General features: G+C 69.1%; 49 protein-coding genes and 6 pseudogenes. 25 read left to right on the forward strand and 30 right to left on the reverse strand.

Features of this window, described 5'->3' with window-relative positions; all coding sequences use genetic code 11:
• Nucleotides 1-338: 338 nt before the first annotated feature.
• A pseudogene (locus OG933_RS04865) lies at nucleotides 339-991 on the reverse strand (transposase family protein).
• A 168-nt stretch (nucleotides 992-1159) separates the two neighbouring features.
• On the opposite strand from OG933_RS04865, the gene OG933_RS04870 reads away from it, so the two are divergent.
• The 3 genes and pseudogenes from OG933_RS04870 to OG933_RS04880 all read left to right on the forward strand — a co-directional run bounded on the left by OG933_RS04870 (nucleotide 1160) and on the right by OG933_RS04880 (nucleotide 2623).
• The gene (locus OG933_RS04870; RefSeq protein ID WP_405625562.1) at nucleotides 1160-1690 is read left to right on the forward strand and encodes a DUF6584 family protein; all 531 of its coding nucleotides are present in this window, start codon (nucleotides 1160-1162) and stop codon (nucleotides 1688-1690) included.
• Nucleotides 1691-1755: 65 nt separating this feature from the next.
• Nucleotides 1756-2055, forward strand: a pseudogene (locus tag OG933_RS04875) (IS5/IS1182 family transposase); the annotation flags it as partial.
• A 148-nt stretch (nucleotides 2056-2203) separates the two neighbouring features.
• Nucleotides 2204-2623, forward strand: coding sequence for a hypothetical protein (locus tag OG933_RS04880; RefSeq protein ID WP_405625564.1), 420 nt, complete (start codon nucleotides 2204-2206; stop codon nucleotides 2621-2623).
• Between the two features lie 639 nt (nucleotides 2624-3262).
• On the opposite strand, the gene OG933_RS04885 is transcribed toward OG933_RS04880, so the two are convergent.
• From OG933_RS04885 to OG933_RS04905, 5 genes are all read right to left on the reverse strand, one after another.
• Complete coding sequence (locus OG933_RS04885) at nucleotides 3263-3934, reverse strand: enoyl-CoA hydratase-related protein (RefSeq protein WP_405625565.1); 672 nt, start codon at nucleotides 3932-3934, stop codon at nucleotides 3263-3265.
• Nucleotides 3935-3978: 44 nt separating this feature from the next.
• Nucleotides 3979-4593, reverse strand: a complete 615-nt coding sequence (locus OG933_RS04890) for a TetR/AcrR family transcriptional regulator (RefSeq protein WP_362522132.1) — start codon at nucleotides 4591-4593, stop codon at nucleotides 3979-3981.
• Nucleotides 4594-4722: 129 nt separating this feature from the next.
• On the reverse strand, nucleotides 4723-5781 hold the full coding sequence (locus tag OG933_RS04895) for an LLM class flavin-dependent oxidoreductase (protein WP_405625567.1): 1059 nt from the start codon (nucleotides 5779-5781) through the stop codon (nucleotides 4723-4725).
• The gene (locus OG933_RS04900) at nucleotides 5781-6314 is read right to left on the reverse strand and encodes an SRPBCC family protein (RefSeq protein WP_362522136.1); all 534 of its coding nucleotides are present in this window, start codon (nucleotides 6312-6314) and stop codon (nucleotides 5781-5783) included. The genes OG933_RS04895 and OG933_RS04900 overlap by 1 nt, the downstream gene beginning before the upstream one ends.
• Before the next feature lie 111 nt (nucleotides 6315-6425).
• Nucleotides 6426-6923, reverse strand: a complete 498-nt coding sequence (locus OG933_RS04905; protein ID WP_362522138.1) for a helix-turn-helix domain-containing protein — start codon at nucleotides 6921-6923, stop codon at nucleotides 6426-6428.
• A 152-nt stretch (nucleotides 6924-7075) separates the two neighbouring features.
• On the opposite strand from OG933_RS04905, the gene OG933_RS04910 reads away from it, so the two are divergent.
• Entirely contained in the window at nucleotides 7076-8161 is a 1086-nt protein-coding gene (locus OG933_RS04910; protein WP_405625568.1) for a LacI family DNA-binding transcriptional regulator, read from the forward strand.
• A 64-nt stretch (nucleotides 8162-8225) separates the two neighbouring features.
• Here OG933_RS04910 and araB read toward each other — a convergent pair whose 3' ends face one another.
• The 7 genes from araB to OG933_RS04945 form a co-directional block, all read right to left on the reverse strand.
• On the reverse strand, nucleotides 8226-9947 hold the full coding sequence (araB, locus tag OG933_RS04915; RefSeq protein WP_405625570.1) for a ribulokinase: 1722 nt from the start codon (nucleotides 9945-9947) through the stop codon (nucleotides 8226-8228).
• A gap of 234 nt (nucleotides 9948-10181) precedes the next feature.
• Nucleotides 10182-11987, reverse strand: coding sequence for an RICIN domain-containing protein (locus OG933_RS04920; protein WP_405625571.1), 1806 nt, complete (start codon nucleotides 11985-11987; stop codon nucleotides 10182-10184).
• Between the two features lie 21 nt (nucleotides 11988-12008).
• Nucleotides 12009-14192 carry a beta-galactosidase gene (locus tag OG933_RS04925; RefSeq protein ID WP_405625573.1) on the reverse strand — a complete coding sequence of 728 codons (2184 nt, stop codon included), beginning with the start codon at nucleotides 14190-14192 and terminating at the stop codon, nucleotides 12009-12011.
• Nucleotides 14193-14241: 49 nt separating this feature from the next.
• A complete protein-coding gene (locus OG933_RS04930) occupies nucleotides 14242-15177 on the reverse strand; it encodes a carbohydrate ABC transporter permease (RefSeq protein WP_405625574.1) in 936 nt (311 codons plus the stop codon).
• Nucleotides 15174-16115, reverse strand: a complete 942-nt coding sequence (locus OG933_RS04935) for a carbohydrate ABC transporter permease (protein WP_405625575.1) — start codon at nucleotides 16113-16115, stop codon at nucleotides 15174-15176. The genes OG933_RS04930 and OG933_RS04935 overlap by 4 nt, the downstream gene beginning before the upstream one ends.
• 73 nt (nucleotides 16116-16188) lie before the next feature.
• Nucleotides 16189-17580, reverse strand: coding sequence for an extracellular solute-binding protein (locus tag OG933_RS04940; protein WP_362522150.1), 1392 nt, complete (start codon nucleotides 17578-17580; stop codon nucleotides 16189-16191).
• 488 nt (nucleotides 17581-18068) lie between these two features.
• Complete coding sequence (locus OG933_RS04945; protein ID WP_405625577.1) at nucleotides 18069-19142, reverse strand: LacI family DNA-binding transcriptional regulator; 1074 nt, start codon at nucleotides 19140-19142, stop codon at nucleotides 18069-18071.
• 377 nt (nucleotides 19143-19519) lie between these two features.
• Here OG933_RS04945 and OG933_RS04950 point away from each other — a divergent pair, with 377 nt between their 5' ends.
• From OG933_RS04950 to OG933_RS04965, 4 genes are all read left to right on the forward strand, one after another.
• Complete coding sequence (locus OG933_RS04950) at nucleotides 19520-19894, forward strand: signal peptidase I (RefSeq protein ID WP_362522154.1); 375 nt, start codon at nucleotides 19520-19522, stop codon at nucleotides 19892-19894.
• 271 nt (nucleotides 19895-20165) lie between these two features.
• Entirely contained in the window at nucleotides 20166-22055 is a 1890-nt protein-coding gene (locus OG933_RS04955; RefSeq protein ID WP_405625579.1) for a propionyl-CoA synthetase, read from the forward strand.
• 417 nt (nucleotides 22056-22472) lie between these two features.
• A complete protein-coding gene (locus OG933_RS04960; protein ID WP_405625581.1) occupies nucleotides 22473-23540 on the forward strand; it encodes an alkene reductase in 1068 nt (355 codons plus the stop codon).
• Between the two features lie 148 nt (nucleotides 23541-23688).
• Nucleotides 23689-24261, forward strand: coding sequence for a TetR/AcrR family transcriptional regulator (locus OG933_RS04965; RefSeq protein ID WP_405625583.1), 573 nt, complete (start codon nucleotides 23689-23691; stop codon nucleotides 24259-24261).
• 484 nt (nucleotides 24262-24745) lie between these two features.
• Here the strand turns inward: OG933_RS04965 and OG933_RS04970 are convergent, their stop codons facing one another.
• From OG933_RS04970 to OG933_RS04990, 5 genes are all read right to left on the reverse strand, one after another.
• Complete coding sequence (locus OG933_RS04970; protein ID WP_405625584.1) at nucleotides 24746-25363, reverse strand: restriction endonuclease; 618 nt, start codon at nucleotides 25361-25363, stop codon at nucleotides 24746-24748.
• An 80-nt stretch (nucleotides 25364-25443) separates the two neighbouring features.
• Nucleotides 25444-25791 (reverse strand): hypothetical protein, encoded by a 348-nt coding sequence (locus tag OG933_RS04975; RefSeq protein ID WP_405625586.1) that lies wholly within the window; start codon nucleotides 25789-25791, stop codon nucleotides 25444-25446.
• A gap of 844 nt (nucleotides 25792-26635) precedes the next feature.
• Nucleotides 26636-28735, reverse strand: coding sequence for a HEAT repeat domain-containing protein (locus OG933_RS04980; protein ID WP_405625587.1), 2100 nt, complete (start codon nucleotides 28733-28735; stop codon nucleotides 26636-26638).
• Nucleotides 28736-29261: 526 nt separating this feature from the next.
• Nucleotides 29262-29732: a hypothetical protein gene (locus tag OG933_RS04985; protein ID WP_405625588.1), complete on the reverse strand. Its 471-nt coding sequence runs from the start codon at nucleotides 29730-29732 to the stop codon at nucleotides 29262-29264.
• Nucleotides 29733-30569: 837 nt separating this feature from the next.
• Nucleotides 30570-31631, reverse strand: coding sequence for a PQQ-binding-like beta-propeller repeat protein (locus OG933_RS04990; RefSeq protein WP_405625589.1), 1062 nt, complete (start codon nucleotides 31629-31631; stop codon nucleotides 30570-30572).
• A gap of 99 nt (nucleotides 31632-31730) precedes the next feature.
• On the opposite strand from OG933_RS04990, the gene OG933_RS04995 reads away from it, so the two are divergent.
• Complete coding sequence (locus OG933_RS04995; protein ID WP_405625591.1) at nucleotides 31731-32120, forward strand: hypothetical protein; 390 nt, start codon at nucleotides 31731-31733, stop codon at nucleotides 32118-32120.
• A gap of 10 nt (nucleotides 32121-32130) precedes the next feature.
• Complete coding sequence (locus OG933_RS05000) at nucleotides 32131-33144, forward strand: NAD(P)H-dependent glycerol-3-phosphate dehydrogenase (protein WP_405625593.1); 1014 nt, start codon at nucleotides 32131-32133, stop codon at nucleotides 33142-33144.
• 598 nt (nucleotides 33145-33742) lie between these two features.
• Here OG933_RS05000 and OG933_RS05005 read toward each other — a convergent pair.
• Both OG933_RS05005 and OG933_RS05010 read right to left on the reverse strand, forming a co-directional pair.
• The gene (locus OG933_RS05005) at nucleotides 33743-34183 is read right to left on the reverse strand and encodes a DUF6228 family protein (RefSeq protein ID WP_405625595.1); all 441 of its coding nucleotides are present in this window, start codon (nucleotides 34181-34183) and stop codon (nucleotides 33743-33745) included.
• A 1441-nt stretch (nucleotides 34184-35624) separates the two neighbouring features.
• Nucleotides 35625-36338 carry a type III effector protein gene (locus tag OG933_RS05010; RefSeq protein WP_405625597.1) on the reverse strand — a complete coding sequence of 238 codons (714 nt, stop codon included), beginning with the start codon at nucleotides 36336-36338 and terminating at the stop codon, nucleotides 35625-35627.
• Nucleotides 36339-36446: 108 nt separating this feature from the next.
• Between OG933_RS05010 and OG933_RS05015 the strand changes: the two genes are divergently transcribed.
• The 11 genes and pseudogenes from OG933_RS05015 (at nucleotide 36447) to OG933_RS05065 (ending at nucleotide 46563) form a co-directional block, all read left to right on the forward strand.
• On the forward strand, nucleotides 36447-36881 hold the full coding sequence (locus tag OG933_RS05015; protein WP_362536315.1) for an Hsp20/alpha crystallin family protein: 435 nt from the start codon (nucleotides 36447-36449) through the stop codon (nucleotides 36879-36881).
• A 100-nt stretch (nucleotides 36882-36981) separates the two neighbouring features.
• Complete coding sequence (locus OG933_RS05020; RefSeq protein WP_405625599.1) at nucleotides 36982-37377, forward strand: DUF2267 domain-containing protein; 396 nt, start codon at nucleotides 36982-36984, stop codon at nucleotides 37375-37377.
• 112 nt (nucleotides 37378-37489) lie between these two features.
• A complete protein-coding gene (locus tag OG933_RS05025; protein ID WP_362536311.1) occupies nucleotides 37490-37924 on the forward strand; it encodes a DUF2267 domain-containing protein in 435 nt (144 codons plus the stop codon).
• Between the two features lie 209 nt (nucleotides 37925-38133).
• The gene (locus tag OG933_RS05030) at nucleotides 38134-38967 is read left to right on the forward strand and encodes an SDR family NAD(P)-dependent oxidoreductase (RefSeq protein WP_405625601.1); all 834 of its coding nucleotides are present in this window, start codon (nucleotides 38134-38136) and stop codon (nucleotides 38965-38967) included.
• Nucleotides 38968-39658: 691 nt separating this feature from the next.
• Nucleotides 39659-41599, forward strand: a complete 1941-nt coding sequence (locus OG933_RS05035) for an ATP-binding cassette domain-containing protein (RefSeq protein WP_405625603.1) — start codon at nucleotides 39659-39661, stop codon at nucleotides 41597-41599.
• Nucleotides 41600-41660: 61 nt separating this feature from the next.
• Nucleotides 41661-41831: pseudogene (locus OG933_RS05040) on the forward strand (NUDIX hydrolase); the annotation flags it as partial.
• A gap of 166 nt (nucleotides 41832-41997) precedes the next feature.
• The gene (locus OG933_RS05045) at nucleotides 41998-42303 is read left to right on the forward strand and encodes a hypothetical protein (RefSeq protein WP_405633715.1); all 306 of its coding nucleotides are present in this window, start codon (nucleotides 41998-42000) and stop codon (nucleotides 42301-42303) included.
• Between the two features lie 53 nt (nucleotides 42304-42356).
• Nucleotides 42357-43847 carry an NUDIX domain-containing protein gene (locus tag OG933_RS05050; protein WP_405625605.1) on the forward strand — a complete coding sequence of 497 codons (1491 nt, stop codon included), beginning with the start codon at nucleotides 42357-42359 and terminating at the stop codon, nucleotides 43845-43847.
• Complete coding sequence (locus OG933_RS05055) at nucleotides 43844-44755, forward strand: phosphotransferase enzyme family protein (protein ID WP_405625607.1); 912 nt, start codon at nucleotides 43844-43846, stop codon at nucleotides 44753-44755. The genes OG933_RS05050 and OG933_RS05055 overlap by 4 nt, the downstream gene beginning before the upstream one ends.
• Entirely contained in the window at nucleotides 44748-45650 is a 903-nt protein-coding gene (locus OG933_RS05060; RefSeq protein ID WP_405625609.1) for an NUDIX domain-containing protein, read from the forward strand. The genes OG933_RS05055 and OG933_RS05060 overlap by 8 nt, the downstream gene beginning before the upstream one ends.
• A gap of 307 nt (nucleotides 45651-45957) precedes the next feature.
• Nucleotides 45958-46563, forward strand: a complete 606-nt coding sequence (locus OG933_RS05065; protein WP_362520020.1) for a snapalysin family zinc-dependent metalloprotease — start codon at nucleotides 45958-45960, stop codon at nucleotides 46561-46563.
• Nucleotides 46564-46963: 400 nt separating this feature from the next.
• On the opposite strand, the gene OG933_RS05070 is transcribed toward OG933_RS05065, so the two are convergent.
• The 4 genes and pseudogenes from OG933_RS05070 to OG933_RS05085 all read right to left on the reverse strand — a co-directional run bounded on the left by OG933_RS05070 (nucleotide 46964) and on the right by OG933_RS05085 (nucleotide 49198).
• Complete coding sequence (locus OG933_RS05070) at nucleotides 46964-47407, reverse strand: hypothetical protein (RefSeq protein WP_405625611.1); 444 nt, start codon at nucleotides 47405-47407, stop codon at nucleotides 46964-46966.
• Between the two features lie 10 nt (nucleotides 47408-47417).
• A complete protein-coding gene (locus OG933_RS05075) occupies nucleotides 47418-47831 on the reverse strand; it encodes a DUF4279 domain-containing protein (protein ID WP_405625612.1) in 414 nt (137 codons plus the stop codon).
• Between the two features lie 27 nt (nucleotides 47832-47858).
• A pseudogene (locus OG933_RS05080) lies at nucleotides 47859-49025 on the reverse strand (putative T7SS-secreted protein).
• Nucleotides 49022-49198 carry a putative T7SS-secreted protein gene (locus OG933_RS05085; RefSeq protein ID WP_405625613.1) on the reverse strand — a complete coding sequence of 59 codons (177 nt, stop codon included), beginning with the start codon at nucleotides 49196-49198 and terminating at the stop codon, nucleotides 49022-49024. Before OG933_RS05085 ends, OG933_RS05080 begins: the two are co-directional and overlap by 4 nt.
• 38 nt (nucleotides 49199-49236) lie before the next feature.
• Here OG933_RS05085 and OG933_RS05090 point away from each other — a divergent pair.
• Nucleotides 49237-49722: pseudogene (locus OG933_RS05090) on the forward strand (replication-relaxation family protein); the annotation flags it as partial.
• 277 nt (nucleotides 49723-49999) lie between these two features.
• On the opposite strand, the gene OG933_RS05095 reads toward OG933_RS05090, so the two are convergent.
• Nucleotides 50000-50965 carry a hypothetical protein gene (locus OG933_RS05095; protein ID WP_405625615.1) on the reverse strand — a complete coding sequence of 322 codons (966 nt, stop codon included), beginning with the start codon at nucleotides 50963-50965 and terminating at the stop codon, nucleotides 50000-50002.
• 476 nt (nucleotides 50966-51441) lie between these two features.
• On the opposite strand from OG933_RS05095, the gene OG933_RS05100 reads away from it, so the two are divergent.
• Nucleotides 51442-51828 (forward strand): hypothetical protein, encoded by a 387-nt coding sequence (locus OG933_RS05100; RefSeq protein WP_405625617.1) that lies wholly within the window; start codon nucleotides 51442-51444, stop codon nucleotides 51826-51828.
• Nucleotides 51829-52035: 207 nt separating this feature from the next.
• On the opposite strand, the gene OG933_RS05105 is transcribed toward OG933_RS05100, so the two are convergent.
• Nucleotides 52036-52440: a type II toxin-antitoxin system PemK/MazF family toxin gene (locus OG933_RS05105; RefSeq protein WP_405625618.1), complete on the reverse strand. Its 405-nt coding sequence runs from the start codon at nucleotides 52438-52440 to the stop codon at nucleotides 52036-52038.
• Between the two features lie 166 nt (nucleotides 52441-52606).
• Here OG933_RS05105 and OG933_RS05110 point away from each other — a divergent pair.
• Nucleotides 52607-53518 (forward strand): annotated as a pseudogene (locus tag OG933_RS05110) (IS701 family transposase); the annotation flags it as partial.
• Nucleotides 53519-53765: 247 nt separating this feature from the next.
• On the opposite strand, the gene OG933_RS05115 reads toward OG933_RS05110, so the two are convergent.
• Together OG933_RS05115 and ribB are read right to left on the reverse strand one after the other, a co-directional pair.
• Nucleotides 53766-54467, reverse strand: a complete 702-nt coding sequence (locus tag OG933_RS05115; RefSeq protein WP_405625620.1) for an HAD family hydrolase — start codon at nucleotides 54465-54467, stop codon at nucleotides 53766-53768.
• Complete coding sequence (ribB, locus tag OG933_RS05120) at nucleotides 54464-55102, reverse strand: 3,4-dihydroxy-2-butanone-4-phosphate synthase (protein WP_405625622.1); 639 nt, start codon at nucleotides 55100-55102, stop codon at nucleotides 54464-54466. Before ribB ends, OG933_RS05115 begins: the two co-directional genes overlap by 4 nt.
• Before the next feature lie 54 nt (nucleotides 55103-55156).
• Between ribB and OG933_RS05125 the strand changes: the two genes are divergently transcribed.
• Complete coding sequence (locus tag OG933_RS05125) at nucleotides 55157-55393, forward strand: hypothetical protein (protein WP_405633238.1); 237 nt, start codon at nucleotides 55157-55159, stop codon at nucleotides 55391-55393.
• Nucleotides 55394-55573: 180 nt separating this feature from the next.
• Here OG933_RS05125 and OG933_RS05130 read toward each other — a convergent pair whose 3' ends face one another.
• Together OG933_RS05130 and OG933_RS05135 are read right to left on the reverse strand one after the other, a co-directional pair.
• Nucleotides 55574-55996, reverse strand: coding sequence for a hypothetical protein (locus OG933_RS05130; protein WP_362519995.1), 423 nt, complete (start codon nucleotides 55994-55996; stop codon nucleotides 55574-55576).
• 400 nt (nucleotides 55997-56396) lie between these two features.
• Nucleotides 56397-57569 carry an epoxide hydrolase family protein gene (locus OG933_RS05135; RefSeq protein ID WP_405625624.1) on the reverse strand — a complete coding sequence of 391 codons (1173 nt, stop codon included), beginning with the start codon at nucleotides 57567-57569 and terminating at the stop codon, nucleotides 56397-56399.
• Between the last annotated feature and the right edge of the window lie 102 nt (nucleotides 57570-57671).

The following is a 57671-nucleotide window of genomic DNA, read 5'->3' on the forward strand; positions in this document are numbered from 1 at the left end:
AGGCCCTTGATGTTCGGGGCGCCCTTGCGGGAGACTTCCGCCGGTCGACGGGCGAAGGACCGGTCGCGTCTCCCCTTTTTTTGGCGCGGACGTGGGAGCCGTCCACGCACGCGCTGGTCCAGTCGAATTCGCCGGCCGCGTTCAGCTCGCGAGGAGGACGCGGTGCAACCTGTCGAAGACGCCTGCCTGCTGCCAGCGGTCCAGGCGCCGCCAGCAGGTCTGCCCGGCCGCCATCATGCGCCGACTGACCAGCCCGCCTTCCCCCGATACCCTCAGCCTAAAGTGTGTTGCAGAAGGCTGTGTTCGGGCAGGTCAGGCGCAGGTTTCCGCTGTTCTGATCACGCAGCCAGGGCGAGGTTGTGCACGTGGGCGACGGCCTGGACCGCATGGTGAAGGCCGTCGCCGCGCTGGCGGCAGTCACGCAGGATCTTGTAGTTCTTCATTCGGGCGAAGGCATGCCCGACTCGGGCGCGAACCCGACGATGCTCTGCGTTGTCTTCCTCCTCACCCGCGAGGAGTGGGCGACCGGGCCGTTTTCGGTGCGGGACGACGAGTCCGGTGTTGATGTAGGCGCCGTCGCCCAACACCGTGACGCCGTCGCAGCGCTGGGCGAGACCGGAGATCCGCCAGACCTGGGCGTCAGCTCGGCTGCCTGGGGCTGGCCGGGCGGTGGCCACGGCCAGCCGGGTGTCGGCATCGATGACGACCTGCACATGTGCCGAGAACCGGTAGTTGCGGCTCGAAGCACCGACCTGCCGGTCGCGGACCGGAATCAAGGTGCCGTCCACGATCCACAACCGGTCCGCGGTCTCGGCGGGCCGGGAAGCAGGTTGGAGGGCGAGGAGGTGACGCAGCCGCTGGATGACCCGGCACACCCAGGACCGTTGCCGCCCCGCTCCCGCACCACCCGCAACAAGCCTTCGAACTGCCGCATCCGCAGGCCAGTGAACGTCTCCACCCACAACGGCTCAGGCCTCAACACCCCTCGCATACAAGGGAAATGCCCTGATCATGGCCTTGTGCAACACGCTTTAAGAGGCGTCCCGCAACTGGCGGTGTCTCGTCTCAGTAAGGTTCAGCCGATGCCGTTAAGAGCGAGCGAGTACTGAGCGACGAAACCAGGTCGACGTAGGTGAGTGCGGTACCCGATCATGCGTTCATGCCCCTGAGAGAGACCCTTGCCCGAGTCGATGCAGACCTGGCCGCCGGCCGGGTTCCCGTCGCGCGCCAGCGCCTGCGCGGTCTCATCTCGTCCTTCCCGCACGATCTGACGCTCCGCCGTCGTCTGGCCGAGGTGTACCGGCTCTACGGCGACGCAGCGGAAGCCGGACGCTGGATGTACCTCGAAGAGGACAGGCACGCCGACGAGACCGCTGCCTTTGAGGCGCGGTATGGGTCTCCCGGGTGGCGGATGAAAGCGCTCGCCTGGCAGGGCGCCGAGGCGGAGGCCGCCACCGCTTTCGCAGAGGGGCAGCTGGTCGCGGTGCGGACCGCCTGCGCCGAGGAGTTGGGGCACCCCGTCGACTGGGACGACCTCGCCTCCTACCGGGACGACCTGCAAGGGCAGTATGAGGCGCCCTACATGCCGTGGACGGTCGGCGGTGTGCTGGCGGGCGTCGGCTGCCTGGTGGCGGCCCTTGTGTTCCTCGCGATCTGGGTGAATGGACTCGTTGCCCTCTTCGACGAGTGAAATGATCTCGCGATGTCTGGTGTGACCACGGCTTCGGAGCCGTCCTGGACAGCCCCGTTCACCGGGCTGAGCCCTCGCCGAACTACCGACACTCGACCAACAGCCAGGTCGTCATCGACGCCGACACCCGCCTGGTCGTCGTGGTCGGCCAGCCGCTGGCCGGCGACCTCAACGACTACAAGTCATGGGAGGAATCCGGCACCGAAGCAGCAGTCGGCAGCCACCCACGACCGCCGACAGCAGCTGTCCCAGCAACCCGGCTCGTCATGCCCCACCGCCGACGCAAGGGCGAAGGCCTTCCGGACTGGAAGAAAGCACACACCAAGTCCCACAAGCAGGTCCGCGCCCGCACCTCGGAACACCTGAGCTTCCCAAGCTCAGGGCCAATCAGTGCCATTGGCCTGGGCTGTGTCGATGGATCAAGAGTCAGCCGGTGCCCTTCAGCTGAAGTGGGAACTCGTAGGACATGGTTGGGCAAGATGCCACCTGTCCGATGACTCTCAGACGGCATCGGTGACCGCCAGCCACTGCACTGACGCGTTGGCGGAGCTTGTAGCGGGAGCTGGCGAGCTGTATGGGCGGCAGCGCTCAGCCCGGTTCTTCTTCGACAGCGAGCCGCAGGAGCTTCGCTGGGTGCTCCGCACAACGGATGACGTGGTCAACGTGACTATCTACAAGTTCCCCGACGTCGCCGTCAGCCCCGACCTTCCGGACTCCCACGGCACGATGATTTGGCAGGCGACCTATCCGCGTCCGGCATTCGCTCACGGTGTTCTTGAAGCGGCCCACACTGTGCTCACGGAGCATGGCGAGGCCGGCTATCTCGCCAAGTGGGCCATGCATCCCTACCCCGTCGCGCTGGTCCAGGACCTCCGCAGGCTGCACATGCGCGACGACGTCTGCGACCTGTCCCACGACCTGTCGCGCCCGTAGGCGGCCCGCGCCGCCGTCTCAGTTTCCTTCTCGTTCAGCCCCGTTCACGGCCGTTCTGTCAGAGGCTGGTGAGATCGTGCCCGCATGGACACGCTCTTCGATCTTCCCGAACTGGAGATACCAGAGGAAGCCGTCATTTCTCGCTACCGGCTGAGCGACGACCAGTGCGGCTCGCGTGCTGAGCGGGAGGCGATCTTCGACGCTGAGCGCACCATGACGGCCGCCGTCCAAGAGGCGGGCGTCGGCGTGGACGGGAACGAGTTCGGCGGAGGCGAAGCCGTGCTGTACGCCTACGGGGCGGATGCGGAGGCGCTCTTCAAGGTGATGGAGCCGACCCTTCACGGTCTGCCGTTCAGGCTGGCCCATGTCGTCCTGCGACAGGGCAGCCCGGAGACTGAGTCCCGAGTGGAAGAAGGCTTTCTGACATCCACGGCTGACATCGACAACGCCGGACGCGGGCGGGCGCCAGCGCCTCTGTCCGACCGTCGCACCGTCGCACCGTCGCCGACAGCCGCAGGAGCGGGATCGGGTGGGATGGGATCGAACTCCCCATGCGGTGGTCAGCCGGGGCAGCCCCCGCCCCGGGGGTCAGCCGGGGTGCGGGGTGACGAGCGGTGGGGTGCCCGGTGCGGGTGCTGGTCAGCCGAGCGGGTTGGTCGCGTCGCGCAGGGTGGCCAGGGCAGGGGCGTACATCCGGGTCTTGATGGTGCCGAGGGTGTCGCCGGCCTTGGTCACCTGCGCCTGGGCGATCTCGATGGCGGTGGAGCGCACGGCGTCCTCGGTGACCGCCCGGTCGACGATGCCGGCCGCTGCGGCATCGGCGCCGCCGTAGCGGCGGGCGGTGAGCATGGCCTCGTGCGCGGTCTGCGGCGCCAGCCGGGACTGGATCAGGGCGGCCATGCCCGGGGTGAAGGGGATGTTGATGTCCGCTTCGGGCAGGCACCAGTAACCGCGGTCGGCGCGCATCACACGGAAGTCGTGGGCGAGGGAGAACATCGCGCCGGCGGCGAAGGTGTGCCCCTCCAGCGCGGCCACCGTGACGACGGGCAGCGACAGCAGCCGCGCGAACAGCTCGTGGACGGAGACGACGTAGTCCTGGTGCTGGTCGGCGTGGGCGAACAGCCAGTCCAGGTCGAGCCCGTTGGAGTAGAACTTGCCGGTGGCGGCGGTGACCAGGGCCCGGGGGCCTTCCGCCTTCTCCACCTCGTCGAGCGCGGCGCCGACGGCGGTGAGCCAGTCGGGGTGGAAGCGGTTCTCCCCGTCTCCGAGGTCGAGGACGAAGACGTTGTCGTGACGGTCGAGCGAGGGCATGGCGACTCCTTCGAACTGAACTGACTGGAGCGAGTGGTTGCGGGCTACGGCCGGGGCTCCCCGGGTCCGGCGCCGGGGCGGTCGCGCAAGGTGTGGAGGAGCAGGTCGTGGATCTCGGCGGCGGCCGCCTCGATCGGGGCGGTGCTGCGCTCGGCCCGACACATGATCACCGCGCCTTCGACCGCGGCGATGACGAAGGAGCCCAGCCGACGGCTGCGTTCCTCGGTCAGGCCGTGCCGGACGAAGAGGGCCGCGAGAGCCTCCTGCCAGCGGGCGAAGACGGCGGCTGCCGAGACGACGAGCTGGGGTGCGTCGTCGTTGGTCTCGACGGCCACCGCCACGATCGGGCAGCCGGCCCGGAAGCCGCTCTCCACGAGCCGGTCGCGCCACAGTGCGAAGAACGCGTCGACGGCCTCCACCGGATCATCCGCCCGCATGGCGGCGTCGATCAGTCCCGCGATGAAGTCCCCCGCCAGTGCCACCGCCTCGTCGATGAGCTGAGTCCGCCCGCCGGGGAAGTGGTGGTACACCGAGCCCCGGGGAGCTCCGCTGTGGGCGAGCACACGGTCGATGCTGGTCGCGCTTGCCCCGTACTCACGCAGCAGCGCAGCAGCACTGAGGACCATCCGGTCACGGCTGTCGCTCTTGCGCGGACTCACTTGCCTCACCCCTCCCGACGACGAGATGGCCCGCCGGGCGGGCTACCTGTCGGTAACTTATGGGGTATGGCATAGAACATGCAAGGGGCACTCCCCTGGGCCGCCCTCCCTCGGCCGCCCAGGCCTCCGCTAGCCGGTCGCCTCGTCCTCGAGGTCGCGGACCAGCTCGACGGCCCGGCCCAGGGTGGCGAGTCGGGCGTCGAGGGTCTCGCCGGCCGGATAGAAGCGAACGGTGTCGACACCGGCGGCGCGCCAGACGCGCAGCCGCTCGCGCACCATGTCCTCGGTTCCGATCAGCGTGGTCGCCAGCACCATCTCGTCGGTGACCAGTCCGGCCGCGCCGTCGCGGTCCCCGGCCTGCCAGCGGGTCCGGACCTCGGCCGCCACCTCGGCCCATCCCTGGCGGCTGTAGGCGTTGTTGTAGAAGTTCGTGGTCGAGGAGCCCATGCCGCCGAGGCTGAAGGCCAGTTCCTTCTTGCGTCCGGACACCATCGCGCGCAACGCGTCCTCGTCGTCCGCGAAGGCGACCTCGGCGCCCTGGCAGATGTCGAGGTCGGAGCGGATGCGCCCGGCGGCGGCCAGACCCTGGTCCAGATGGTCGAAGTACGCCTCTTTGGCGCCCTCGGGCACGAAACTGGTGCCCAGCCAGCCGTCGGCGACCTCACCGGTCAGGTGCAGCATCTTCGGCGAGAGGGTCGCGAGGTAGACGGGGATGTCGTACTCGGCACGCATCGACAACCGCATGGGTTTCGTGTCGCCGGGCAGCGGGATCCGGAACTCCCGGCCGGAGTAGGAGACCTTCTCGCCCGCCACGGCCTGGCGCACGATCTCGACGGTCTCGCGCATCCGTGACAGCGGCCGGGCGAAGGGCACGCCGTGCAGCCCTTCGATCACCTGCGGTCCGGAGGGGCCCAGTCCGAGGAGAAAGCGCCCCTGGGAGATCTGCGACAGCGTGATCGCGGCGCGGGCGATGGCCATCGGCGTCCGGGTACCGAGCTGGATGATTCCCGATCCGAGCAGCATGCGCTCGGTCTTCGCGGCGAGGTAGCCCAACGGGGAGGGCGCCTCCGAGCCCCAGGCCTCCGCCACCCAACAGATGTCCAGACCGAGCTTCTCGGCCTCGGTGACGTAGTCGACGATCTCGCGCCAGTCGGCACCGGAGGCCTCGATCGTGGTGGAGGTGCGCATCACAGGCTCGCCTCGCCCGAGGTCCGGGCGCTCTCGGCCAGCTTCTTGATCTCTTCCAGGGTGACGGTCATGTTGGCCTCGAACTCCCGCATACGCACGAAGACGATCTTCTGCTCCTTCTCCGGCATGCGATCGATGGCCAAGGACAGGCCCGAGCGGCCCGGCCCCATCTGCATCCACTGCGTCAGCAGAGTGCCGCCGTCCTGCGGCTCCAGGGTGAACCGCCAGACGGCGGTGGGGTGTTGTGGATCCTCGACCGCCCAGGCGAGCACTCTCGACGGCTCGTACTCGACGATGTGGGAGGTGGTGGCCCACTCCCCCAGTGCCTCGTGCTTGCTCCGGCCGATGAAGCGGGCCCCCGGCGCGGGACCGCTCCGGCCGTCCAGCCATTCCACCGACCGCAGCTCCGCGCTGATACGCGGCATCAGCTCGATGTCGGACACCAGCGTCCATACCTGTGTCGGCGAAGCGGCGATCCAGGTGTGCACCTCGACCGTCGGCCTGTCCGCGTAGCGCGCGCCCGTCCACTCCATGATCCTGCGGCCTCCCTGCCCGTCCGAGAACCTCATACCAGGTTTGACCAGTAAAGTTGCGTAGATAGACTCACTTGTCAAGGGTGGACGCGGCCCACCCGGGCGGCTGGTTCAGTCCGCGAAACGCTCGCGCACATCCGGCCGCTCGGCCAGATGCGGTGGATAGCCGGGGCCCATCAGGGGGCGGGTGTTGTCCGCGGTCATCGGCTCGCCGCAGGCGGCACACACCACCTCGGCATGGGTCTCCTGCCCGCACACCTCGTGCCGCATGGCCACCGGCGGACCCGCTTCACCGGCCAGCCAGCGGTCTCCCCACCGGTTCATCACCAGCAGCACACCGTAGAAGTCGCGCCCCATCTCGGTCAGCACGTAGTCGTAGCGCACCGGCTCCGTCTGGTACGGCCGCTTCTCCAACAGCCCTTCCTCCACCAGTCGGCGGAGCCGGTCCGTCAGCGTGTTGCGGGCGATCCCCAGCGACTCCTGGAACGCGTCGAACCGCCGGATCCCGTAGAACGCCTCACGGAGCACCAACGGCGTCCACCAGTCCCCGAGCAGGTCCATGGTCCGCGCGATCGAGCAGGGCCACTGCGCAAAGGATGTCCGCCTCATGGCAGCCAGCATAGGTTCGTCCCGTCGTGAGACCCAGCAGGTACGGCGAACGACCGGTGCGGGGACGCGCTGACCGGGCAGGCGTGAGGACGCAGGTGGTCAGGGGGTCTCTGACATCATGGGGCCCGGATGCGTGACCACCGGGAGGCGCCATGGCGCGGGAATCAGGACGAGGCGGGACTTCCGCCGCGCCGCGCAGCGTGGACGTGGCCCGGCTGGCAGGCGTCTCGCAGAAGACGGTGTCCAGGGTCTTCAACAACGAGGCCTACGTCTCCGCGGAGGTGCGCGGACGCGTGCTCGCGGCCGCCGCGGAACTCGGCTACCGGCGCAACAACGCGGCTCGCGCCCTGGCCTCGGGCCGGACCCGTTCCATCGGCGTGGTGACGCTGGGTACCGCTCTGTACGGACCCGCGTCGTTGCTCATGGGCGTCGAGCGAGCCGTCCGGGACACGGGATACGCGCTCCGTGTGGTCAACACCGTGGAAGGCGACCCGACGGGCATCGCCGGAGCCGTGGACTCGCTCCTGGACCAGGGCGTGGACGGCATCGTCATCTCCGAGCCGATCGACGAGAGCGGGAACGGAGACGACGGGGAAGGGTCGGAGGTCTCCGTCCAGGTCGACGTGCCGGTCCTCGTCTGCGGCGCGCCACCGCCGTTCGCCGCGCCCAAGGTGCTGGCCGCCGGGGTCGGCGCCGACCAGTTGGCGCGCACGGTCACCGAGCACCTGCTCGGCCTGGGACATCCCACCGTCCATCATCTCGCCGGTCCACAGCGGTGGTACGCCGCCCGGGACCGGCTCGCCGGATGGCGGGCGGCGCTCGCGGCTCAGGACCGGCGCGAGCCGCCGCTGGTCGAGGGCGACTGGTCGGCCGCCTCCGGCTACGCCGCGGGCCGTGAACTGGCCTGCGACCCCGACGTGACGGCAGTCTTCGCGGCCAACGACGACATGGCCATCGGCCTGATCCGCGCGCTGACGGAGGCCGGCCGACGCGTTCCGGACGACGTGAGCGTCGTGGGTTTCGACGACATCCCGGTCGCCGCCTATGTCACCCCTCCCCTAACGACGGTGCGCCAGCCGTTCGACGCGGTGGCCCAGGACGGCATCAAACGTCTCGTGCACGCCATCGAGAACCCGCAAGCCGACCCCTTGACGGCGAGTGAACCACCGGTCGACCTCATCGTCCGCGCCTCGACCGCGCCTCCGCCGGCGGGCCGTGGCACTTCCGCCCACCACTAGGCGGCGTCGGCCGGCCCGGGTGCCAAGGGTCGAATCCGGCCCGCGCGGGTGGGGGCCGGTGTCGTCATGACGGGGTTCCTTTCGTGCTCGGCCGCGTGTGCGGCGCTCCGGCGGACGCTTCCGCGCGGATGCGGCGCAGGCGGTGCATGACCTCGTTGGTGCCCCGCCCGAAGTAGTCGTGCAGGAGCCGGTATTCGGCGTACAGGCGGTCGTAGGCCGCGGCGCGTTCGGGGTCCGGCAGGTAGGCCCCGCGACGGGCCTTGCCCATGGCGTGGGCCGCGGCCCGGATGTCGGGGTACGCTCCGGCGGCGACCGCGGCGTGCATCGCCGCGCCGAGTGCGGGGCCCTGGGCGGAGCCGATGACGCCGAGCGGGCGGCGGGTGACGTCGGCGTAGATCTGCATCAGCAGCGGGTTCTTGGTCAGGCCTCCGGCGATGACGAGTTCCGCCACCGGCACGTCGGATGCCTCGAAGGCGTCGATGATGGTGCGGGTGCCGAAGGCCGTGGCCTCCAGCAGCGCGCGGTAGATGTCTTCGGGCCGGGTGGAGAGGGTCAGTCCGACCAGCACGCCGCTGAGGTCGTGATCGACCAGGACGGAGCGGTTGCCGCTGTGCCAGTCCAGGGCGACGAGGCCGTGCTCGCCGACCTGCTGAACGGCCGCGAGGGCGGTGAGGTGTTCGTGCGGGTCGCGGCCCAGGGCTGCGGCCTCTTCGGCGTACGACGCGGGAAGGCCGCTCCGCACGAACCAGGCGAAGATGTCGCCGACGCCGCTCTGTCCGGCCTCGTATCCCCACAGGCCCGGCAGGATGCCGCCGTCCACGACCCCGCACATGCCGGGCACCGTGGCCTGCCGGTCGGAGCTCACCACATGGCAGGTCGAGGTGCCCATGATGACGACCATCTGTCCCGGATCCACGGCTCCCGCCGCGGGCGCCGTCACATGGGCGTCGACATGACCCACGCACACGGTGATGCCCTCGGGCAGCCCCGTCCAGGCCGCCGCCTCGGCCGTCAACGTCCCGGCCGGTGAGCCCAGTTCGCCGATCGGCTGGTCCAGCTTGTCGGTCACGAAGCCGGCGAAGTCCGGGTTGAGCGCCGCGAGGTAGTCGCGGGAAGGGTAGGCGCCGTCCTGGAACTGGCCCTTGTAGCCGGCGCTGCAGGCGTTGCGGACGTAGGTGCCGCACAGCCTCCAGACGATCCAGTCCGCGGCCTCCACCCACCGCTCGGTCCGGCGGTAGACCTCCGGATCCTCCTCCAGCACCTGGAGCGCCTTGGCGAACTCCCACTCCGAGGAGATCTTTCCGCCGTACCGGGCCGGCCACTTCTCCTTCCGCTCGGCGGCGAGCGCGTTGATGCGGTCGGCGTGGCTCTGTGCGGCGTGGTGGCGCCACAGCTTCGGGTAGGCGTGCGGACGGCCGACGAGGTCGGGGAGTTCGCACAGGGGTGTGGCGTCGGCGAGGACCGGCAGGAAGGTGCAGGCGGTGAAGTCCGTGCCGACACCGGTCACCTGCTCCGGCCGCACTCCGGCACGGGACAGCGCCTGCGGCACGGCGTGGCGCAGGACGTCGATGTAGTCCGACGGAACCTGCAGGGCCCAGTCGGGGGGAAGCGTCGTTCCGTCGGGGAGTTCCCGGTCCAGGACCGCGTGGGCGTAGGGATGCTCCGCGGTGCCCAGCTCCGCTCCGTCCCGGACGCGGACCACCACGGCCCGCCCGGACAACGTGCCGAAGTCGACTCCGACGACACAGGATTCGAGGTGTGCACGGTCATCGCGCTCGGTATTCACAACCAGCCATCCTGGTTGATGAGGAGATCGGGCGGGCGGACCGTCCGGACCTGGCGTTCGATGTGTCGGCCGATGTCTCGGCCGACGCCCGGTCGTGCGAAGGGCCCGGTCATGCCAAGGGCCCGGTCGTGCCAAGGGCCCGGTCATGCGAAGGCCCGGTCGTGCCAAGGGCCCGGTCGTGCGAAGGAAGGTGCGGGGTCTGGCGACGAGTGCCAGACCCCGGGTTCCAGGTGTCTACTGAACGAGTTCCCAGTCCTGTGAACCGTCCGTGAGCGCGGTCTGCAGGGTCAGCTGCGCCCCGGCGGTCGCACCGGTCAGATACAGGCCGGTGTTCTTGACGGACTGGAGCTTGTAGAACCCGTCGGCGGTCTTGACGAGGTTCCAGCTGCCGGTGTCGCTGTTGTCGACCCACTGGCCGATCTTCTGGCCGGCCGTGGCGTTGCCGGTCCAGATCGCCGCCGCGCGGCCGCCCGACTTGTTCAGCAGGCTCACACCGCCGTTCGGCTCGGTCGTCAGGTGCCAGTACTGGGTGTCCGCGTCGGCCGCCGAGCCCGGGGCCTCGAGCCGGACGTCGGGCACGTCCGCGTTGCCGATGTTCGCGTCGTTGGTCTTGTTCCCGGTGCCGATCACCTGATCGGTCCTGCGGTTCACCAGTTGGTGGTAGGCGCCGTCGGAGTGACCGAGGTCGACCTCGGCGTAGGCGATCGTGGAGGTGCCCTGGTTGTTGAGGACGGCGATGCGGCCGGTGCCGTCGACGTACTGGAGGTTGCGGCTGTAGCCGGCCGGTGAGGTCGTCTGGTACTCCTTCCACGTGCTGTCGCTGCGTCCGCTGTCGTTGACCCAGACGTTGCCGCTGCCGGCCGCGTTGTAGACCAGGCGCCCGCCGGGAAGCCGGATGAGGACCGGGCTGCCGCCGGCCGCCAGGGCGTGGGAGCCGGCGTCGAGCGGCAGGGCGTTGACGCCCGTGCCGGTGGCGGAGCCGGTGTAGAACTTCAGCGGGTCGTCGGCGAGCACGTACCTGGTGTTGGCTCCTCCGCCCCAGTACTCGAAGGTCAGCAGCCATTTGCCGTCGGTCGTGCGGACGACGTTCGCCATCCCCGGCCGCCCGCCGCCGATCTCCGTCTTGCCGCCGCCCATGTTCTGGGTCAGTCCCGCGACGTCGACCACGGGTGCGCTCCACGCCGCGCCGAGACCGTCCCAGGTCTTGTGCGCGAGGATCTGGCCCTGCGAGTCCGTGGCGGTGTCGTTGGCGGGGTCGAGGGTCGGGACACCGGTGGTCGCGTTGAAGCCGGTGTAGTCGTTCTCGTCGGAGTAGTAGCAGACGAGCCGGCCCTTGTGGACCATCAGGTACGGCTCCCAGACGGGGTCCACCTGGTGACGGGTGTTCGCGTCGGCGATGTTCTGGCCGACCGCGCCGGCGCTGCCGCCCTGCCAGCCGCCGGTCGCGACGACGTTCTCGACCTTCCACGTCGCACCTTCGTCGGTGCTGGAGTACAGGGCGATCGCCAGATCCTTGCGGTCGCCGTCGTTGGTCGGCGTCCAGTTCGGGTCGGCCGCCTTGTGCTCCTTGTAGTAGTGGTCGTCGCCCGAGACGACGCTCGCGAGCAGCAGCGTGCCCTGCTTCAGGTTCCCGACGTCCTGCGGAAGGACGTACAGGTAGGGGTTGGTCCAGTTGCTGGTGTACTTCGCGTACTGGGGGTCGCCGGAGAGATACGCAGGAGCTTTGACCTCCGACAGGGGCTGCCACGTCGTTCCGTGGTCGTCGCTCTTGTAGACCGGGAGGGTCTGCTTGTCGGCGCTCCCGGTCGCCGTCACGACCGTGGACTTCTCGAAGGACGCGAGAAGACGTCCGCTCGGCAGCTCGGCCGACTTCGGGTAGACCGCGCAGTTGCCCCGGCCCTTCAGACACGGCTCGCTGCCGAGCTGGTACATGATCCCGCCCGTCGGGTCGTACGCCTGCGCGTTGACCATGGGTATCGCGAGGATCGCGGATGTGGCGGTGAAGACACCGAAAGCTCGTCCAAGCCTTCTTCGTGGCATTGCCCCTCCTCAGGGAATGGATCAGGAACGGTGGGCTGCTTCAGGGGCCGGCGCGCCGGCGGCGTCGGTGGAGACGAGCACGCGTACGTCCCAGGGGCCGAGGTCCAGCGCCGAGCCCGAGAGGATCGAGGTGCCCGTCAGGGCGTCGGAGAGGTCCACCGGGGCGGGGACGCTCACGGGCTGCCAGCTCCAGTTGTGGACGAGGTGCACACGGCGCCCGTCGGTCGACGTACCCGTGGTCGCGGTGACGGAGGCGGGCAGGTCGCGCCACCCGCTGCCGGCGGCCGGGACCAGCCACTCGGCCAGCGTCCGGGCGAGGTCGCGGCCCGGCACCGTCCCGACGCAGGTGACACGGCCCTCGCCGTGGCGCCGTGTGGTGACGGCGGGCCAGCGGCCGTGGTGCGGATGCTCGTACTGGGCGAGGACGTCGGCGTCGACGACCGTGAGGCCCTCGATCCACCGTGTCGCCGTGGCGTTCTCGGGGACGTCCAGCGGCCCACCGGGCACGGCGCGGACCGGGATGTCGCGCGTGAGGTTGCTGAACTCGTCGTACCGGACGCCGGCGGCGGGGACGAGACGTCCGGGTGTCGGCTCGTGGCGGGCCCGGGCCTCGTGGTCGGCGTACGCGCTGCGCGGGCCGAGGACCAGGTGGCCGCCTGCCCGGGCGTAGGCCTCCAGCCAGTCGAGCGTGCCGTCGTCGACGACGTACAGGGCGGGGGCGACGAGGACGGGGTGGCGCTGTACCGCCTCCTCGGGCGTCATTCCCCTCTGCTCGCCGCGTGGGTCGTGCAGTTGGCGGGCGTGGACTATGCGCACCTGACGGCCGGCGTCGAACGCGCCGCGGTAGAAGGGGTCGAAGAACCGGTGGTAGGCGGTGGCGTCCGGTTCGCCGTCGGCGGTCGCGAGCGGCGGGTACTTCTGCATCAGCCACTTGCTCGGCATCGAGTAGACCATCGTGATGTCGGCGTCCGGCTCGAGGTCGGCGACGAGCGGGCCCGCCGTCTCGAACTCCGCGCCGAGACGGGCGATTTCGGCATACGTACGGCCGGGCTGCCCGCTGTGCGGGAGGACGCCGCCCCAGTAGGTCTCCGCGCCGAAGCGCAGGGTCTGCCACTGCCAGTACTCGATCATGCGGGCGCCGCGGCCGACGAGGGCCCAGGCGGCCTGGCGCCACTGGCCGTCGTAGCCGGGCCGGTTGTCCCACGGGAAACCTATGCTCTGGGCGTTGGTCTCGGTGACCAGGAACGGCTCCTGGCGGGAGGAGAACATCCAGTCGGCGCTCTGGTACATCGACCAGACGCCGGTGCTCTTCCACTTCTGCTCGTGGTCGTCGGGCGTGGGGTCGGGCAGGAGCAGGCCGTCCTGCATGTCGTAGTACGGGTTGCCGGAGGCGATGTCGAGGCGGTCCGTCATCTCGTCGTCCTCCACCCCTTGGCGGGTGTAGGAGATGCAGGTGGTGACGAAGTGCTCGGGGTGGGCGTACTCGCGGACGATGTCGGCCTGCCAACCGATGAACTCGGTGACCTGCCGGGCCTGGAACTCCCGCCAGGCGACGTCGTACTGGGGCTGTTCGTTGCCGTCCGGCGTCCACAGGTCGGCCCAGGTCGACAGCCGGTGCGACCAGTAGACCAGGCCCCATTCGCGGTTCAGGGTCTCGACGTCCCCGTACTTCTCCCGCAGGTGGTCCACGAAGCGCTGGAAGACACCGCGGTTGTGGAAGAGGTGCAGGCCCGGCTCGTTGTCCACCTGCCAGCCGATCACCGCAGGGTGGTCGGCGTACCGGGCCACCACCTTGCGGATCACCCGCTCGGCGTGGAACCGGAAGGCAGGGTGGGTGAAGTCGGCCTCCTGCCGGGCGCCCCAGCCGATGCGCTCACCGGTGCGCCGCTCGCCGGTGATCTCCGGGTACTGGCGGGCGAGCCACGGCGGTGCGGCGTACGTCGGGGTGCCGATGACGACGGAGATGCCCCGCTCGTGGGCGCCGTCGAGGACGGGCTGGAGCCAGTCGAGGTCGAACCGGCCGTTCTCCGGTTCCCAGGTCGACCAGACCGACTCGCCCACCCGGATCACGGTGAAGTGCGCCTCGGCCATCAGGTCCAGGTCGGTCTTGAGCCGTTCGTCGGGCTGCACATGGGGGTCGTAGGCGGGCGTGTACTCGTGGTAGTAAGCGGCGCCGAAGAGGACGCGGGCAGGCAGAGCCGCCATGAAGGGGAACCTCCGAGGAAACGGGAGTGGAACGGGGATGGGGTGGGCGCTACTGCTTGACGCCGCCGGCGGCCAGGCCGCTCTGCCAGTACCGCTGGAGCATCAGGAACGCCACGACGAGCGGGATGATCGAGATCAGGGAGCCGGTCACGACCAGCGCGAGCATGTCGCTGCTGGAGCCCGCTCCGCCGTTCTGCGCCTGCGCGGCCCAGGAGGAGAGCCCGACCGTGATCGGGTACAGGTCCGGGTCGTTGAGCATGATCAGCGGCAGGAAGTAGTTGTTCCAGGTCGCCACCAGCGTGAACAGCAGGACCGTCACCAGGCCCGGGCCGAGCAGCCGGAGGACGATCCGGAAGAAGATCCGCAGCTCGCCGGCCCCGTCGATGCGGGCGGCCTCCAGGATGCTGTCGGGCACGGCGTCCTCGGCGTAGACCCGCATCAGATAGAGACCGAACGGGTTGACGAGGGAGGGCAGGATGACCGCCCAGGGTGTGTTGACCAGGCCCGCCTTCGCGAAGAGCAGGTAGGTGGGGATCGCCAGCGCGGTGGCCGGGACCATGACGGCGCCCACGACGAGGTTGAAGGCTGCTCGGTCGCCGCGGAAGCGGAACTTGGCGAAGCCGTACCCGCCCGCCGCCGCGAGCAGGGCGGCTCCGAAGGCGCTGACACCCGCGTACACGGCTGTGTTGAGTAGCCAGCGCACGAAGACCCCGTTGTCCTGGGTGAAGGTCTCCCGCACGTTCGTCAGCAGCTGCGGGGCGTGCGAGAACCACAGGCCGAAGCTGTTGAACAGGTCCTGGGTGCTCTTGGTCGAGGCGATCAGCAGCCACAGCAGCGGCAGGAGGAAGTAGGCGAGGGCGGCGAGCATCGCGATGGTCAGCGGTGTGCTGCGGCGGGCCGACGGGGAGCGGCGCCGCTTCGCGGGTGTCGCGGCAGCCGGGTCCGCCGACGATGCGGCGGTCGCCGTCGGAGCGGTGGTCGTCACGAGGTCCTCCTGCGGTTCGCGGTGAGCAGGACGGCGTACGAGACGATCACGATGACGAGGCCGAGCAGGAAGGACACCGTGGCCGCGTAGTTGACCTGCTGGCCGGTGAAGGCGAGCGTGTAGGCGTAGAGGTTGGCGGTGTAGGAGCTGCTGATCACGTCCGGGGCGACCTTCATCAGCAGGTTCGGCTCGTTGAACAGCTGGAAGCTGCCGATCACCGAGAACAGCAGGGTGAGCATCAGCGCCGACCTGAGGGCGGGCAGTTTGATGGAGCGGGCGATCCGCCAGGCGCCGGCCCCGTCCACGGCCGCCGCCTCGTACAGCTCGGTGGGAATGGTGCGCAGGGCGGCGTACAGGATGATCATGTTGTAGCCGACGAACTCCCAGGTCACGATGTTCGCCAGGCTGCCGAGCATCCAGCCGTCGCTGAGGAAGTCCGGTGCGGGCAGGCCGAGTTCGCGGCTGAGCTGGGCGAAGGGACCGAAGTCCGGCCCGTAGAGATAGCCCCACATGAGGGCCGCGACCACGCTCGGGACGGCGTACGGGACGAAGATGCCCAGCCGGATCACCCGGGACAGCCGCAGCAGACCGCTGTCGAGGGCCAGCGCGAACGCCAGCGCCAGCAGCAGCATCACGGGGACCTGGATCACGAAGAACAACGCGACGCGCCCGACGCCGTGGATGAGCTGGGGGTCCTCCAGGGCCCGGACGTAGTTGTCGAGTCCGACGAACGCCGTTCCGCCGACCAGGCGTTCCTGGAAGAGGCTCAGGTAGGCGGCGTAGCCGAGCGGCGCGACGAAGAGCAGGAGGAACAGCGCCATGAAGGGAGCGACGAACAGAGGCCCTGCCGACCGGCGGCGGCGCACGCCGCCGCGCCGGGGGCGGGTGGGCCCGTCTCGGCGCCGACCCTTGGGGGAGGCCGCGGGCGTGGCAGTCATCATCGAACCTTTCCGAGGGAGGGGACGGTGCGTACGGGTGGCCCCGCGCCGCTGCGCGGGGCCCGACGGGCCGTCAGGACGTGTGGACCGTGAAGCCCTGGGTCTTGGCGTACGTGGTGAGCCGCGACTGCCAGGTACCGAGCGCGCGCACGGTGTCGGTCTTGTCGGCGAGGGACTTGCCGACGGTCTCCGTCCAGTCCGTCGCCGCCTGGTCGAGGAACGGCGGCCACTGGAACGTCGTGTTGACCGTGGTGCCGATGTCGGCGAAGACCTGGTTGACCTTCTGACCGCCGTAGAACGGGGACTCCTGGCCGACGAAGGCCTCGTCCGCGAGCAGCGCCTTGGTCGCGGGGAAGAAGAACTGCTCGGTGGCGAACATCTTCGCGCTGGCCGGGTCGGTGTTGAGGAACTGCGCGAACACCGCCGCCGCGATCGGGTTCTTGGTCGCCCGGATGACCGCGGTCGTCGAACCGCCCCAGTTGCCCGAGCTGGGCTTGGCGGCGTCCCACTGCGGCAGCGGGGCCGCCCGCCACTTGCCGGCGGTGGACTTGGCCGACCCGGAGAGGAAGACCGGCCCCCAGGCGGCGGTGAGCCAGGTGGCGTACTTGCCCTTGTTGAGCCCGGCGTACCAGGAGTCGGTGAAGTCCGGCTCGACCCCGATGACGCCCTCCTTCGCGAGGGTCCCCCAGTACTCGCCGAGCATCTTGGAGACGTCGTCGTCGACGCTGACGGTGATGTCGCTCCCGCCCGACATCACGTACGGCTTCGCGTCCGCCTGCCAGAGCAGTCCGTGCCAGGCCGCGGCCTGGTTCGCGGCGAGGTTGGTCAGGTAGACGTCCGGGTCGGCCTTGTGCAGCTTGCGGGCCGCCGCGGCGAACTCGTCCCAGGTACCCGGCACTTCGATGCCGTGCCGGTCGAAGATGTCCTGCCGGTACAGCATGCCCATCGGGCCGGTGTCCTGGGGGATCGCCCAGACCTCGCCCTTGCTGCCGCTGACCTGGCTCCAGGTCCAGTCGACGAACCGGTCCTTCAGCGCGGACGCCCCGTACGGCCGCAGGTCCAGCAGGCTGTTGGTGATCGTGAAGGTGGGGATGGCCTGATACTCGATCTGCACCATGTCCGGTGCGCCGCTGCCTGCCTTCAGAGCCGTACGGAGCTTCGTGTACTGGGGGGTTCCCTGGCCGGCGTTGACCACCTTGATCTTGACGGCCGGGTACTTCGCCTCGAAGAGCGCGACCTCCTTGTCGATGTTCGGGACCCAGGTCCAGAACGTCAGCTCGGTCGGCGTCTTCATCGCCTTGTCGATGTCGGCCTGGCCGACCGGCTCGGCGGAGGTGCCGCCGCTCGTGTCGTCTCCGCCGCCGCAGGCGGACAGCGCGGTCGCCAGCGTCAGGGCCCCGGTCGCGGCGAGGAAGCCACGACGGTTCAGGTGGGCCGAGGAGGGGGCTGTGAAGAATCTGGACATGGTGGACTCCGCAGGGGTGCCTAGGGGATCCGCGCGCTGGGCGGCGGCGTGCTGAAGGGATGCCATGAGATGGGATCGGGCGTGAGGGGCGGGGCGCCGGCGGGGCGAGTGCCTTGCTCGCGGAACCGGGGCCGAGCACGTCACGCTCGTCGACCGAAGGGGGCCGGTGCCGGTGCCGGTGCCGGTCAGGGTCTGAGACGGGGGCGGGGGCCTGGGCGGTGATCGGCTCATGGGGGGGGGCGCCCGGGCCGCGGCGCTGGGGAGGGAGTGGTGGTGCGACGACCAGGTACAGAGAGTCGGCTCGCGCACTCACAGGCGGGTGTCGAAGCAGGTGGCGTGATGGACCGGGTACGGGTGGACGGACTGCTGGTGGACGAGGTACGGGTGGACGGGCTGCTGGTGGGCGGGCTGCTGGTGGGCGGACTAAGGCCGGACGGACTACGGGGGACGGAACTCCCCTCGTGTCAGGTGACGGGGTTGACGGGGACTCAGGCCGTGGTGCGCCGGGATTCCGGGGTCGTCCGGTACGGCGGGGGTGCGGTCGACGCCCGGACGACGAGGTCGACCGGCGGGTCCTGCTCCGGGATGGGGTCCGCGTCCGGATTCTCGATGGCGTGCACCAGCCGCTTGAGGCCGTCCTGTGCCGTTGCCTCGAACGGCTGTCGCACCGTCGTCAGAGGAGGAGACACGTAGGCGGCGACCGGAACATCGTCGAGGCCGACGACACTGATGTCCTCCGGTACACGTCGGCCGGCTTCGAGCAGCGCGCGGATCAGACCGATGGCCATGTCGTCGTTGGCGGCGAAGACGGCCGTCACGCTGTCGTCGGCGGCCAGCCGGCGACCGGCCGCGTATCCGGAGGCGGCCGACCAGTCGCCCGTGATGACAGGCGGTTCGCGTCTGCCGTGTGCGGCCAGCGTCGCTCGCCATCCTTCGAGGCGGTCCCTGGCGGCGAACCAGCGTCGGGGACCGGCGAGGTGGTGGACGGTCGGGTGCCCCAGTTCGAGCAGGTGCTCCGTGACGGCCCGCGCCTGCTGGTGGGAGACGAGGCCCGCGGTCACCACCCGGGAGGCGGCGAACGGCGGCGGTGCGCCGAGGACCAGGACCGGCACGTCGACGCGGACGGAGAGGTCCGCACCGTCGTCCTCGTCGATCGGCTCGGAGATGACGATGCCGTCCACGCCCTGATCGAGGAGCGAGTCGACGGCACCGGCGACACCCGAGGCATCGCCCTCCATCGTGTTGACCACGCGGAGCGCGTAACCGGTGTCCCGGACGGCGCGCTCGACGCCCATGAGCAGTGACGCGGGACCGTACAGCGCCGTTCCGAGCGTCACCACCCCGATGGACCGGGTCCGCCCGGAGGCCAGCGCACGGGCGGCGTGATTCAGCCGGTATCCGAGTTCTTCGGCGGCTTCCAGGACGCGTCGGCGCACGCCGTCGGAGACGTACTGCTCACCGTTCATGACCCGGGACACCGTCTTCTGCGAGACGCCCGCCAACTGCGCCACGTCAAGGCTGCGTGGCGCGGTGCCGGTGCTGCGGCTTGTCAGTCGTGCCATGGGTGTCTCCCGGTCTCGGGCAGCCGGCGGCTTGGCCTGTTCTCGTCTGACTGCGCTGCCATGACTGCGCAGACATATCTACGCACTGGGGCGAGACACGTCAAGAGTTCGCGCAGGATCTCCGTCATCGAGGCGCGCTGTCGGAGCGGAGCCCGGCCGACGCGGCCCCCGGCCGCCTCTCTGCCCGAACCACCGCTGCCGCGTCACTGCCGTCGAGCCACCGCCGCGGAGTCACCGCCGTCGAGCCACCGCCGCGGAGTCACCGCCGTCGAGCCACCGCCGTCGAGTCACCGCCGTCGAGTCACCGCCGCGGAGGCCAGGGCGTGTGGCGAACGTGCCGACAGTGCCGGCGAGACCAGTTGCTAGCATCCGGCAGCGTGAACGAGAGCGTGTATGTGGGCAACGCAGGCAAGGATGCGCCACTGGACAAGGGGTGGCTTCTCGGCCATTTCAAGGACGTCGGCGATCCGCGTCACAGCGACACCGTGGAGATCAAATGGGGCGTCCACCCTCGCGGTGACGAGCGATCGGAGTGGGTGCGGGGCGAGGAACGCACAGCGCTCCTGGTCCTTGTCAGCGGCCGCTTCCGCGTCGAACTGCCCGGTCGCAGCGTACTTCTGCAGGAGCAGGGTGATTACGTCGTGTGGGGACGCGGAGTCGACCACTCGTGGTTCGCCGAGGAGGAGTCGGTGGTACTGACGGTCCGGTGGCCGTCCGTGGCCGGCTACGCGGTGGCCGACGCTCACGCCTAGGGGCGGTCCGGCCGGTCTCGGCCGGACCGCCCCTCGGTCTGCCGGGCTCGCCGCCATGCGGTGGGTCCCGCACACCCTGGTCGAGGCCCTCGGACGGCTCGTCCGGCCGGTCGGTGCTCGACACGTGGACCCGGCCTCGGGCATCGGGGATCCGGCATCCCGCACTCGGCATCCGGCTCGACCGTGCCGGCTGGCATACGGTACTTGTGTCCGACAGGGTTCCGCACGCCGCAACACCCCCCCGCCCCTCGATGCCACGAAGGAGTGCGCGATGGGAACGTACGAGGACGTCTTCCGTTCCAGTACCGAAGATCCGGAGAGGTTCTGGCTGAAGGCGGCGGAGGCCATCGACTGGGATGTCTCCCCGCATCGTGCCCTGGACTCCTCGGGCGCACCCTTCTACCGCTGGTTTCCCGACGGGCGACTCAACGTCTGTTTCAACGCGCTCGACCGGCACGTCGAAGCCGGCCGCGGCGAGCAGGCCGCGCTCATCTACGACTCGCCCGTGACCGACACCCGGCGCACCTACACCTACACGCAGCTGAGGGACGAGGTGGCGGCCTTCGCGGGAGCGCTCGCGCAGCTCGGCGTGGGGCACGGCGACCGTGTCGTCATCTACATGCCGATGGTCCCCGAGGCCGCGATCGCGATGCTGGCCTGCGCACGCATCGGCGCGGTCCACTCGGTCGTCTTCGGCGGCTTCGCCGCCCGCGAACTCGCCCTCCGTATCGATGACGCGGCCCCCAAGGTGGTCGTCTCCGCGTCCTGCGGCATCGAGGGCAAGCGCGTCATCGCGTACAAGCCCCTGCTCGACCGGGCGATCGAACTCGCCGCCCACAGGCCGGAGAAGAGGGTGATCCTGCAACGCCCCGAGGAGCCGGCCGAGTTGGGGCCCGACGATCTCGACTGGGCCGACCTGGTGGCCGCCGCGCCGCCGGCCGACTGCATTCCCGTCCCCGCAACCGACCCCCTCTACATCCTCTACACCTCCGGAACCACCGGAAAGCCCAAGGGAGTCGTGCGTGACTGCGGCGGCTATGCGGTCGCCCTCCACTGGTCGATGGGGGCCGTCTACGACGTGGGCCCGGGCGAGACGATGTTCACCGGCTCCGACGTCGGCTGGGTCGTCGGGCACTCGTACATCGTCTACGCGCCATTGCTGGTCGGCGCGACGACGGTGCTGTACGAGGGCAAGCCGGTCGGCACCCCGGACGCGGGCCAGTTCTGGCGCGTTGCCGCCGAGTACGGGGTCAGGACCATGTTCACGGCACCCACCGCGTTCCGGGCCATCCGCAAGCAGGACCCGAAGGGAACGCTCACCGCGGGCTACGACCTGACCGGCCTGCGCCACCTCTTCCTCGCCGGCGAGCGCCTCGATCCCGAGACCTACCACTGGGCGAGCGATCTGCTGGGCATCCCGGTGATCGACCACTGGTGGCAGACCGAGACCGGCTGGCCCATCGTCGCCAACCCGGTGGGCATCGAGGCGGCTCCCCTCAAGCCCGGGTCTCCCACCCGCCCGCTGCCGGGATGGGACGTCCGGGTCCTCGACGCTTCGGGGGAGCCGGTGCCCGCAGGCGTCGACGGCGCGATCGTCGTGCGGCTCCCGCTGCCGCCCGGCGCACTGCCCACGCTCTGGCAGGACGACGACCGGTACGTCGCCTCCTACCTCTCCGCCTACACCGGCTACTACCTGACCGGCGACAGCGGTCACATCGACGAAGACGGCTACGTCTTCGTCATGGGCCGCACCGACGACGTCATCAACGTCGCCGGACACCGCCTGTCCACCGGCAGCATGGAAGAGGCCCTGGCCTCCCACCCCGACGTCGCCGAATGCGCCGTCATCGGCGTCGCCGACGCCCTGAAGGGACAGGTGCCGCGCGGCCTCGTCGTCCTGAAAGCCGGCACCGACCGCGAACCGGGCGAGGTCGAGGCCGAACTCGTCCAGCTCGTACGCGACCGCATCGGCGCCGTCGCCTCCCTCAAGGACGTCGCGGTCGTCGCCGCCCTGCCCAAGACCCGCTCCGGAAAGATCCTGCGCAAGACGATGCGCGGCATCGCGGACGGCCGGGACGAACCCATCCCCTCCACGGTGGACGACGCCGGCGTCATCGAGGCCCTGCGCCCTGTCCTCCGCCGCACCGGTCACACTCCGTGAACGGTTGCCCGGCGTAGCCTGAGCCACCGGGTGGGCCGTGGCCCCTGCACGGGGGCACGGCCCACCCACCGATGCCCTGCGTCTGCCCGGTGGCAGTTACCGGCGCCCCTCTGCGCCTTCTTGCTTTCTTGCTCCTCGCGGCTTCTTCGCGCTTCGTCACGGTTCCTTGTGGTTCCTAGCGGTTCCTTGTGGTTCTTCGTGGTTCCCGTGCCCCTTGCGACCGCCCACACAGCGACATAGTATTATGTTCATAATTTCAAGGATCGGGGGCGCCGCCAGCTCGACCGACACGGTTCCGAGCGGGTGGGTCATCAGGCTCGGAAGCACGAGAGCCAGCTGCCTCCCGGACGGCCACGCCCAGACGGCGTCCACCCTCACCCCCTGGCGATCCACCACCCATCACCTGAGGAATCCCCCATGCTCAACGCCCTGTGGAACCCGACCGTCGTCGGGGACATCCCCCTGACCCACCGGCTGGCCATGGCCCCCCTGACCCGCAGCCGGGCCACCCCGGAAGGCGTTCCGACCGAGCTGAACGCCGAGTACTACGCCCAGCGCGCCTCGCACGCGCTCATCATCACCGAGGGCACCCAGCCCTCCGCCGACGGTCAGGGTTACCCCGTGACCCCGGGCATCTACACCGATGAGCACATCGCGGGCTGGCGCAAGGTCACCGACGCCGTACACAAGGCCGACGGACGCATCGTCATCCAGCTGATGCATGTCGGGCGGATCTCCCACCCGGACAACACGCCGCACCACCGCCAGCCGGTGGCCCCCTCCGCGATCAAGCCGACGGGCCAGACGTTCACCCCGTCCGGGCTCCAGGAGATGCCCGTGCCGCGCGAGCTGACCACCGAGGAGGTCGCCGCGACGGTCGACGACTTCCGGCGCGCCGCCGCGGCCGCCATCGCGGCCGGCGCCGACGGCGTCGAGATCCACGGGGCCAACGGCTACCTGGTCAACCAGTTCCTCTTCCCCAGCACCAACCAGCGCACCGACCGGTACGGGGGATCCCTCGACAACCGCATCCGCTTCGCGGTCGAGGTCGCCACGGCCGTGGCCGACGAGATCGGCGCCGGCCGCACCGGCATCCGCATCTCTCCCGGCAACCCCTTCCAGATCAACGACCTCGCCGAGAGCGACCCCCACGAGCTCTACCCGCACCTCCTGCGCGCCCTCGCCCCCCTCAACCTCGCCTACCTCCACATCGGCCACGGCAACGACGAGGAACTCCTCTCCACCCTCCGCAAGCTGTGGCCGACCACGCTGATCCTCAACCGGGCCGGCGCCGACATCGCCACCCGCGCCAAGGACATCGAGGACGGCCTGGCCGACGTCGTCACCGTCGGCACCATGGCCCTCGCCAACCCCGACCTCGTCGAGCGCGTACGCTCCGGCGCCCCCCTGAACACCCCCGACCCCAACACCTTCTACGGCGGCGGCGCGGCCGGCTACACCGACTACCCCACCCACGCCGCCTGACGAAGGACAGCCCGGCGCCCGAGGGAACCACCGGCTCGGGCGCCAGAGCGGTCGAAGATCATCCGCCGTTCGTAATATTACGCACGTCAGGCCATGGCTTATTCTTGGACGCGAGGCAACGGCCTTGCGGAGCGAACGGAGGAAGCTCGTGGTGCGTTACGCCAAGGAGCACAAGCAGGTGACGCGGCAACGCATCATCGAGAAGGCCGGTCACCGTTTCAAGCAGGACGGGATCGACGGCTCGGGCGTCTCCACGCTGATGTCGGACGCAGGGCTCACCAACGGAGCCTTCTACGCCCACTTCGCCTCCAAGGACGACCTCGTCGCCCATGTCGTGGCCGCCGAACTGCGCACGCAGGTCGAGAGGTACGGCACCCTGCGGCCCGGCCGCCAGGGACTCGAGGACCTTGTCCGCGAGTACCTGTCTCCCGAGCATCGGGACCACCCCGGCCTCGGATGCCCCTCCGCCGCCCTGCTCGACGAGATCGGCCGCTGCGAGGACGGGACCAAGCAGGCCTACACCGACGGCGCGCGGGACATCGTGGAAGAGATCGCGGCCCGTCTGACACCCGAGGACCCCAAGTCCGCTCGCGGCACGGCCATCGGGCTCTTCACCATGCTGGTGGGGACGTTGCAACTGTCACGCGCCCTCTCCGACCGGAAGTTCGCCGACGAGGTCCTGGAGCAGGGAATCGAGAACGCTCTCGCATTCATGAGGTGAGGGAGGCACCGGCGGCCGCCCCAGCAAGCCGCCGCCGAACGCCGGCGCCACGTGCGTACGCACTGACATGAATGCACCGGGCAGTTCGGGCGCAGACCGTGAGCAGGACGTGGGCCTGGCCGTCGAGCCGGCCGGAGAGCGTGACCTCTCCAAAGCGGTGAGCCGGCCGCTCACTCCCAGTGCCCTCAGAAGCGCAGGCGACCATCGAAGTTCGCGGGGATGCGGGCCCAGCGGGGTGCGGTGGAGCGGATCCGGGCAGCGGGCATACAGCCAAGAACATCGTGCGCCAGTCGGCTCTCACCTGAGCAGCCGGCTCACCACCCACGCCAGCACGGAGGCAAAGTGGGCTGACCGAACGGCGGCGGGCACTGCCCGCCAACCGACGTTCACAGGCACACCTTGACCGGCCGTCCGCCATGGCAGCCGGGCGGACGCCGGAGCCTTGCTTTGACGGCTTTGACGGCTTTGACGGCTTTGACGGGAGTCAGTACCGCGCGGGCGGCCTGCGAGGCGGAGGCAGTGCGGGCAGGAGCTCCCACAGCGGGCGCGCCCCGGTTGCCCAGGCACCGAGAAGGGCTCGGTCGACGAGGTGCAGCCGCTGCTGCCGGGCGAAGACATGGCCGGGTCGGGTGATCCTGCCGTTGGTGACCATCACGACCACGTCGGCTTTGTGGACCGGGCGTCCGGTGCCGTTCAGCACCTGCAGTTCCGGTGTGCCCACGGCTGCGCCGCGCTCGCCGTGCCGACGGTGCTTGCACTGGATCACCCAGCGGCGTCCCAGCGGGTCGGTCGCCTTCACGTCCGCTCCCAGGTCGCCCTGCCCGCCGACCTGGACGGCGTCGGCGCAGCCGTCCCGGCGCAGCAGGTCCCGGATCGCGTACTCGAACTGCCGGTGGGCCAGTGCGTCCAGCTGCGACAGTCCGTAGCGCAGGGCACGTGCCTGGGCCTGCTCCCACTGCGCGCGCTGAGCCCGCTGCCGCCACCACCCGATGCCTGCCAGAACGGCGATGACAGCCGCGACCAGCAGCAGCCACCAGTGCGCGAGAAGCCAGCCGACCACTTTCGCCACCAGCCAGAGCACTACGGCTGCGCTCACGCACAAGCCGACGAGTCCAGTCTCCTGCTGCCGGCGGCGCCGACTGGGGCCTCGGGCAGGACGCCGCCTGGCCGGTGGGCGCGGGGTCACCGGCCACCGGCCAGGGCGGAGAGATCGATCGGGTACGACACGCTCGGTGTGGGCTTGGCTCGCTTGTCGGACGGTGTGTCGAACCGGATCGGATAGGAGACAGTCGGGCTCGGCACCACCGCCCTCGGCCTGCCGTCCGTGGGGTCCATGCGGATTGGGTAGGTGACCGACGGTGTGGGCTGCGTGCTGTCCGAGCCGTCGGTGGTGTGGGCGTTGCCGTAGCCGAGCACGGCCAGGCCGACTGCGGCGACGATGGTCATCTCCCGGCGCGCGCCCGGCGCCCATCGGGAGTATCCGCGTACCGGCGTCCCGTCGGAGCGCACGTACGAACGGACTAAGGGCATGTGGTCCTCCAGCTGGTGGTGGTCGCGTCGCAGTCATGCTGAGGCCCGGCACTGACAATCGATCGACCGAACTGCCCCAACTGCCCTTGCATTGGGCCGAGTTCAGGCCACGCCGCGCGTCCGGCCGCGACCGTGCGGCCTTCCCTGCGGGCGTGGCGAGGGCAGGTGTATCGGCCGGTGATGTGGCAGCCGCGGGACGTGCAGGTGACGGCTTCACCTGGCGGCCCGCAGGACGAGGGCTCCAACCGTCCACCGGAGCCTCCGACGGTGGGCCGAGGCGTCTACGCGAGCAGGACGTGGCGGAATGAGCCATTTCCAGGATTCATCGCTTTGCGGTAACAACGGAGGGGGCCAGTGGTGCTGCGTGCCGTGCGAGGCCCGGCAGCTGGTGGGCGGGAATGTGAGGCGCTGCGGTCTCCTTCAGGCCGGCTAGCGGTTCGCGGCGGTTGAGAAGACCATGGTGATCGCAAAGGACCTGCGGGTTGATGAGAGACAGTCGAGGCAGGGGCAAAATTGCGGGACCCGCGGCTGCCAGCATCCTCTCCCCGGCATAGCCCGCCCACCGTCTCGGTTCCGCCTGAGTGGCAGTCCTGCGGATCAGCAACGTTCCACGAGGGCCTGGAGTGCCGCAGGTTGCTCGGCGGGCGTGCTGCGGATGAGCCCGCCCCGGGCTGTCAGGCCGTCGGACAGGCGAGGAACGTGACGGCTTCTCAGCCAGGTTCGCAGCGGGTGCTCACAGCAGGACCTGAGCGGTTCGAGCCGACGAGAGCCAGCCGGGGAACTCCTGGAGACGCCGATCGTAGAGGAGATGGTCGGGTACGGTGCGCGGGTCACGGCCGGCTATTCAGAGCGTTGGAGGATTGAGCCGGGCGATGACGGTACGGCAGACCCGCTGGAGTTCCTCGTCGTGGTCGATGCTCTGGAACCTGCCGCCGCGTCGGGGCAGGGCCATTTGCTCGCGGAGCAGGGGCAGGGCCGGGGCTGCGAGGGGGCCCATGTGGTCCAGACAGGTCACGACGTGGTTGGCCGTCGCGGGGTTTTGGGTCATGGCCTGAAGCAGGGTACGCAGGACGGCCGGTGCCTCGGTCTGGCCACCGACTTCCCAGAGTGCGGCCGCGCAGTGCACCCGAACCCATTCGTAGTCGTGCGTCAGGAGGTTGCGCAGGCGCGGCAGTGCGACGGAGGCAGGCGGGCCGATCTCGCCGAGCAGATCGGCCGCATCACTGATGCGGAAGGTGATGCGGTCGTCGAGGAGGTGGAGCACAAGGGGTAGGACCTCGGCCAGGTCGCCGTCGACGGCCCACAGTGCGGCGACCGCGGCAGGACGTACGTGCGCGTCGGTGGCAGTGGTCAGCGCCCGGATCGTGTCCCTTGCCGCAGCCGCCGCCGGGCCGAACGCACCCAGCGCCTTCAGGGCTGATCGCATAACACCGTGCTGCTCATGCCGCACCGCGGCGCCGAGCGTGTCCACCACCACAGGTACCGCGGCCGCGTCGCCGAGCGCGGCCAGGGCGGCAAGAATCGCGTTGGCGCTCATCTCGTTCCACTGCTGCGAGATGTCGATCCGGCGCAGGTGGTCGCAGAGCCGGGGCGCCAACTGGTCTGCTGCCTGCGGAAGATGCCCTACGACCTGGATCGCACGCCAGGCGTCGACGTCGTCGTCCAACGCGGCCAGCAGACTCGGCAGCGCCCGTGCATCGCCGAGACGCGCCAAGGCCCGGGCGCCTGCTTGGTGGCTTTTGCGCAGCCGGGCGTCGGCGGCGGCCCATACGTGCGGGCCGTGCACCGCGCGTTGGGTGTCGAGGTGCGCGGCGAGGGCCTGGCAGGCCGGGGCGGCAATCGGATGACAGGACTCCAGCACGGCCGCGGCCTCGGCGGCGACGTCCGGGTCAGCCGTGGTGAGCTGGTCGGCGACCAGCAGGAGGAGGCGGGTGTGGTTTCCCCGCCAGGTGCCCATCAGCTCCCCACTCATACGGACCGCGTCCAGGCGTGAGCCGGGGTCGGGACTGTTCAACTGCTCGGCGAGCACCGCAGTGCGCTCGGACACCCGGGCGCCCAGGGCTTCGTGGAACGTATACAGCAGGGCCGTGGTCGGTGCGTATACGCGCGTGCGGTGGTTCAGATCCTCGAAGGCGGCGGCGATCTGGGGCGCAACCCCCTTCGTGGGGGGCGCCGGGCTGCCCGGGACCGGTGCGATCGGTCGCACGGGTATGGCCGGGGCTGTCTCGCGCAGCAGGCAGACGGCGGTCGGTACGACGTCCTCGCCGATCTCGTCCGGGGCGCAGCGAACACCATGGACCAGAGCCGCGAGCCGGGTCGCAGGCCCGTGCGCCGGGTCGGCTGCGAGGCCCGACAGCCAGTGCCTCACCTGGTGTTCGGTCGCCGGCAGGCGCAGTGCCAGGGTGGCGGCCGCTTCCACGATCCGCTGCCGCGCCTCGAGGCCGCGCTCGGCGTCCATGCGCTCGCGCAGCACTGCGGCGGCCCGGTCGGCGTCGTCGAGGAAGAGCCCGAGTCCGGGAATCGCGGCCAGGCGCACGTCCGGGTCGGGGTCGCGGGCGAGTTCGGCGAACTGCGCATCCCGCTCGCGCAGGAAGGCGACGGCCTGCGCGCAGCCCGTCGGCGGGTAGTACTCGATCTCGGTTCCGTCGTCCTCGAAACCTTGGTCGAGGGCCTCCCGGCCGATGCTGACCAGCAACGCGACGACGGCCTCCCGGTCAGGCACCGTGCGGTCGACGGCCAGCTCGAGCAGGAAGGGCAGACTGGCTGCCGTGGGCGGGTACACACTGCCCTGATGATGGACCGCGCCGTAGAAGCGGTCGAAGGCCTTGTCGCGCTCCTCCGCCTCCGGGGAACGCAGCGCCCACAGCAGCGCCGGTACCTCCTCGGCCGACCCGTACGCGTGCTCCATCGAAGCCCAGTCGATGTCATGAAGTCCGTCAAACATGATCAGCACCATGCCAGGCAGCACTGACATCAGGAGCGACCAGGGGCCAGGGGTGTACAACACACTCGGCATGGCCGCTCGATGCCTTGCTTCCCTCCCCACCGGCACCGCATGCCGGGCCGCGGGCGTAGCGCCGGTACGCACCGAATCTGACCGCCGAGTCTGGCTCGCTGAGAGGCCGGCACCGGCCCGGTGACACCGCCATCGCGGCCATGGCAACTGCCGCCGCCGCACCTAGGGCGTCTTCCGGTCTGGTGGCTGCAGGATCGGGTTGCAGGCGAACCAGTCCAGATTCTCGGCGACTGGTTCACACGGCGACTCCAGCAGCAGTCACCGAACCCCGCGCCCTTCACGAGGCGGAAACCGCAGGCACCGCTGCAGAGGGCCATAAGCCCCGCTGCGCCACTCCCGGGCCCACCTGCTCCCGTTGTGGCGGGCGGTCACCCACGGTCACCGCAGGCCCTCTCGGCTTGCCTTTTGATCTCGGCGAGGAAGCTGGCTGTGCATGGGAGGGTTTGCTGGTCTATTACTTGTCGGGGCAGGCGACTTCAGTCCAGGTCGCGACTAGGTCACGGCAGACGACCGTGAGAGAGCCGTTCCAGAACGCGATCTCGTGGCTGCAACCGTTCTGGTGGGGCAGGACCTCGTCGAGGATTACAGTGCCGAGGTCTGCCCAGTCGTTGTCCTCGACGCCTCCGGCATCGAAGCTGGAGACGCCCGCGTAGCGGATGACCAGGTCTTCGTCGTGTTTCCAGCAGTTGTGCCGGAACTGAATCTCCACCTGCTGGTCATCAGCTCCGACAGTTCGGATGTACTGGACCTCCAGATCCTTCATACACCGCTTGCTGGAGAAGTCGTAGTGCTCTGGGTCAGTCGCGAAGCTCCGGGCTCCGACTGGCAGATCGTCAGCCAGCGAGGACAGACACTCCAGGTATCGAGCAGGAGATATGACGCCCGGCAAGTCGCCGACCTTCGCATCCAGGTTGATGTACTTCATCGTCCTTCATCCCCGCTTGTGGCTCTGTTGGCCAACGAATGTCTGACCATAAAGCACAAGCTCAGGAATGGGTGCCCACAGGGAACCAAGGGCCATTCCTGCCGCGGCGGTCGAATGACGCGGCTCTCCAGATGACGGTAGGACAGCTGCTGGTGGCACCCACGCTCATGTTCGGTGTCGCGGAACTCGAGCTTGCGCCAGCGGGAGTCCTGATAGCCAGGTGCAGAGCGCCAGTAGCCGGCGAGGACACAGAGCTGGTTCCAGTCGTCCCGGAGGCGATCCAGCCGCATCACCGCTCGCACCCGGCGTTCCTCCTCAGTGGGCATCGGGGGCAGAGGAATCTCGATCGGAATACGGACATGGCCGGGCGTTCCGCCGGTGACGGTCCGCTCCAAGGTGAGAATCAACGTGGCTGCTGCCTCTGCGAGGGCCGAGGCCGTGATGCCCTCCTCGCTGTCTGAAGGGTGAGTGCGTGCTGCTCGCTCCGGTCGAGGAAGCAGGAAGTCGCCGATCGAGCAACGCAGCCTCGCGTCCCGCTCCGCTTTCAGCTCGTTCTGCGGTGAAGCGTTCCTCTCGAACAGAGAGCGGCTCGTTCTCGTCGAAGTTCATTTCATTCCCTTGGCGCTGACGCTGCATGGACCTGGACGGCGTCGGCAGGAGAGCGCCGCCGGGGCGGTGCGCTGTGGCCCCGCCGACGCGCAACCAACCTCCACCCGCCCCGATCCCCCGGCCACGCGGCAGGGCTACTGGAAGTCGGGGGTCAGGGCTGCCAGCGGGGGGCTTGGTTGTCCGGTGTGTCTGGGCTCACGAAGTGGAAGGGGGCTCGAAGGTGGGCCGCTAGGCCGTCTCTTTCGGATCTTGCCGAGTGGACTCGCGGACGGAGAGGGCTCCCGCGCTGGCTGCCGATGTGGTCGGCCGCCGGGCTTTCGGGCTGAAGGTGAAGGAGCCGAAGGTGCCCTTCGCCGCGAAGAACAGCCCGCCGTCGCCGGCGGCGGCCAGCGCGTCCAGGCGCCGACCCGGCAGGGAACACCCCTCCACGGTCCGGCCGTCGGGCCCCAACCGCCGGATACCGCCGTTGGCATCCCCCACCAGGACGCCGTCGGCGTACGGCAGAGGGTCGACCACAATCCGCCGATCCGCCTCGACCGACCACGTCGACGTCCCGTCGGCGGGATCCACCGCGAGGAACCCCCTGCCTGACCGCAGCATCCAGACCGACTCGTGGATGTACCCAACCGCCCCGAACGGATCGTAGGATCCGAGCCGGGTGGGCTCGTCCGCGTCGTTCCCGAAGGTCACCAGTGACGAGGCCTCGCAGACCGCCACCACCCGCTCCGCATCCACCGGGACGAACGCCTTCGCGTCGGGTCCCGCGAGCGGGTCCGGCAGCCGCCACCGAGCCAGGTCGCTCCCGTCGGCCGGATCGAGGAGAACCGCCTCGTAGCCGCTGCCGGCCAGCACCCCGCCGGCCCACGCGAGGGTCCGTACGGACGTCACCGGCGACGGTGTCGTCCACCGGACGCCCCCGTCGGCGAGGTCCAGGCCACTCATCGGGGTGTAGCCGCGCCAACCGCCTATCACCACGGTGTCCGAGTGGACCGCGAGGTTCCCCGTCCACCTCGGTGTCGGGGCGCTCCACAGCGACGCACCCGTCCGCAGATCGATGCAGGACAGCACGTTCGGCGCTTGCGGCAACACCAGCACGCGGTCCCCCGCGAGGACGATCCCGCGCGGCCAGGTACCGAGCGGGACGTCCCAGCGCACAGCGCCGTCGACACGCTCCAGGCAGACCAGCCGGGTGTGCCGCTCATGCAGGACGACACAGTCCGGCCCCACCACGAAAACGGAAACGCCGCCCCGCTGGTGCAGTTCGCGCTCCCAGAGCACTGTGGCGATCATCGGGCCATCCCACCACAGGCGGCCCGCCCCCGACGACAAAGTAGGGCTCGCTCGCACCACTGGCGCAGTGCAACCTCGCAGGCGGACAGCATTCTCATCGTGGACGAACCCACCTCGGCCCTCGACCCCGAAGCCGAGATCGAAGCCTTCAACCGCATCCGCCGTCTCGCCGCCCTCAACCGCGCCGTCGTCCTGGTCACCCACCGCATGTCAGGCGTCCGCCACGCCGACCGCATCTACGTCCTCAACGCGGGACACCTCGCCGAACACGGCACCCACGACGAACTCATCACCGCACACGGACGGTACGCCGCCATGTTCGACGCCCAGGCAGCCCAGTACACCCCCACCCCCCAGCATCCCGAAACCCGCCTCACCAACCATCACCGATCCCGCATGACACGATCCACGGACGCCCATCGCAACGAAGCCTGCGCGCCCGGTGTGGCCGATACAGTGACCGGACCCGGCCGTCACGCCTTGTCGTAAGGATCCCGCAGTGACACAGCACTGTCCGGCTCGTGCTGCGGTGTTCTCGGCCGGGTCCTGGGGCACCGCCGCTGCGAAGATCCTGGCCGACGCCGGCACCAGCGTGGTCGTGCACGCCCGCCGTGCTGAAATCGCCGACGCGATCAACACCCGCCACCGCAACCCCGGCTACTTCCCGGACGTCGAACTGCCCGCTGCCCTGACCGCGACGACCGATCCGGCTGCCGCATTGGACAGCGCGGACTTCATGGTGCTGTCGATCCCTGCGCAGACCCTGCGGGCGAACCTGGCCGCGTGGGCGCCGCACATCGGACCCGAGACAGTGATCGTGTCCCTGATGAAGGGCATCGAGCAGGACAGCCACCTGCGGGCGAGCCAGATCATCGCCGAGGTGGCCGGCCTCAGTGCGCAGCGGGTCGCGGTGCTTTCGGGGCCGAACCTGGCGCGCGAGATCATGGAAGGCCAGCCCGCCGCAGCCACCGTCGCCTGCGCCGACGAGGACGCCGCCCACCGCTTCCAGCAGGCCTGCCACACCTCATACTTCCGCCCCTACACCAGCACCGATGTGACCGGCTGCGAGCTGGGCGGCGCGGTGAAGAACGTCATCGCCCTCGCGGTCGGCATCGCCTCCGGCATGGGACTGGGCGACAACTCCACGGCCATGCTCATCACCCGCGGGCTGGCGGAGACCACCCGGCTGGGGATCGCTATGGGCGCCCACCCAGCCACCCTTGCCGGCCTGTCCGGCCTGGGCGATCTGGTGGCCACCTGTTCCTCCCCGCTCTCACGCAATCGCACCTTCGGCACCCACCTCGGCCGGGGCCTGAGCGTCGAAGAAGCAACCGCCGTCACCCGGCAGACCACCGAAGGCGTCAAATCCGCCCAAGCGATCCTCGCCCTGGCCCAGGCCCACGACGTCGAAATGCCGATCACGCAAGTGATCTCCGACCTGCTGCACGCGACGGTCACCCTCGACGAGGCCGCAGCCGCGCTGATGCAGCGGCCCCCCAAGCCCGAGCGCTGACGCCCGCAGCCCCACGACACGGAATACTCGCCACCACAGGCCCATCCCACCTGAAATAGGCCCCCCACGACCGCCATTCCCTCAGTCGCGCCAACTCAGGTACGTGTGCGGCTCTCCGTCCGAAAAGTTCTGACTGAAGGGCTCGATACATCCATCCAGGAGAGACCGCAAGAAATCGGCCATGCCACCGTCAAAAATTGACCACCGCTTCGCACCGTAGGGTGACTGCCGCCTAAAAATGACGATGACTGGGGGCCAGCTCTACACGACAGTCCGGAGGGAGAGCCGGATCCACACCCTCCAAGAGACTCCCGAAGGGAGATACCTCAACAGGCGGCGTGCACACTGACAGGTAGTCATCAATCTCTCCCCCTCCGTAAATTTCGACAAACTCCTTATAGTCTGTCGGAAATTTCCAGCCAGTAGAACGTGCGAGCATCTCCCAATCGATCGCGTCGCCACCTGACGGCGGAGGCGGAAGCACCTGACGGATACGATCAATCACAGGATGCGACACTGCTAATTCCTCTCACTGAGGCTAAGAACTTTAATTGAGGCGTCATCTCACGTGGTGAGCCTCGCCTTGAGGCTCTTTCTGCTACTTCGCGACGCCCGCAATGAACGCGTGGACATCGGCGGCCAAGTGGCGCATGTCCTCACCTGCCGCGTGCACCGTGGTGGTCGCGAAGTGCCATTGCTCGGAGGGCGCTCGGTCGTGGATTCCCCAGGTCAGTTGGACGTGGCCACCGGGGCGATGTTCCGCTGAGAGGGTCAGGTCGTAGCAGAGCGAGTGCCAGGTGCGTACTCCCTCCCAGCCCCGGAAGTCTTCGGCAAGTGAGGTGAGGAAGGTGTCGAGGCCATCGCCGTCCCAGGTCTGCACCGAGGCTTCGATACTTCCCCAGGGCCCGCAGGCTCTGATGAGGAAGTCGAGCGTTGGTTCATCCTCAAACGGTCGTGTCGGCTCCGAGAACAGCAAGCTGGCGGAGCCAGGGTCTCCCACCTTGACCGCAGGGCGGCCAGAATCGTCGTAGTCGATCACGCGAACAGATTAGAAGACCGGGCCAGGCGGCCGACCGCCGCTCTCGGACGGGTCGGTATCGGGCGCGGTCGACCTTCAGGCATGATCGTCCCTCGTGGCTGTGGATCTCGAGCACAAGCCAGGGTGGCGTCTGACGTAGGTGTGAAGTTAAAGCAGACGCCGCCCCAGCGTCGCATTCAGAGCCGTTGTCAGCCACTCCCCTCAAACCAGTGAACTGCCGGCCATTCAGGCATCCAATCCACGGCACACTTCCCCTCAAAGACCTGCATCATCCAGTCAATGAGGCCGTCATCGCTCTCGTACCAGTCACCCCAGTTCCTCCGAAATGCAGACACAGTCCAATTCCTCCTTCTCGATACTCAAGGAAGAATTTGTCTCCTTCAATCGAGTGCCCCCAATGAAGCATCCCGCCAACTTCGGGGAGTACACCCCTCGGAATAACGCCGAACGCCATCGCCGCGATCCTTCTCACCCTGCACGACATCACCGGCGTCCAGCCGCACTGCTACTTCGCCTGGGCCGAAGGCAGTCCCCTGACCCACATGTTCCGCTACTTCCTCCTCGGCCGCGGCGACACCGCCCCCGTCACCCGCGAGATCATCCGCCGGCACCAACCCGAACCCGCCCGCCGCCCCGGCATCCACGTCGCAGGCTGACAACCCAGGACGAGGCGGGCAGGCCAACGCGGCGCCATGGGCACCTTCGTCGTGGTGGCTGTGCACTGCTCAGGTGGTGGAGCCGGGGACGGTCGCATCGGCTGGCAGACCGTGTGTGGACGAGACGGGCACTGCCGTCGGCCAGCCGGTGGGACAGGCCCCCAACGGAGGTCCGCCCACTGCTGACCTGGTCGGCGAGGATTCGGGAGCGGTCCAGAAGAAGGTCGACAGTGTTCCGTATAACGCGAGCGGCCGCTGGATCGCCGCGGGGGGGGGAGAGATTGCTGGACACCTCGCGGTTCGCGCTGCCGAAGAACTCGTCAGCGGGGCCGCCCTCCCCATCGGCTTCGTCCAGCATTCGATGCCGTCGCCTCACTGCCGGCAGGTCCCGTCGCAGTACCGCCCACGTTACCGGCCACCCCCGCTCCGTCCGGGGGCTGCCGCGCAGGCTGCCTTCACGCTCAGGGGCACGCTGGCAGACGCGAGAGGCGAACGCCCACACCCGCCAAGGCTGTGCTGCCGAGACCCTCCGCCCCCACTGCGGGCAGCGGTCTCGCCTGTTTGCCAGGAGGCCCGTTGGACACACCGCGCGCATCCCTCGTTGCGGCGTCAGGCTGCCGCAGCACGGCCGCTTGGCGTGCAGAGCCGGGGGGCTTTGAAGCATGAGGGATGCTCTCCGCCGCCTGGGCACCAAACCGCGCCCTGCTGCCGCGTGGCGCCCGGCGCCCCCGGGCCGCGCAGTGCGTCGGCCGCCAGAGGAACGGGTTGCGGCCTCCCGGCCATGCTCAAGGCCCGGGTGGCGTCCGAGGTTCTCGGCGCTGGTCGCCGCTGTTCCGACGGAGCCGGTCGGTATGGCGGGCGACGTCGTCGACGCGTGCCGCGAGGTCGGGGTGGCCGGATGCCAGATACGCATGGGTTCCTGTGAGGGGGTTGACGAGGGCGGCAGCGTCGTTGTCGGCGAGGGCGGCGGTGAGCTTGACCAGGGGGCTGCGGGCGGCGGCGGGGAGGTCGGTGAGCGCGGTGATCTGTCCGGCGAGCTGGCGCAGGTCTGCGGCGTTGTCACGGGCCCAGGTCGTGACGGTGCGGTCGGCGGCGCGGCGGTTGCGGGTGGCCTGTACGCGCTGTTCGCCGGTGGATCCGGGGTTTCCGGGGCGTACGCGCAGGTAGCGGCGTTCGGCGGCCTGGCGGCTGGAGACGCCGAGGGGGTGGGCGAGGTCGGCCCAGCTGGTGCCCGCTTCCCGGGCTTCTTCGATCAGGCCCGGTTCCCATTCGGCGAGTTGGTCGCGCACTTCGCGGAGCAGCAGGAGAGCGGCGAGTGCCTGCTCAGAGCTGGTCTGGGCGGGCGCGGGTTGCTCCGCATCCCGTGAGGTCTGGGCAGTGTGCAGGGCATCGCGCATTGTGTTCAGGGCTGCGGCGGCGAGGAAGGACGTGGGGGTGAGGTCGCGGGCGCGGGGGGTGGGCTGATCGTCTTGTGTCACGGAGCCTCCAGCGCTTGTCATCACTTCGATGACACTCTGCTTGTCATCGATTGGATGACATGTTACAACGATGGCAGGTGAAACGCATTGGCAGCACAGCGCTGACCCGAACACTGGAGGTGTTTCCCGATGTTGATGCGCACCGACCCGTTCCGTGAGCTCGACCGACTCACCCAGCAGCTCCTGCACACGACCGGCACCTGGTCGCGGCCGTCGGCGGTGCCGATGGATGCTTACCGCGAGGGCGAGGAGTACGTGATCGCTCTCGACCTGCCCGGCGTCTCCCCGGACGCGATCGATATCGACGTCGAGCGGAACATGCTGACCGTCAAGGCCGAGCGGCGGCCCGTCGCCCCGGCAGACAGCGTGCAGATGGAGCTCTCCGAGCGGCCTCTGGGTGTCTTCTCCCGCCAGCTTGTCCTGGCCGACACCCTGGACACCGAGCACATCAGGGCGGACTACGACGCTGGGGTGCTGACCCTGCGCATCCCGATCGCGGAGCGCGCCAAGCCACGCAAGATCGCTATCGGCGGCGGCTCCGCGCACAGGGAGATCAGCGGCTGAGTCCCCTGCCAGCCGGGTGTGTTGACGGGAGACGGCCTCATCTGCCGCGGCCGTCTCCCGTGCTCCTGCACTGGCACGCCGAACACCCCAGGGAGCAGCGATGGCCATGCGATGGGAAGCGTTCCTCAGCCAGGTCAAGGAACGCGGCAGGTACGAGACCACCGAGGAAGCCGATCGGGCGGCCCGCACGGTGTTGGCGCTCCTGGGCGCCCACTTGGTGGGCGAGGTACGGGCGGAACTGGCGGCGCGGCTGCCGGAGGGAATGGCACTCCTGCTGCTCAATCCGCTCCAGGCGCACGAGCCGCTCTCCCCCGAGCGTTTCGTGCGGGCCACCGCGGCATGGATCGAGGGAGCCACCGAACGGACCGCGGCCTGGGACGTGAGCGCGGTGCTCAGCGTGGTCTCGGACGCGGCGGGCGAAGAGCTCACTCGCCGGGTACTGCTCCAACTCCCGGCGGGCTACGACCTACTGTTCGGCTACTCCCGGCCCGTATGACCCCAGGCAGCGAGACCCCTTTGCCTGACCGCCCGACGTCGGCGGCCGGCGGGCCAGCTCCCCGGCCGCCGCCTCAGGATCACCTCAGACGAGAAAGGCGACCGCGTCACCGATGATTTCCCAGCTGGAGCCATGCCGGTCCACCGAGGGCACGACGTTCGAGCAGATGCTGGAAAGAGTGCGGTACGAAGGCGCGTACCCCACCCGCGCACAGGCCGAGAAGTCTGTCCACGCCGTGTTGTCCGCCCTCGGGCGCCAGCTCACGGGCGACGAGCGGGTGGAGCTCACGGCCCGGCTGCCGCACGAGGCAGCCGCAAGCTTCACCTCCGAGATCCCCACAACCGAGCCCCTCACCGGCTGGGGTTTCGTCAAGGACCTGGCGTCCCGCACCGGCGGCACGATGGCCACCACCCGCTGGGACACCGGCACCGTCCTGCGCGTCGTGGCTCAGCTCGTCGGCGAGGAGCTCCTCAGCCGTGTCCTCGTCCAGCTCCCCCGCGGCTATGCCCTGCTGTTCGGCCGCGCCGAACTTACCCAGGCGGCATGATGCGCGCAGTAACGTGCCACCGCGGAACGGGACTGCCGGACTGCGGCTCAGGAAGCCCCACAGCCTTGCCTGAAAGGGAGTTGGGAAAGGGTCGTTGAGGGCCGTCCCGTCATCGCTGGTCAGGCGTTGTCCGGCGATTCCTGACGCCGGAGATGCGTCGCGCCATCGGATTCTGCGGGGAACCGCGGAAGTGATCGTCATGGCCCGCCGTGTGCCGACTCGACCTCGACGGGACCGCTGTCGCCGCTCAGGCCGACGCGCTCGGCGGTTCCCGCGTCGCCTGGGCGGCGCAGGCGGACGTGACCGATCTCGACAGCGTCCGGTCGGCGATCGACCGCGCCGCCGCTCACTTCGGTCGCATCGACGTCGTCATCGCCAACGCCGGCGTGAGCGCCGTTGCCCCGATGGCCACCCTCAACCCCGAGGTTTTCGAACGCGTCGTCGACGTCAACCTGACTGGAGTCTGGCGGACCTTCAAAGCCGCCTTGCCGCACGTCGAGCGCCAACGCGGCTATCTGCTGGCCACCTCCTCCATGGCGGCCTTCGTGCACTCCCCGCTCCAGGCCCCCTACACGGCCAGCAAGGCCGGAGTCTGGGCGATGTGCAACAGCATCCGTCTGGAAGTGCGGCACCTCGGCGTTGGCGTCGGGACCCTGCACCCCACGTTCCTCAAAACGCCGATGCTGGACGCGATCCACGCGGATCCAGCAGGTCGGCGCCTGTGGGGCGGAAACGAACGGGGACTGTGGCGGATGTGCACCGTCGACAAGGCCGTGCGCAGCATCGTGTCGGGCATCGAACGCCGGGCGCAGACGATCACCGCGCACCGCGCCCACGCGGTCGTCGCGGCAGCCCCCGGCTTCTTCCGGCCGTTCGTCGACCGCGTCGGGTTCACGACCAGGACCATCATCGAGGCCAGCGCTGCCTCCTCACCCAGCGGCGGCCTTCCGCCCACATCCTCAACCGCGAGTTGTGAACCTGAGGAACAAGAAGGCAAGACCGTCCGGCTGTCTGAAGGCGAACCCGCGCGTAGGGCTCCGTAGAGCCTCAATCGACGCGCGGGTTGCAGCGCGAACAGGTACAGGAAATCGCGAACTCGTTTGCTTCCTCCCGTACGGCGCAGCAGATCCGGCGCCAGGAGCAGGGCTGCCGGTACGCCCAGGAGCAGCTCGTCGCGCTCGGAGCTCGGCGGCCGCGGCCCTTCGTCGATCCGGCTGTCATCGCCATGCACACCGCCTTCACCTGCCTCAAGCCCCGCCAGCTCATCACCCTTCTCCGGCCTCACCCTCGGCACCTACATCGCCTTTGCCATCTGGCCGATGTCGCCGCGGCCGGCCTTGTAAGGCGTCTTTTCCCTGCCCTCCTGGAACAGGCCCTGCGGGACGCTACGTCGGTCTCCGCCGACGTCATGGGAACGCAACTTCACCGGCCGAGCCAATCCAACTGAGCTGATTTGTCACCGTCATGTCGCTGATGCCGCAGGTCAACCTCCACCAGCAGCTGATCCGAACCCGTCAAGGTGATGCGGTCTACGGCTTGTTGCTCGCAGTGTCGGCGTTTCGGCCATTTGCGGACCGGAGCCGATCCAAGCCAGACCAGGGATCCCACGCCCGTAAAGTTCCCCCGCCCAGGAAACAGGCGGCTCCCCGGCACGACCGAATGACGTGTGTTCGATATCGCAGCCGGGTCGTTAGACCTCACGACTCCGCCACAGCGACCGTCCCAGGGGGAACGATGACCTCGGCCATCACACAGGATCAGCCGCCGCAACCACCGAAGGACACCTCGCAGGACGACGGACCACAGGAGGTTGATGTTCGAGAAGAGGAATACCTCTACCGCGACAAGTCACGGCTCCAGGCCGGCTCCCTACTGACGTCCCGCACCATGGCACGGCGCCTGCCCTCGCTCGTTCGGCGCTCGGTGCAGATGGCCTGGCGGGTGGACCGCAGCGCGACCATCGGACTGCTGATGTGCCAGATCGGTACGGGCGTCCTGGCGGCTCTGGGCCTCCTGGCCGTCACGGGCACGATCACCGCGCTGATCTCCTCGGGCGACATCACCGAGCGGCTGTGGGACGCCGCTCCGCAACTGGCCGTCATCGCCGCCGCCACCGGCCTGCGCGCGCTGCTGGGCATCACGGTCGTCTGGCTGACCGGGCGTTTGCGACCCGTTCTCGGCCGGGCCGCGGAGCTGACGATGGTCGAGGCCGCGCTCGGCGCAGAACTGGCCGCGAACAACAAGCCCGGCTACAACGACGCGTACGACATCGCCGACCGCGGCGCCCAGGTCACCCCCGACCTCGTCGAAGAGGCGCAGGACGTCATCGCGGCGACCGCAACGCTCACGGCCGGCGCAGCCGTCCTGACCGTCCTGCACCCGCTGCTCCTTCCCCTCCTCTTCCTCGCATGCCTGCCGCAGGCCGCCGCCTACGTACGCTCCGCCCGCGTGATCTACCTCGCCGGGCTGGAAACCTCCGGGCGGCGCAGGATGCTGGGCAAACTGCGCTGGCACATGGCGTACCTGGAATCCAGCGAGGAGATGCGTGCCTGCCTGGCCGGCCCCTTCCTGATCGGCCGGTACCGAAAACTGGCCGCATCGGTCAGCGCCACTGAGCGCAAGGCCGCGAACACAGGCGCGTGGATGGGGCTGGCCGGTGCTGTTGCCGGCGGGGTCGCCTCGATCGCGGTGTGGGCGGCGCTGCTGTGGCTCCTGGCCTCCGGCCGCATGAGCCTGGCAGCCGGAGGCGGTGCCGTCTTCGCCCTCCAGACGGCCACCGGCTCCGTGCGCGGCATCATCAACGGCGGAGCACGCCTGGTGCGCACCGGCTGGTACGTGCAGGACTGGCAGAACTTCCTCGACAACGCCCACGGCCAGGCCATGACCGACTCCCGCGGCACTGCGCCCCTGTCGGCCGCACCGGAGCGCTTCGAGGTCCGTGATGTGACGTACCGCTACGACGGCGCCCCGAAGGACAGCCTCAGCAACGTGTCCCTGCACGTGCGGCGCGGCGAGATCGTGGCGCTGGTCGGGGAGAACGGCTCCGGCAAGACGACCCTCTCGCGCCTGCTGTGCGGGCTGCTGCTGCCCACTGAAGGCCAAGTGGCCTGGGACCACGCCCGCACGGCGGACCTGGACCCGTGGGGGGCGTGGAAGCACGTCGCGCTGGTGCCGCAGAAGTTCACCTACCTGCCGCTGACGATGCGCGACAACATCACGTTCGGGCAGGGCGACACCAGCGACGCAGCCCTGCTCGCCGCGTGCGAGGCGTCCGGCGCCGCAGAGATGCTGCCGGGCCTCCGCTCCGGCATCAACACCCTCCTGACCAGCGAATGGTTCGGCGGACAGCAGCTCTCCGGCGGCCAGTGGCAGCGCCTGGTCCTCACCCGCGCCTTCCACCGGCAGGCGGCACTGCTGGTGATGGATGAACCCACGGCAGCCCTCGACGCACGCGCGGAGCACCGGATCTTTGCCGGCCTGCGCGAACTGGCCAAGGACCGCGCCATTTTGCTGATCACGCACCGGCTCACCAATGTGGCCGTCGCCGACCGGATCGTGGTCCTGGACCAGGGACGGATCGTCCAGGAGGGCACCTACGACCAGCTCACCCGGGAGCCGGGGCTCTTCCAGTCCCTGTGGGAGCTGCAGCGCCGGATGAGCGGCGCCGCCGCCTGATCACCGCTCCCCGGTTCGCACCGTGCCCACGCCCGCCCGCTGTTCTGAAAGGCAGAGCCACATGACCTCTCCCGTCCCCGCTTTGGGGCACATCGCACCGCGCGCCGCCCCGCCTGCAGCGCAGTACGCCGCGCCCCGCCACGCGGTGTGGCTCGGCGCTGCCGCGATCATCACCGACCAGGTCGGCCGCGTCCTACTGGTGCACCCCACCTACCTCATGGGCAACTCGTGGCTGCTGCCCAGCGGCGGCGTCGAACCTGGCGAACACCCGCACGTCACCTGTCGGCGCGCGCTGCCGATGCTGCCCGGCGGCACCGTGGAGAGCACCGACGCGACGTCCGAGGACACCCTGCACCGCGGAAGCCGCCGAGGAAGCCCAGCTCACCCTGGCCGATCCGGTGAGACTGGGCTGGGTGCTGGACGAGACCGGCGAGGTCTACGGCGGAGTGGGGCCCAACGCCCGACTCCGCCTGGCCGCCCGGGTCACCGAAATCGGGCCGGCGGCCGTCGACCCCGCCACCGGCCGCCCCTTCGTCCGCCTGCTCACCACCCCCGCCCAGGCAGCCGCCTTGCTGGGCTGGGGCCCGCCCGGCGCGCGGCAAGCCCAGCTCGCTGCGAAGACAGCACGCGAGCAGTGGGGCCTGCCCACCGCGCGCCCCGCCGCCATCGAAGAGATCCCGGCGGAGGGGATGCGGCTGAGCTGAGCTGACCTCCCTACCTCGACTCCTTCCGCTCCACGCACCTCGGAGGTAGCCCTATGCCGCTATCGCGCCACCACGTCCGAACCACCGTCGAGACCTACCTCGCTCGCCACCCTTACGAGCGCGAGCAGCTCGGCGCCCTCCTGCACGCCCTCGAACGTTCCACCGACATCGCCAGCCGCTCGACCTTCACCGGACACGTCACCTGCGGCGCGATCGTCGTCGACCCGCTCGGCCGCGTCCTGCACGTGCTGCATCTGGCGAGCGGGAAGGTCCTCGCCCCCGGCGGACACCCCGAGCCCGCAGACGAGTCCTTGGCCGGGGCGGCGCTGCGGGAGCTGCACGAGGAGACCGGGATCCCGGCTGAGGCTGTGGCACCGTGGCCCGGCTACGAGGCCGTGCCGTTCGACATCGACATCCACGACATCGACGCTCATCCGGGCAAAGGCGAACCCGGCCACCAGCACTTCGACCTCCGGTTCCTCTTCCGCCTGCACCCCGCACCAGCGGTGCCGGTGGTGCTGCAGGCAGAAGAGGTCGGCGGCATCGAATGGCGACCCGTGGACAGGGCGACCTCCCCCTCACTGCGCGCGAAGCTGCTCAAGCTCACGCCGCAGACCGAGCCGCAGATCGCCAACGCCTCCGCCCTGATCTACAACAACCGCGGCGAGTACCTGCTCCACCTGCGTGACTACTTCCCCGGCCGGATCTGGGAGCCAGGCATGTGGTCCCTGCTGGGCGGCGGCCGAGAGCCCCAGGACGCCACCCTGGAACACACCGTGCGGCGCGAACTGACCGAGGAAGCCGGCCTCGACCTCGCCGACCTGACCCCGTTCGGCATCGAGTACGCCTCCGACGACGCCGGCGCGAGCGTGCCCATCGCCATCTACGCCGGCCGCTGGAACGGCGATCCCCGCGACCTCCGTCTGACGGAAGGGGTGATGCTGGCCTGGTTCGCCCCCGACGACCTCCACCGCCTGCGCATCGCAGACACCACGTGCGACCTCGTACAACGCCACGCCGCCAGCCGCCCGGCCAACGCGTCCAGCACTGCGTCGCAGAGCGGGCTCTCATCGAACGAGGAGTGCCGCCCAGCTTCGCCGCACGGCACGGTCCTCAATGTCATCGGCGTCCACCTCTACCTGGAGCGGCCCGACGGGACGGTGCTGCTCGGGCTGCGCCACCCCGACTCCGCGTTCGCGCCGTCCACCTGGCACGTCCTGGCCGGCCACTGCGAGCAGGAGAGCGCCATCACCTGCCTGATCCGGGAGGCGCGAGAGGAAGCCGGCCTGCACATCGAGCGCCAGGACGTCGAACTCGTCCACGTCGTCCACCACATCGACACCGCCGAGGACCGGCCCCGCATGGGCCTGTTCCTCCGCGCCCGGACCTGGAGCGGCGAGCCGGAACTGCGCGAGCCGGACAAGTGCACCCAGTGGAAGTTCTGGGATCCGGCCGCGCTCCCCGACGATCTCGTTCCCTACACCCGGGTGGCCATCGAGGGCATCCGTGCCGGCCGCCTCTACTCCGAAACGGGCTGGGCATGAGCACGGCCGCGCCCCCACACCCGGACCTCCCGCCCGAGGAAGTGCGACAGCTCGCCGAGCAGGCGGTGGGGCGCATCGTCACCTGGACAGACGCCTCCCGGGACCGCGACAGCAGCCGGGTATGGCGGGCCGACGGAGCACAAGAAGGGATCTGGTACGTCAAGATCCACCAGAACGCGCGGTTCCACCACCGCGAGGTGCACGCGTACCGCAGCTGGGTCCCCAGACTCGGAACAGCGACCCCCACCCTCGTGACCGCCGACAGCACGTTGCGGGCCGTCGTCGTCACCGGGGCGCCCGGCCGAACCCTGCACGGCATCGCGCACCCGCCCGCGCAGCAACAGCTCCTCTTCCACCAGATCGGCGCCCTGGCCGCGGCCATCCACCGCAGCGCAGCACCGCTCCCCGCGGAGGAAGGAGTGCCCGCGCTCGCGAAGGTCGAGCGGCACCTGGAAGCAGCCCGCCCCAATCTGCAACCGGGGGACGAGGAGTTCATCCGCCAGGTCGTGGCGCGCGCCGAAGATGTTCCGCCCCTGGACCGCGTGCCGACACACGGGGACTTCCAGCTGCGCAATCTGCTGCTGGACGACACCGGCAGCCTCGCCGTGATCGACTTCGAACGCAGCGAGCCCGGCCCGGCCATCCGCGACCTGGTCCGCCTCGCGGACACCTGGGCCACCCAGCCGCGCCTCCACGACGCCTTCATGTCCGGCTACGGCCACGCACTCACCCCAGCCGAAGAAGAACGCTTCCTCGTCGACTCCACGCTCGACCCCCTTTCCGGAATCCGGTACGGCGCCACCCACGCCGACCCGGAAACACAAGAGCGCGGCCACCGCACCCTGGCGCGCCTGCGATCCCAAGGCCGCAACGGACGAACCGCATCGAACGGAGGCACGCGTGCCTGACAACACCCAGCAGGCGATCCCAGCCGTCCCGAATCCGGCGACCGGAGGTGAACCACCAGAGCACCACATGCACCTGCTCGGGCGGTACTACCGCCAAGTGGAAGCAGGCCGCAAGACGATCGAAGTGAGGGTGGCCACCCCGCAGAAGCGCGCAGTCGCAGTCGGTGACACGGTCGTCTTCCACGACCGGGACACCGGGCGGGAACTCGACGTCATCGTGAAGCGGATCGCCCCGTACCACTCCTTCGAGGATCTGCTCAGCTCGGAGGACACCGTGCGCATCGACCCGGACGGGCCGCCCGGAGAACTGCTCGCCAATCTCCGCAGCATCTACCCGCCGGCCAAGGAAGCCCTCGGCGTTCTCGCCCTCGCATTCGACCACCGCCCTGCCCGGCCCGGCCGCCCCATGCCGATGACGCCCACGCAGTACGCGCAGACCGTCCCCCACCACACGGTGTACGGCTGCCTGTACATCCGCGACGAACACGACCGGCCGGTCCAGCTCCGCTCGGTCTACGGCTCGAGACTCTGGCAGTTCCCCGGCGGCAACCTGGACGCTCCAGGCGAGGACCCGCTGCAGACCGCACGGCGAGAGGCGGTCGAGGAGACGGGCCTCGAACTCGGTCTGGACACGCCGAAGCTGCTCCTGACGCACTTCCTTCACGCCGGGCCGCGCCTGCCGCTGAACAAGGTGGGGCTCATCTTCGACGGAGGCCAGCTGACCGCCGACCAGCTCGGCCGGATCCGACTCGATCCCGCAGAGCACGACATGTGGGCCGTCCACGACCTCGCGACCTGGCAGGAGCTGATGGCGCCGCGCGCCTTCGCCCGCCTCGACGCCATCGAACGAGCCCGGCGCGGCGAGGGCCCCGCCTACCTGATCACTCACACCTGATCCCCAACACCCCCACCCAGGGGGCACCGTGCCCGCCGAGGACACCAACACCCGCTCCGGCAGCCTGAACCGCTCGGCCGCGGCTGCGGTGTTCGGTGGCCGGCCGGCCAAATTCGCCTTTGGGACTGGATTCTGACGGATATTCATCGTGGCAGGTACATGGCGGGCAGGGATTGTAGGGCATACCATCGCAACGCCCCGGAGGGCGGTCGACGGTGCGTCCGGCCCCCGCCGGACGACCCCTACCGCTCCTTCGCGTACCCGGCCCCGCCGGGGCCGGATTCCCCCCACGGATGAAGGAGCAGCAATGCCCCTCGGCACTTGGTTCAAGGCAGGCACTTCCGCCGCAGCGCTCGTCCTCGCCATGGCGGGCGCCGCGACCGCCGCCCCCGCTCCCGCTCCCGCTCCCGCTCCCGCTCCCGCGGGTGAATCGTCCGCCGCGCAGGCGGCAGCGGTGACCCTTCGCTACGACGACAGTCGCGCCGGAGGCTGGGAAGCCGCCATCGCGGCCGGAGTCGCCTCATGGAACGCGAACGTGAGCAACGTCCATCTGGTGGAAGCGGCGCCCGGCACCGTGGCCGAGATCGTGATCGTCGCCACCACGGGCTGGCCGCAGGCCACGCTCGGCCCCGTTCGTCCGGGCCGTCAGGTCCGCGTCGAGCTCGGCAGCCAGGCCGTGGACCAGGGCTACGACAAGACCCGGATCGCCGCTCACGAAATGGGTCACAGTCTCGGCCTGCCGGACACCAAGCCCGGCCCCTGCTCACAGCTGATGTCGGGATCGAGCGCAGGCACGGCCTGCACCAACGCCACACCGAACGCCGCCGAGCGCTCCCGCGTACAGTCCGCCTACGCGAGCGGAATCGCCGCGCTCGTGCCCGCTGACGGCCGGATCCTCATCGACGCGCCCTGACCACACGGCCATCAAGCGGACATGCCCCGGGGATCTCGTCGAGATCCCCGGGACGTAGTCCCCCACACTCGCGCGGTTCACGGAAACGTCGGTAGCGATGAGGTCGCAGCAAGAGGTCGTCGACCGGCCGCGAATCGTGAGCGTCTGACCGTGATCGCGGGCACGGTGACGGCGGGGAGCAGCCCGAGGCGTGACGGCGTCGTCCCGTCGTCGTTGAACAGCACGACTCCATGCACCGGCCCCCGGGGATGTATTCACTCCCCGGGGCCCGGGGTGTATCCGGACGTGGGTCAAATCTCCCCGGCCGTCGTGGCGGTGAGCCAGTCGGCGGCTCCGGCTTCGGTCAGCGGGGGCGGCAACGCTGATGCCACGCCGTGGCCGGGCTCAGCCACCCGGGGAGTCAGCCGAGCCAGGCGAGTGGGTCTTCCTCGCCCTCCCCGGATTCCCGGACCGTCGTAAAGGTGACAGGCACTCCCAACTCTGCAAGACCTGCAAGAACGGCTGGCGAGATGTGGAGTCCCGTACCTGACTCGGCGATGCCTGAAAAATCGACCTTCACCGTTTTGCCCGCCTCCTTCAGCCTGTCGAGCGCCGGTTTGCGGGGGCTGAGGAGTCCGATGAGTTCCATAGCCTGTTCGTCGGCGCTTTCTGAGTGCCGCTCGTCAATGGTGAGCGTGGCCCGGCCGGGGCCGGAATAGATGTCCACACCGTCGGACGAAGAGAACCCTTCACTGGCGGCGAGTTGCAACTCGGCAAGCAAAAAGGCGGAATCCACTTCCCGACCTGAGACAACCAGGGACGTGCTCAAGTTAGCCCACGGCTTCAAATTCGCTCCAGTTTCCATGACTGTTCTTTCAGCGTTCGTTCATATTGGCCGCGACCCGGAGAGGGAATCCCAGGAGTGCGATTCGCTGGAGTTCTTCCGGCTGGAGGGCGAGAGTGCAGTCGTTCCCGGCGAATCCGTACACTTCGACGGTCACCTCATACCCCCGTCCGGCCAGCTGCGCGAGCTCGGTCCGCTTGCTTTCCATGATCGAAAGGATGTTGTTCATCTGCTCGTGAAAGTCCCGGCTGACGTGCTCGTCGCAGCTGATACTCCACAGTCCGTCGACGTCGCCCGGCCGAGCCCATTTGCTGGGACCCGGGTTGCGCACGCCAGTGGGCTCCAGCCCGAGAAGGGACGTCATCTCCCCGGGCTGGAGATTACCTCCACTGATCATGAGTGTCACATCTGTCAATACCCAGTCGCGCTTCTTTACTACATCCATGTATGGCTCCTCACAGGTCGAGACATCCTACTTAATCTCGCGGCACGCCGCCCAGTGAACATTTCCCATGCCTGGCTCCAATAGATCTTTCAGCGTGGCTCGTTGGCCGACGGTCGTCGAATTCTCAAACACACTGAAACCTCCGCCACCCACTGGAGCGGGAGGCCCTAGCGTGCAGTTCGGAATTACGTCTCCCGGTCCGAACGTCTCCACGTAACCTCCCGGGTAGACACCTCACTCAACGGAAAGGCCGTTAAGTCCCGGAAGTGGGTCTCCGTGTTGCACGTAGAAAGACATGTTGGTTCCCTCAGGTACCACGACGTCGCCGGCGTTGCGGGTGAGGTAACCATGACCGGCGAAGACTTTCTCTCCGTCCGCGCGGCCACCGGCGAGAACCCGGTCCGCGTAGTAGCGGCCGTCAGTGTCCGGCCAGTCCTTCTTGACGACCTCCGGTTTGGAGTCACGCAGCGCCTGCATGACGTCGGCACGCTCGGGCATGGGGTCCCCGGCACCTCTGGCGGCCTGCCGCTCCAAGCCCTCACGCACTCCGCGTTGCGCCGCCGACTCCAAACCCTCCTTCGCCGCCAAACGCAGTCCGCCGCGGGCGAGGCCGGCGCCTTTGGTACCGATGAGTTCAGGGATGAGGCGGCCGACGAACTCGGAGGGGTCCTTCTTGAAGCCGTCGACGGCGCCCTGGACGACCCGTTCGGGATGTGAGGCGGTGGACGCCAGGCCGGCCAGCGTCATATTGACGTTCTGCAGGTAGGCGGCCGGGTGGGTGAGGTTGTACGGGTCGGTGGGGGCGTGCGTGAGGGCCGCCTTCACCCTGCCCTGCGCCTCGGAGGCTGCCGTGTTGCGCTGCTTGCGAGCTTCGGCGAGCTTCTCGGCGGCGGCCTTGACGTCGGCCTTGCCGGGGTCCTTGAACGGTTCAGGCCTGGGCCCCGGGTCCTCGTTCGCCTTGATCCTGGCGTTGTACGCGTCGATCTTCTCGTTATAGGCGTCGGCCGCGTCCTTGGACGCCTTCACGCCCTTTTTGTAGAGCTCCACGGCCTCCTTGGCCTGGCCCTGCGCCCACTTGACGGTGCCCGCGTACGACTCCAGCGCTCCCGCCGCCGCCTCGCACGCCTCGGACGCCTGTGCCCACTTGGCGGGATGGACGCCGAATTTCTCCCGGAACGCGTCGACCTTCTTCAGTCCCGCATCACCTTGTCGAAGGCGCCGTGGAAGTCCTTCAGGTGCTTGGCACTCTCGCGGATCTTGTCCGGATTGCCGTGGACGAGCTCGTTGGCCTCCTCGGTCTGGCCGAACTGCTGCTCGCCGGGGGTAGCGCCCAGCTCCGAGGCGACCTCGTCGCCCCAGTCCTCCACACTGTCGGCCCAGTCGTGCGCACCGACCTTGTCCAGGCCTTCGGACTCCTGAGGTGGCTCACCCCATCGGTGAGGGCGAGCGGCTCGTGGCCGACGTCGTCATGCACCACACCGTCGTCGACGGCGAGCATCGGCGGAAGCTGCGCGCGTTCGTGGAGGTCGATCGCACCACCATGAGCAGCGAGCGCCTCGCCGTGAAGCTGATCGAGTACGCCCGACTGTTCCAGTACGAAGCCCAGCCCGTCGGCCGCCGCAGGCCAGCCTCCACGGGCCCGGCCTGACTCCGCTGGTATCCGGTCTTCCCCCGCGTACTCTTCGTCCTCACCGGCGCCTCCCCGGCCAGGCTGGGAGACAGGACCAGAGATCTCCAGGCGATGGTCGCTCAACACCCGCTCGTTGCCGCCCTCTCCCGCGAGGTTCAGCTGGGAGCCGCAGTCCTGGAAGATATCGAGCACCCCGGTCCCAATGGGTCAGTGTGGGTACCGCTGACAGGGGGCGAGCCACGCTCATGGACCGCCCTGTGACAACGCCGCCCGCGCCATGGCCATCAGCCGCTTGAATTGCGGGCCGGACCCCACCCACAGCCATTTGATCGCGGCCGGGGTACCAACTCCCTGAGACGGCACACTGATCACTCAGACCGACCACTTTGCCTGAAGACTCACCCTCCGGAAGAGGCACCGGCCATACCGGCCGGTCCCCCCGCACCAGGTGCGGCGGTTCCCTCCCACGGTGCGCAGACACTCCCAGCAGGCGGAACTGGCTGGCTCCCTGACAGCGCGCTGCAGCTGTCGTGCGCCGTCAACCGCCCGTGCTCGTCAGTCCCGGGTTCTCCCACCGGAGGATGCAGGATGAAGTGTCCGGGTACCCACCCAGCACCAGATGGTCAACGTGGGACGGCAGCGGAAACGCATCCAGCGATGCACGAGGCTCCTTCGCTGTCAGCGATCCGCTGGCCACCATCTTGTCGTCTGCGCTGAGATACCAGCCGAGATTGCTGCTGCGGTCGTTGCACTTGCTCCGCACCAGTGCGCCCTGGATGGATTTCAGACCGTCGTTCTTGCGGCCGCCACCAGGGCTCATCGCTACGTCGTTCGTGGTGGAAGCGACGTGGTCGTTGAACGACCACGTCCACGCCATCTGCCCCTTTGTCGTGGTCACGACTGGTCGCTGCCCGGAAACCACTAACAGGTCTTGGTGGTGTGGTGTTCGATCTCCCGACGTGGCGATCACAAGGCCGACAGCGCCAGCGCATGCCAAGACCAGGAGGATCACCGCTGTTGCTCTGCCTCGGGTTGTGCGCAGGAAGGCGAGACTCGGTCGGCGCAGGTGCTTCCACCAGGGTTCTCGGGTGAAGTAGTTGTTCATCAAGTTCCAGCTGCCGGCCTGGACAGCAGTCGTCCCGTTGAAGGAACTGCCGAGCACCCCAGACGACGGCACGGACCCGCTGGGGCGGGGCGCAGAGAAGGCGACCAGAGCCTCCGTGAGGACAGCACGCGTATCCGGCCCCACGCAGTCCAACGCGTCGAGAAACCGCGTCTCCCACGCAATCTCCTCGCGAGCGCGCCGGGCTCCACCGCTCTCCGCATGCAGCAAGGCCTCAGCCGTCGCATTAAGCCGGCGTGTCACGCTACGAATCAGACGGTCTTCATCGCCGGCAAGCAGGTCCGTCACGCTCTTGCACGCTGTAGCCCACCTTTCGGTGCCCACTGACGCCACCAGCGCAACAGCGGCCAGCCGTGCAGCTTCTTCCGGTCCCACAGCCATGCCTGCTTCCCCCTACGTGCCCTTGCCCGCACGCTAGCTGCCCAAGAGCATCCTTGATGGCGGCAATAGAGATCTGGAGATGTCCGGGCTTGCGCACTCGCCCCTTCGCCTTCCCGCCAGTCACGCCAACGGCACGCTCCGGTCAGCACGGACCACGGTTCCGCCGGCCAGCTCCACGTAGGGACACATCTGCGTGTAGGGGATGTTCTGTTCACGCTCCAGCTGCCGCAGTTCGCCAGCCCGCACCACGAACCTGGCGGGAGGAGCACCGCCCTGCACTCGGCGGCCGACGCGGACCTCGCGGTCGCCCTCTTCCTGCAGGAGGTGACGGTGGCCGCGCCGATGACCGACCTGCCCCAACACGGACCCCGGTCTTGTGCAGCCGGGTGGCTGGCGCGTTACGCAGGCACCCGGCCGGACCGGTACGGATGGGCATTGGGTTAACTCCCGCAGCTCCTTGGGAAGTTGACAGACATGTGAGCGAGCACAGCGCAGAAGCTGCTTACGCGGGGCTCCAGGGCCGCGTCCCCGGGCTCGGTCCGTCTTTCTACACCAAGTTCCTGTACTTCGCTGGCAAGTCGGTTCCGTCGGTAACCGACCCCCAGCCGCTCATCCTCGACCGGGTTTTGGCCCAGCGTCTGCGATCCCTGGCCCAGGCAGTTGGCCGGGAGACCGGCCACGACCCCGACGGCTCGATCGCCAGCTGGGCCTGGCGGGATAGGAATTGGTCACCGCACCGCTACGCGGTCTACCTCTCCTTCATGCAGGCGGCCGCCGACCAAACAGCGGCAATGGGTACCTGGCCGTCCGACGCCTCTCCCGATCTGCTCGAATATGCCCTGTTCAGCGCCTCCTGGACTTAAAACCGGCGGCTACCGGCGACCGGGCGAGAGCCGCTGCGCGGCATATTCACAGCGCGGTCGGCGGGTGCCTGCGCAACAACTGCGCAAGCTGGCGGGTCAGTACTCCAGCCGTAGATCGTGATCTCGATGGTGAGGGGCGCCGAGGCCAGGGTGGATCATCTCGCCCGAGATCGCCCACGCCGTCACGGGCGTCGGCTCCTTCCTCGCCTACCCGAGTTCACCGAGACGGAGGGCGTCCCGTATCTCGCTGAGCTTCGCGGTCGTTGCCGGGGTACGCTCGTGCGCTTGTTCAGCGAGTCGGAGGGCGTCGTCAATCTCGCTGAGCTTCAGGGAGGACAGGACGGCCTCCCGCTCTATCAGGTCGTCCCGGGACACAGTGGTCAGCCACGTGCACGGGGTGAAGCCTGGACGCGGGAACGCGAGCCGCAGCACGCCTTCGAACGGCAGTCCTTCACCGGCGCCCACCGTCACTTCGATACCCAGACCACTGATGTCGACGCCCGCCGGAGCAACGACCTGCATCACCCGGATCCCGGACGTGTCCTCTCCCGACAGCAGTACGACCAACCTCCGCTCGTCGAACTGAACCCACCAGACTTCGCCACGTTGCACAAGTCCTCCAAATACAGGACGGCAGGCAGACACTGCGCGACCCTGACGCGCTGTGGAGACGGGCGCGGCCACCGTTGATCATCGGTGTGTGAAGACAAACGATCATGCGGTGGCCGCAGTTCACAGCGTAGACCCTGCCCGCCGGCAGGAAGCGTTCGAGGGCCTGATGAGCCGGATAGCGGGACGGTTCACGCGGGTGGAATCCCGGCGCCGGGCCCGGAAGTTGGTACTCGGCCCGCTGTCCGACCTGCCGCGCAAGAACTGCTGGACCATCGCCGAATGGGCCGGGGACAAGACCCCGGACGGCATGCAGCACCTGCTCGGGCGGACCAAGTGGGACGCCGACCAGGTCCGCGACGACGTGCGCGCCTACGTGGTCGAGCATTTGCACGACCACGAGGCAGTCCTGGCTGTCGACGAGACCGGCGACGTGAAGCAGGGCACCGACACTCTCGGTGCTCAGCGGCAGTACACCGGCACCGCGGGCAGGATCGAGAACGCCCAGGTCGCCGTCTATCTGGTCTACGCCGGCCGCCGCGGGCACGCCGCGGCGGACCGGGAACTGTACGTTCCGCGTTCCTGGACCTCCGACCCCGACCCCGACCGCTGCCGGGCAGCCGGCCTTGGCGACAAGACGGAGTTCGCGACCAAGCCGGAGCTGGCCGCTCGCATGGACTGCCGCTACTCGCCGGCCGCAGTGCCGCTGACCACCCTGGTGCGCGTCGCTGGATCAAGGTGGCGGGTCGAGGAGTTTTTCCAGTCCGGCAAAGGCTTGGCGGCCTTGGACGAGCACCAGGTCCGCCGCTACCCGTCCTGGTCCCGCTGGGTCACCCTGGCCATGCTGGCGCACGCCTTCCTCGCAGTCGTCCGCGCGAACGAACACGACCGTCATCCCTCACCCGACGAGCTGATACCGCTCACCTGCAACGAGATCCAACGACTGTTCATCACGCTTGCAACTGATCGCCATGCACGCCCCCGTCACTTACCAGGTCCGCGTCTCCATCGCCACTCTGCGCGCCGCGCGCCGCGCGCCGCCGGCGCCACCTCCACCGCCGACCGCACGACGGGGCATCGACTGGCTCACCCGGCACCCTGCGACCCTGAGCGAGGACGAGCGCGCCGCGCTCAAGGACGTCCTGGCACGCTGTCCCGAACTCGATGCCGCCGCCGGGCACGTCCGTTGCTTCGGCGAGATCCTTACCCACCGGCTCGGCTCCACGCTCCCCGCATGGATAGACGCTGTCGACACCAGCTGACTACCTGGTCTCACCAACTTCGTCCGCAACCTGCTCCGAGCCCCAGGGCAAGAAGGACGTCCCCGATCAAGACGGCAGGCCCTGGCCACCGGCCCGTGCTGCAATGTCGGGCGTGAGCATGCAGGTCAAGGTGGGGAGGGCGTGGACTGCGCTGCGGGCTTGTGCCGTGGTCAGGTGAGCGATGTGGGCCGGTAGTTCCGTGCCGTTGCGCGGAATGGCGAGGACGCGCATGCCCGCGGTGACCGCCGAGCGGATGCCACTCGGGGAGTCCTCCACGGCCAGGCAATCCGAAGGCTGGACGCCGAGCTCATATGCCGCACGCACATAGGCATCCGGCGCGGGCTTGGCCCGGGTGACGTCTTCGCCACACACAACGGTGTGCAGTCGGGCTGCCAGCCCGAGCCGGTCCAGGGCCGCGTGGACGAAGCGCCGGGGGCTGGCCGTGGCAATGCCGATCAGCCCGTGCCGTGCGGCTTCGAGGACCAGGTCCACCGCTCCGGGGAGCGCGCGCACGTGTCCGGCATCGACTTCGCCAGTCATCGCGCCGGTGCACGCTTCGATCACCTCCTCGGGCGTCACCGCGTCGGCGCACAGAGCAGCCACGTAGGAGGCCCAAGCGCCGTTGCCGTGCAGCGCGAGGGTGTCCTCACTGCGCCAGCGGTGCCCGTGGCGGGCGGCGAAGGCGGCGCAGACCTGCGGCCACAGGTGCTGCGTGTCGAGGAGAGTGTCGTCGAGGTCGAAGATCGTTGCCCGAGCTGCCGCCGTCACGAGGTCACCGTCTGCGGATGGCGCAGCCCGTCGGCAATCTGCTCGATGGAGACGATTGCGAGGCTGTGGGTATCGGCAAAGACACGCAACTGCTCGAAGCGGGCTACAGAGCCATCGTCCTGGCAGACCTCGCTGATCACCCCGACCGGCGTGAGGCCGGCCAGCCGCAGCAGGTCGACGGTGGCCTCGGTATGCCCGCGCCGTTCGGCGATCCCGCCCGGGCGGGCCCGCAGCGGGAACACGTGCCCGGGGCGCGTCAACTGGTCGGGAAGGGTGTGAGAGTCGGCCAGCGCCCGTACGGTGCTCGCCCGGTCAGCGGCGGAAATCCCCGAGCCAGTGCCGGCCGCGTCCACGGATACGGTGAACGCGGTCGCCTCGACAGGGTCGTCGGTGCCCGCGAGGGGCGGGACCATCAGCGGCAACAGAAGCCGGTCAGCCACCTCCGGTGCCAGCGGTGCGCAGATCAGACCGCTGGTCCAACGCACGAAGAACCCAATCGCCTCAGCCGTGGCGAACTCGGCCGCCATGACCAGGTCCCCCTCGTTCTCGCGGTCCTCGTCGTCGACCACGATGACCGGACGCCCGGCCCGCAGGTCATCGACGGCAAGTGCGAGCAAGTCCAGCGTCCGCCGCATCGATGCTGACGTCACAGTGTCCAGCCCTTCCCTAAAGGATCTTCCCGGAAGGGCATCGGTCACGGGCCAGGCAGACTTGAGCCCTCTGTACTCCGACAGAGCAAACGTGGACAGCTCAAGAGTGCAGAACCGAAGTGGGACGGCTACCGCGCCCAGCTCGCCCGCTACCGCGACGGCCACGTGCTGCTGCGCTCCCGCCGCGGCACCGACATGACGCCGGCGTTCCCGGAGATCCGGGCGACGGCCGCGCAGCTCCCCGACGACGACACCGCCCTGGACGGCGGTGTGTGACCTGTCGACCTGTCTCAGCCCGTTGATGTCTCACGTCGGACACGGAGCCCGCTCCGTGCGAAAGGCTCCGCAGAGAGCGGGTACTCCGTACGCATTCGTCCCTCGTGGTATCCGCATGGATGGTCCGTTGCGATGTACTGGGCCGACAAGGGTGCACTGCACACCTCTCCCGACGCCTGGTCAGGCAGAGGCGAAAGCCTCCTCGGGGGCTTCGTCGAGGACGAATCCGTTGTCGAGCCGGACGCGGACCGTGACGCGGAGCAGCAGTCGCTGGTAGGCGGCCCACTGCTCCTCCAAGGCCCCCACCTGCTCCTCCAGTTGCTTTCTGCTCTCCGGCGGCATCTGGTGGCCGAAGTCGTCGAGGAGCGACTTGAGGCGCAGGTACTCACGGACCTCGTGGCTCTGCTGCCGGTGATGCTCGTCCACACGCTCGACAGTGCCCTCGATGCCTGCCGCCAGGGCCACCGAGGCGGCGAAGGCACCCGTCTCCTCCGGGGGCTCCTCGGCCGGGGTCACCGACCCGGCCAACCGGAGGTCCGCCGCCAGCCGCACCCGTTGGCCCACGTTCAGCGTCATCGATCCTTCGTCTTCCTCGTCGGTCACCGGCAATCCGGCAGGCGTGGCGCCGCCAGGCGCACCGGAGAGGACAGGATCATCCCACCCTCGCCTCCGGGCCCGCACGATCGAAGCTCCTCGTCGACCAACACCTGCACACCGCGCGACGGGCAAACAGGAGCCGAGACGGTCAGCCGAACCTGGCGAGAGCGGCTTGGAGAACGTCGCAGGAGGCTGGACGGTACAGGTCCCCGGGCGCCGAGGCGGAGGAGCCGACTGCTCCTGCGCTCCCGGCGACACCGGCCTGCACGGGGGGCTGATGGTGCAGAAGGAAGGCCGGCCGGCTTTCGAGCGGCGCCAGCAACGCCTGCCCCGGCGGCCGCCGCGTAATGGCCCGCCCGCTTCGTGTTCTCTGTCGAGTCCTGCGAGTGCCGGAAGCGAGCCGCGTTCACCGACTAGCGGCCAGCACTGCCGCGAGGCCCTCTTGCAGATCTTTGACGAAATACTCGGGAACCTCCAGCGAAGGGAAATGTCCTCCGATTTCGGGCGACCCCCATCGGACGATCTGTCGGTACCGCTCCTGTGCCCAGGGGCGCGGACACTTCTCGATGTCGTGGGGATACATACTGATTGCCGACGGGACGTCGACCCGAAGTTCGGGATCGAGCGAGTTGTGGCTTTCGTAGTAAATGCGGGCCGCCGATGCGCCGGTCCGCGTCAGCCAATACAGGGTGACGTCGTCCAGCACGCGGTCTATGGAGATCGTCTCGAACGGGCTGTCCTCGGTGTCCGACCACTCGGCGAACTTGTCGAGGATCCAGGCAAGAAGTCCGACCGGTGAGTCGACGAGCGAGTAGCCGATGGTCTGCGGTCGGGTCGCCTGCTGCTTCGCGTACGCCGCGCGGTGGCGCCAGAAATGGCGAGTTTCCTCGGTCCATGTGCGCTCGGCCGCCGTCAGCCCGTCCGTTGTCAACCCGGGCGGCGCCTCCGCGAACAATGTGTGGATGCCGAGAACGTGCGCCGGGAACCTGCCGCCGAGAACCGTGGTGATATTGCCTCCCCAGTCGCCGCCGTGGGCTGCGAACTTGCTGTAGCCGAGCCTTCCCATCAGTTCCACCCATGCGGCCGCGATCTTTTCGGTTCCCCACCCGGTGGTGGCCGGCTTGTCGCTGTATCCAAAGCCTGGTAGCGACGGGACGACGACGTGGAAGGCCGGCGCGTCTGCCTCTTTCGGATCTGCCAGCTCGTCCAGTACATCGATGAACTCGGCAATGCTGCCCGGCCAGCCGTGCGTCAAGATCAGAGGAGTGGCATCTGCGCGCGCGGATCGGCGGTGCAGGAAGTGGATTCCCAGCTCATCAATGGTCGTACGGAACTGGCCGATCCGGTTGAGGCGCTCTTCGAACGACCGCCAGTTGTACCCGGTGCGCCAGTAGTTCACGACATCGACGAGGTCGGCGAGAGGGACGCCCTGTTCCCATCGGCGAGGGTCGGGCGCGGCGCGATGGACCGTCTCGGCCTCCGGCAGTCGCGCCGCGGCCAGTCGCGCGCGCAGATCGTCGAGGTCAGCGTCGGTTGCGTGGGCTTCAAATGCTTGCACGTCACTGGTCAGACGGGGCATGAGACCTCCCGGCCGTCGGGGAACCGGCTACGACCTATCGTGAACCGGCTTAGACGGTTCTAGCAAGCCTCGACGCCTGCGCACAACCGGCTAAGATGGTTC

Origin of the sequence: Streptomyces sp. NBC_00016, assembly GCF_045040885.1 — a bacterium.
Lineage (GTDB): Bacteria > Actinomycetota > Actinomycetes > Streptomycetales > Streptomycetaceae > Streptomyces > Streptomyces coriariae.

Excerpts from the sequence above, each read along its gene's own strand:
- OG933_RS04870 (WP_405625562.1), top strand. The coding sequence starts at position 1,160 with ATGCCCCTGAGAGAGACCCTTGCCCGAGTCGATGCAGACCTGGCCGCC.
- OG933_RS04885 (WP_405625565.1), bottom strand. The coding sequence starts at position 3,934 with ATGCCCTCGCTCGACCGTCACGACAACGTCTTCGTCCTCGACCTCGGA.
- OG933_RS04895 (WP_405625567.1), bottom strand. The coding sequence starts at position 5,781 with ATGCGCACCTCCACCACGATCGAGGCCTCCGGTGCCGACTGGCGCGAG.
- OG933_RS04900 (WP_362522136.1), bottom strand. The coding sequence starts at position 6,314 with ATGGAGTGGACGGGCGCGCGCTACGCGGACAGGCCGACGGTCGAGGTG.
- OG933_RS04905 (WP_362522138.1), bottom strand. The coding sequence starts at position 6,923 with ATGAGGCGGACATCCTTTGCGCAGTGGCCCTGCTCGATCGCGCGGACC.
- OG933_RS04910 (WP_405625568.1), top strand. The coding sequence starts at position 7,076 with ATGGCGCGGGAATCAGGACGAGGCGGGACTTCCGCCGCGCCGCGCAGC.
- OG933_RS04920 (WP_405625571.1), bottom strand. The coding sequence starts at position 11,987 with ATGCCACGAAGAAGGCTTGGACGAGCTTTCGGTGTCTTCACCGCCACA.
- OG933_RS04925 (WP_405625573.1), bottom strand. The coding sequence starts at position 14,192 with ATGGCGGCTCTGCCTGCCCGCGTCCTCTTCGGCGCCGCTTACTACCAC.
- OG933_RS04935 (WP_405625575.1), bottom strand. The coding sequence starts at position 16,115 with ATGACTGCCACGCCCGCGGCCTCCCCCAAGGGTCGGCGCCGAGACGGG.
- OG933_RS04940 (WP_362522150.1), bottom strand. The coding sequence starts at position 17,580 with ATGTCCAGATTCTTCACAGCCCCCTCCTCGGCCCACCTGAACCGTCGT.
- OG933_RS04945 (WP_405625577.1), bottom strand. The coding sequence starts at position 19,142 with ATGGCACGACTGACAAGCCGCAGCACCGGCACCGCGCCACGCAGCCTT.
- OG933_RS04955 (WP_405625579.1), top strand. The coding sequence starts at position 20,166 with ATGGGAACGTACGAGGACGTCTTCCGTTCCAGTACCGAAGATCCGGAG.
- OG933_RS04960 (WP_405625581.1), top strand. The coding sequence starts at position 22,473 with ATGCTCAACGCCCTGTGGAACCCGACCGTCGTCGGGGACATCCCCCTG.
- OG933_RS04975 (WP_405625586.1), bottom strand. The coding sequence starts at position 25,791 with ATGCCCTTAGTCCGTTCGTACGTGCGCTCCGACGGGACGCCGGTACGC.
- OG933_RS04980 (WP_405625587.1), bottom strand. The coding sequence starts at position 28,735 with ATGTTTGACGGACTTCATGACATCGACTGGGCTTCGATGGAGCACGCG.
- OG933_RS04985 (WP_405625588.1), bottom strand. The coding sequence starts at position 29,732 with ATGAAGTACATCAACCTGGATGCGAAGGTCGGCGACTTGCCGGGCGTC.
- OG933_RS04990 (WP_405625589.1), bottom strand. The coding sequence starts at position 31,631 with ATGATCGCCACAGTGCTCTGGGAGCGCGAACTGCACCAGCGGGGCGGC.
- OG933_RS05010 (WP_405625597.1), bottom strand. The coding sequence starts at position 36,338 with ATGACAAGCGCTGGAGGCTCCGTGACACAAGACGATCAGCCCACCCCC.
- OG933_RS05015 (WP_362536315.1), top strand. The coding sequence starts at position 36,447 with ATGTTGATGCGCACCGACCCGTTCCGTGAGCTCGACCGACTCACCCAG.
- OG933_RS05020 (WP_405625599.1), top strand. The coding sequence starts at position 36,982 with ATGGCCATGCGATGGGAAGCGTTCCTCAGCCAGGTCAAGGAACGCGGC.
- OG933_RS05025 (WP_362536311.1), top strand. The coding sequence starts at position 37,490 with ATGATTTCCCAGCTGGAGCCATGCCGGTCCACCGAGGGCACGACGTTC.
- OG933_RS05035 (WP_405625603.1), top strand. The coding sequence starts at position 39,659 with ATGACCTCGGCCATCACACAGGATCAGCCGCCGCAACCACCGAAGGAC.
- OG933_RS05050 (WP_405625605.1), top strand. The coding sequence starts at position 42,357 with ATGCCGCTATCGCGCCACCACGTCCGAACCACCGTCGAGACCTACCTC.
- OG933_RS05055 (WP_405625607.1), top strand. The coding sequence starts at position 43,844 with ATGAGCACGGCCGCGCCCCCACACCCGGACCTCCCGCCCGAGGAAGTG.
- OG933_RS05065 (WP_362520020.1), top strand. The coding sequence starts at position 45,958 with ATGCCCCTCGGCACTTGGTTCAAGGCAGGCACTTCCGCCGCAGCGCTC.
- OG933_RS05070 (WP_405625611.1), bottom strand. The coding sequence starts at position 47,407 with ATGGAAACTGGAGCGAATTTGAAGCCGTGGGCTAACTTGAGCACGTCC.
- OG933_RS05075 (WP_405625612.1), bottom strand. The coding sequence starts at position 47,831 with ATGGATGTAGTAAAGAAGCGCGACTGGGTATTGACAGATGTGACACTC.
- OG933_RS05095 (WP_405625615.1), bottom strand. The coding sequence starts at position 50,965 with ATGGCTGTGGGACCGGAAGAAGCTGCACGGCTGGCCGCTGTTGCGCTG.
- ribB (WP_405625622.1), bottom strand. The coding sequence starts at position 55,102 with ATGCGGCGGACGCTGGACTTGCTCGCACTTGCCGTCGATGACCTGCGG.
- OG933_RS05135 (WP_405625624.1), bottom strand. The coding sequence starts at position 57,569 with ATGCCCCGTCTGACCAGTGACGTGCAAGCATTTGAAGCCCACGCAACC.